The sequence below is a fragment of the Brevundimonas lutea genome, from assembly GCF_003704105.1.
Lineage (GTDB): Bacteria > Pseudomonadota > Alphaproteobacteria > Caulobacterales > Caulobacteraceae > Brevundimonas > Brevundimonas lutea.
This window is the reverse complement of sequence record NZ_QUOQ01000003.1, coordinates 226,583-282,415: the sequence shown is the minus strand read 5'-3', so window position 1 is coordinate 282,415 and position 55,833 is coordinate 226,583. Positions and strand designations below refer to the sequence as shown.

Genomic DNA, 55,833 nt, shown 5'->3' with positions numbered 1-55,833 from the left:
GATGGCGGGTCAGGAAGGTACGCGCGGAGGAGAAGATGTCGCTCCACTCCACGTCCTCAAAGATATGGCGGGGCGAGTCCAGTTCTCGCAGGGTGACGGGAACCTCTCGGTTCCGCAGCACGCCGGCCCAGCGCCGCGTGTAGCGTGGCCGCACGACAGGGTCGCCCTTGGCGTAGATCAGCAGCACGGGCGGTGTTCGTCGTATAGCTGCGGGCTCTAGCCCGCCGGCCGACGCGACGCCGATGGCGGCACGGACATCGGCCTTGGTGACTGCGACCTCCGTCGCCAGATGGCCGCCCCGTGAATATCCCATGAGAGCGAGCCTGGAGCGATCCACCCCCGGACGGGCGGCGAGCCAAACCACCGCGTCATCGACCACGACACGAAAGCGTTCGGTCATCGATCGGCGCACCTCACCCGCTTCGCCAGAGCCGGCGAAATAGTTGGGCATGGCGACCGTGAGACCGTGGTCGGTCAATCGGACGGCGTGACTGAAGAACCGGGGCACATCGATCTGGGCGCCGCCGCCGCCGTGCAGCAGCACCAGCCCGCCACCGGACAGGGCGCCGTCGGGCCGTCGCGGCTCGAACAGCACTGTGGGGATACTCACTCCGCCGCTTTGATAGCCGGTCAGGGTAACGCCGGGCCCGAGCGTCTGCCCGCGCGCCGGCGCGGCGAGCGCCGTCGCGCCCACTCCCGCCAATACCGATCGGCGGGTCGAGATCATGTCAGCGATTGAGGCTGAGGTGATTGATCAGGTCGGTGCGGGTGATCAGGCCGACGAACTGTTCGCCGTCCAGCACCAGGGCCACGCGGTCGCGGTCGAAGATGGGGATCAGGGCGTCCAGCGGCTCGGTGACCTGAAGGGTGTCGAGGTCGCGGGTCATGACCTCTCCGACCGGCTTCTTGAAGCGGGCCTCGCGGGTGATGGCGTCGGTGTTCATGACGTGGACGATGTCGCTCTCGTCGATGATGCCGACCAGCCGGCCCTCGTCGATGATCGGCAGCTGGGACACGTCGGCGCCGCGCATGCGCTTGAAGGCGGTGTCCAGGGTGTCGCCGGCAGTGGCCGAGACGACGTCGCCCTTGGCGTACTTGCGGGTGATCAGGTCGGACAGGTCGCCGTGTATCTCGCGCTCGCCCAGGCCCTGATCGGCCAGCCAGGCGTCGTTATAGACCTTGGACAGGTATTTGGCCCCGGTGTCGCAGACCAGGGTGACGCAGGTCTTGGCCTCGGTCTGTTCGCGGCACCAGCGCAGGGCCGAGGCGATCAGGGTGCCGGAGGAGGAGCCGGCCAGGATGCCTTCCTTGAGCAGCAGCTCGCGGACGGTGGCGATGGCCTCGGCGTCAGGGATGGAATAGGCGCGGTCGATCAGGCTCATGTCGGCGGTGTCGGGCACGAAGTTCTGGCCGATGCCCTCGACCGTGTAGCTGCCCTCCGGCCCCGGCACGCCCTCGTTGACGATGCCGGCGAGGGTGGAGCCGACCGGGTCGGCCAGGATGATTTCGGCCTTTGATCCCTGGGATTTCAGATACCGGGCGACGCCGGTGATGGTGCCGCCGGAGCCGATGCCCGCGACGAAGGCGTCGATCTGACCGCCGGTCTGTTCCCAGATCTCGGGGCCCGTGGTCTTCACGTGGGCCTCGGAATTGGCGTCGTTGGCGAACTGGTTGACGTAGTAGCCGCCGGGCAGCTGCTGGGCGAGGCGCTCGGCCATGTCGGTGTAATATTCCGGGTGCCCGTGCGGCACATCCGAACGTGTCAGGCGAACATCGGCGCCCATGGCCCGCAAATGCTGGATCTTTTCCTTGGACATCTTGTCGGGAATGACCAGCAGGACCTTGTAGCCCTTGTTCTGGCCGACCAGGGTCAGGGCGAGGCCGGTGTTGCCGGCGGTGGCCTCGACGATGGTGCCGCCTTCCTTGAGCCAGCCCTCCTTTTCGGCCGCCTCGATCATCTCGACGGCGATCCGGTCCTTGATGGAGCCGCCAGGGTTCTGGCTCTCCAGCTTGAGGAACAGGCGGCACGGGCCGGTGTCCAGACGCGTCACCTCCACCATCGGGGTGTTGGCGATCAGGGTCAGCAGCGATCCGGACGGGCGCGACAGCACCGGCGTGTCGGAGATGGGCATGGAGGGCTCCTCGAAATCCGCCGGGAAGCTGAGGGTCCGAAGCGGCGAGGTCAAGGCGGGCGGAGGGCAGGGGGTGACGCCGGGCTCCCGGCCCCCTAAATCCCGGCCCAGATCATTCAGGAGCCGCCCATGTCCATCGACGCCCGCCTCGCCGAACTCGGCATCGACCTGCCCGAACCGGCCAAGGCCGTGGCCAACTATGTGCCCTGGGTGAAGACCGGCAATCTGGTCCATGTCTCGGGCCAGCTGTCGAACGACGCCTCAGGCGGCCTGAAGGGCACGGTGGGCGACGACGTCGATCTGGAGACGGCCAAGGCCGGGGCGCGGATGTGCGGCGTCAATCTGCTGGCGCAGATCAAGGCGGCCTGCGACGGCCACCTGGAACGGGTCGTGCGCGTCGTGAAACTGGGCGGCTTCGTCCAGGCGGCCGGCGATTTCACCGACATTCCCCTGGTCATCAACGGCTGTTCGGACCTGATGGTCGAAGTGTTCGGCGACAAGGGTCGCCACGCCCGCTCGGCCGTCGGCGTCTATCGTCTGCCGCTCGGCTTCGCCGTCGAGGTGGACGCCGTCGTCGAGGTGCGGTGACGGACGGCTCCGACCCGCAATTCAGCCTCCACGTCCACGGCGCGATCCGCGAGATCGGCCGTGAGGCGTGGGAGGCGTGCGCCTCGCACACCGGCGACCCGTTCGTCGGCTACGACTTTCTGGAGGCCTGCGAGGCGTCCGGCTCGGTCGCGCCCGAGGCCGGTTGGGCGCCGCGCCATCTGGCCTTGAAGGCCGAGGACGGCGCCGTGCTCGGCGTCATGCCGCTCTATCTGAAAGGGCACAGCCAGGGCGAATACGTCTTCGACCACTCGTGGGCCGACGCGTTGGAGCGGGCGGGCGGGCGGTATTATCCCAAGCTGCTGGGCGCCGTGCCGTTCACGCCGGTGACGGGGCCACGTCTGCTGGCCCGTCCGGGGGCGGGGGAGGCGGTGGTCAGACAGGCGCTGGCGCATGGGGCGACCGCCCTGGCCGAGCAGATGGGGGTGTCGTCGCTGCACGTCACCTTTCCTGACGCGACGGACGCGGCGGCGATGGACGAGGCTGGCTATCTGGCCCGGCGGGACATGCAGTTCGTCTGGGAGAACCGGGGATACGCCGATTTGGAGGCCTTTCTGGCCACGCTCAGCCAGAATCGGAGGAAGGCCATCCGGCGCGAGCGGCGGGACGCCCAGGCTGGGCTGGAGATTCGCGTGCTGACCGGTGGCGAGATCGAGCCGGCGCACTGGGACGCCTTCTTCGCCTTCTACATGGACACGGGGTCACGCAAGTGGGGGCGGCCCTATTTGACCCGCGCCTTCTTCGACCGGATCGGCGAGACCATGGCCGACCGCATCGCCCTGGTGATGGCGTTTCGCGACGGGCGGCCGATCGCGGGGGCGCTGAACTTCATCGGCCGCGACGCCCTGTATGGGCGGCAATGGGGGGCGCTGGAGGACGTGCCCTTCCTGCATTTCGAGCTCTGCTATTATCAGGCAATCGACTTCGCCATCGCGCGGGGGCTGGGCCGGGTCGAGGCGGGGGCGCAGGGCCAGCACAAGATCGCGCGCGGCTATCTGCCGACCGAGGTGCGCTCGGCCCACTGGATCGCCAATGAGAGCTTCCGCGACGCGGTGGCCGGGTTCCTGAGCGAGGAACGGCCGGCGGTGCAGGCGGAGATGGCGGCGATGACGCGCGAGCTCAGCCCCTACAGACGCTAGTCGCCACCCACCTTCGCGCCCGGACCGGCGCCGAGGTCGCGGGCGGCAGCCGGGTCCGCGTCCGGGTCGCCGATTTCGGGAAAGACGCTGCCGTCGGCGGGGGCGTGGAACAGGGCGGTCTGCCAGGGGCGCAGGAAGACGCGGTCGCCGTCCTTGCGCGCCCCGCCCAGGAGGTCGGGGCCGGGCATGGAGTATTCGGCCTCGGACGGGGTCAGGTTGGCGATGATCATCATCCGGTCGCCGTCCAGCCAGCGCTCGATGATCAGCAGGCCGGCCGCGCTTTCCTGGATGGTCTGGCTGCCGCGTTGCAGGGTGGGGTGGGCCGCCCGGACCGCCAGGGCGCGGCGATAGAAGTTGAGCAGGGAGGCGGGGTCGGTGTCCTGTTCCTCCACCGACACGCCGTCGTCGTCCTGGGAGAACTGTTCGGTCCAGTAGATGGCGTCGCTGCGATACCAGTGGGGCGTTTCGGGCGCGTCGACCTTCGCGCGCCATTCCATTCCTTCGCGCACGCCGATGTCGCGCTCGTCGGTGGTGAAGCGCGGGCGGACCGTGCCGCGCATGCCGATCTCCTGACCGTAGTAGAGCATGGGCGTGCCGCGCAGCAGGACGGTCAGGGCCGCCGCCGTGCGCTGGCGCTCCGGCGTCATGCCGGGGTCGGAGGACAGCCGGTCCATGTCGTGGTTCTCGACGAAGATCAGCTGGCTCTTGCCCTCGGGCGTGGCGTCGGCGACGCCGCGGATGGCGTCGATGATCCGCTCGCGGTTGAAGGTGCGGATGGCGCTGCGCAGGGGAAAGGCGAAGGCCATGTCGGCCCCGCCGCGCTTCAGGAAGTCGCCGCCATAACCCCAGTCCCACTGTTCGGCCAGGATCAGCAGGTCGGGATTGGCCGCTTTCAGGGTGGTGAACAGCGGGATCCAGAAGTCGTCGAACAGGTCGGTCAGCAGACCCTTGTTGTCCAGATCGTCCATCATGTGGTCGATGCGGAAGCCGTCGACGCCGTCCGAGAAGTCGCCGTCGCCGTTGGGGTCGACCCAACTCATGAAGTAGCGGGCGAAATAGGCCTTCACCTCGGGGTTCTTGAGATTGACCGTGGTGATGCCGGTGGTGCGGCCGGACCAGTTGCGCGCGGCGCGCAGGCCGAACGGGCCTTCCTCGGCCAGGCCACCCTCGCGGTCGTCCCACAGGATCCAGTCGGTGTAGGGCGAGCCGCGGTCGGCCAGCGGCTCGGCCCACCAGACGTGGTCGTCGGTGACGTACTGCATCTCCTGGTCCAGATAGATCTTCATGCCGCGCGCCTTCACCTCGGCGACCAGCCGGGCGTAGTCGGCCATGGTGCCGTATTCGGGATCGACGCCCTCGAAGTCCGAGGCGAAATAGTTGTGGTACAGGTGCGACGGATACAGTGGCGTCAGCAGGATCGAGGTGACGCCCAGCTGTTTCAGATAGTCCAGGCTGTCGATCATGCCCTGGATGTCGCCGTGGCCGTCGCCGTTCGAGTCGCGCATCGAGCGGTTGAAGACGTGGTAGAAGACCTCTTCGTGCGGTTCCGGCGAGGCGGGGGTCTGGGCCACGACCGGGGTGGCGATCAGCAGGGCGGCCAGCGCCGCGAGCACCCTCACGACGCGCGCTCCCACAGCACGGGGTTCAGGGGGGTGTCGATGACCTGGCCCAGTTCGGCGCCGGGGGCCCATTTCTCCCAGTCGGCCTGCTGGAAATTGTTGGTCGGTTCGGCCAGGCGCACGTCGCGGTCCATGTAGATCACCGTCATCACCGATCGCGGCCGGTCCGAGACGTTGGCCCCGGCCTTGTGGAAGGTCCAGCCGCGGTGAAAGCTGACCTCGCCCAGGTCGAAGGGTTGATCGACGATGGGAAAGCCTTGCGCCTCCATGGCGGCGGTGATCCGGGCCTCGCTCTCGTCGGAGATGGGCAGGTCGCGGCCCAGTTCGGCGTTCTGGCTGCCGGCGTAGAAGGCCAGAGGCCCCATCTCGCGCGGCACCGCCTGGAGCGGCACCCAGGCGGTGACGGAGCAGTCGTTGGACAGGGGCCAGTAGTACTGGTCGGCGTGGGCCGGGGTGATGCCGCCGCCGGGCTCCTTGTACAGCGACTGGTCGTGATACAGGCGCACGCCCTCGGTCCCCAGCAGCTCGGCGGCGATCCGGGCCAGGCGCCGGCCAAAGACGAAGTCGCGCGGGGCGCCGCCGAACTCCCACAGGTTCATGACCTGGAGGAAGGCGCGGTCGTAGGTGCTACGCTCCTCCAGCGGGCGGGTCTCGGTGTTCAGCGCGATGGTCTGGGCGGTGATCTGGTCGCCGAACCAGGCCAGCACCTCGCGGTCGAAAACATCCTTCAGCTTGACGAAGCCGTCGCGGCGAAAGGCGGCGATGACGTCCGGGGACAGGGGGTAGGGGCTGTCGATGTCATAGGGGGGCATGGCGGGCGCCGGGGCTGTTTGCATGGGTCGAGCCTATCGCGGGAACGGCGCTCGGCGAGGGCGGGGGCTGTCGCGAACCGGCGCGAAGTCTGTCGAATCCTTGTCATCGGCGTGCGGCCGGGTCAGGGTGGCGTCCATGCCCGACCGCGTTCTGTGCGAGCCCGTGGAGATGCCGCCCGGCATGGAGGCCTCGGCCTCGGCCGTGGCGCTTGGGGCCGAGGCCGGCGAGGCGGGGCGGTTCACCCATTTTCACGACGTGGCCGAGATCGTGCTGTTCGACGGGGTGCGCGGCGACTTCGTGGTCGAGGGCGAGCGGCTGGATCTCAGTGACGGCGATGTCGTCTTCGTGCCCTCGATGCGGACCCATGACTTCGAGTTGGCGGCGGGGGAGAAGGCCTGGACCCTAGTCTATGTCGATCCCTTCGTGGTCGAGGCGATGGGCGGCTGGCGGCGGCCGGCGCGGGTGCGGCCGGACGCGGCGACACGGGCGCGGCTCAAGACCCTGGCCGGCTGGCTGGAGGCGGGGGCCGACGCGGCGACGCGCCGGAACCTGGCCGAGCTGATGCTGCGCGCCCTGGCCGACCAGCCGCGCGTGGAGGCGGGCCGTGCGGAGGCGGCGGAGGGAGAGGGGATCGGCCGCCTGATGCCCGCCATCCAGCGCCTGCGCGCCGACCCGGCCCGGCCGCCGACGATCGACGAGGCCGCCCGAGCCTGCAACCTGTCGCCCGCCTATTTCTCGCGCCGCTTCAAGGCCGCCCTGGGCGCGGGGTTCTCGGACTATTCACGGGTCTATCGCCTGCATCTGGCGGCGCGGCGCCTGCTGGAAGGCGAAAACGGCATCGCCGCCATCGCCTGGGCGACAGGGTTTTCGACGCCGTCGCACTTTACGCAGTGCTTCAGGGAGCGGTTTGGGGTGACGCCGGGGGTGTATCGGGGGCGCTAGTGGGGAGTTCCGCCTGGCTTCACTGAACCATAGGCGCGCCGGCGACGCGTCTGCGTTCCAGGACCCTGGTTTCGCGTTCGGTGGTGACCACCCCGTCGGGACTGATGGTTTTAAGGTTCGTCACCACTACTCGCCGGGTCGGAACGCCCTGGGCGTCGCCTTGGAAGCTCACCTCGACAGTCCCCGAGACGTCCTCTCGGGAGCGTTCGATAAGTGCTTCTTCTAGCGTCACCGGCTGACCTGAAATCTCGCCGATGACGACGTCGCTCTCTGCGCGAGACTTCCGAACAGATTCGATATCCGCTCCCAATTCGACCACGAAGACCGTCTCACCGTCGGGGGCGACCGAACGGGTGAATGCGCCAGTCTCTGACGCGCCAGGGTGTCTGTATTGCGCTCCGTCACGGAGATCGACGCCGCGCATGTCGATGGCGTCTATTGTCTCAAGGACAGACTGTGGGTCGCATTCGATCAGGAAAGCATTCCAAGTGAATATCCACTGGCCACAGACGTTCCTGTCCCACTCGGTCAAGGCTAGCCAGGCGTCCAGTCGCACCTCAAGCTCTTCGGGGTTGAGAAGTTGTTTCTCACCATCCACTCCCCGCAGAACCCGCGCGGGATATTGCCAAACACGGGTTCGTTCCTCGGCCGTGGTCGCCGGCGGAAGGTCGAATTCTAGTTCGATCCCATCGTCGGTAACGGCGATGACGCGTTCGGACAGGACATCGGTTCCTTGCGAACTGCTCGACGACCCGTCGCTGCCTTCCTGAGACGTCTCGTAGGACATGACGATTTCGACGACGTCACCGACTTGGTCACCCACCTGTGAGGGCTCCGCTGACGCCAGTGACGCGGTGAGGAGGGGCCAAGCCAGGCCGGTGATCCAGAAGTTCCTTCTCATTGCGATAGCGTGGACCTCGCAATCAGGGATGGCAATGTGGAGTGTAAGATCTTCCGGGCTAACGGAGCCTGGATCAGACAAGGCCCAGCTTTCCTCCGCCCGCCCATCCCGCTAACCCTCCCCGCACATCGGAACGCGCGTGGGAGTGACGCATATGAAGATCGCCTTCATCGGCCTGGGCAACATGGGCGGCGGGATGGCCGCGAACCAGGCGAAGACCGGGCGCGCGGTCGCCGCCTTCGATCTGTCGGCCGAGGCGCTGGAGCGGGCCGGGCAGGCGGGGTGTTCGGCGGTCGGCTCGGTGGCCGAGGCGGTCAAGGACGCCGAGGTGGTGATCACCATGCTGCCGGCCGGGCCGCATGTGCTGAAGGTCTATTCCGAACAGATCATCGGGGCTGCGCCCAGCTCGGCGCTGCTGATCGACTGTTCGACCATCGACGTGGACACGGCGCGCAAGGTCGCGGGCCTGGCCAAGGACGCGGGCTATGCGTTCGCCGACGCGCCGGTGTCGGGCGGCACGGCGGCGGCGGACGCGGGCAATCTGGCCTTCATGGTCGGCTGCGACGAGGGTGACTTCGGACGCATCGAGGCGGCGCTGGAGCCGATGAGCCGGATCACCATCCGCGCCGGTGACCACGGCGCGGGTCAGGCGGCCAAGATCTGCAACAACATGCTGCTGGGCATCTCGATGATCGGGACCTGCGAGGCGGTGGCCCTGGCCGAGCGGCTGGGGCTGGATCCCGAGCGGTTCTTCGAGATCGCGTCGAAGTCTTCCGGCCAGTGCTGGAGCGTGACCAGCTACTATCCCTGGCCCGGCCCGGTGCCCGCCGCCCCGTCCAACCGCGACTTTCAGGGCGGATTCGCCACGGCCATGATGCTGAAGGACCTGAAACTGGCCCAGGACGCCGCCGCCAAGGCGGGCGCGACCACGCCGCTGGGGGCGCAGGCCGAGGCGATGTACGCCCTGTTCGACCGCATGGGCTATGGCGGCAAGGACTTCTCGGCCATGCTGCAGCTGTTGCGGGGGGAGACGAAGGGGCTCTAGGCTTCACGCCGCCTCCCCGGCGAAGGCCGGGGTCCAGAGCCGCGATCGCCGCCGCGTGATCGTCATCTCACGCAAGCCCTCCTGGGCCCCGGCCGTCGCCGGGGAGGCGGGTTTATTGCTCAAGCCCGCCAAGCCTGTTAGACGCCCCGGCTTGATCGGCGCGCCCGTGCGCCCACATGCGAAGCACCATGCTCCAGACCATTCTCTTCGTCGTCATGATCGTGATCTCGCTGGCCATGACCGGCGTGATCCTGTTGCAGCGGTCCGAGGGCGGCGCCCTGGGCATGGGCGGCGGGCCGTCGGGCTTCATGACGGCGCGCGGCGCGGGCAATCTGCTGACCCGGGTCACGGCGGTGCTGGGGACGCTGTTCTTCATCTGCGCCATCTCGCTGACCATCGTCGGCAACATGGAGCGCGCCGGATCGTCGGTGGCATCCAGCAGCAACATCGGCGCGATCGACCTGAGCCAGCAGCCGACCACGGCCCCGGCCGAGGCCGCCCCGACCGAGACCGCGCCGGCCCAAACCGGTCCGTCCCTGGACGATCTGGAATCGAGCTTCGGCGGGGCTCCGGCCCAGGCGCCGGCCCAGCCCGCGCCCGCCCAGTAAGCGCCGTCGATATCGGCCGCGTCCCGGCCGATATCGTCTCTCGCCCCTCGTGTTTTTTTGATTGCGTCCGACCCCAGAGTCGGGGCTAGGTGACCGCCCATGGCCCGTTATGTGTTCATCACGGGGGGCGTGGTCTCCTCGTTAGGTAAAGGCTTGGCTTCGGCGGCGCTGGGCGCCCTGTTGCAGGCGCGTGGATATTCGGTCCGGCTGAGGAAGCTGGACCCCTATCTCAACGTCGATCCGGGGACGATGAGCCCCTATCAGCACGGCGAGGTGTTCGTCACCGACGACGGGGCCGAGACGGACCTGGACCTGGGCCACTACGAACGCTTCACCGGCGTGTCGGCGGCGCGGACCGACAATGTCACCACCGGCCGCATCTATTCGACCATCCTGGAGAAGGAGCGGCGGGGCGACTATCTGGGCGCCACGGTCCAGGTGATCCCGCACGTCACCGACCAGATCAAACACTTCTGCCTCGCCCCCGCCCTGGACGACGCGGGCGATGAGGTCGATTTCGTGCTGGTCGAAATCGGCGGGACGGTCGGCGACATCGAGGGCCTGCCGTTCTTCGAGGCCATCCGTCAGCTGGGCCAGGACCTGCCGCGCGGCCAGTCGTGCTTCGTGCACCTGACCCTGCTGCCCTTCATCAAGACCGCCGGCGAAATGAAGACCAAGCCGACGCAGCACTCGGTCAAGGAGCTGCGCTCGATCGGCATTCAGCCCGACATCCTGCTGTGCCGCTGCGAACAGCCGATCCCCGAGGACGAGAAGCGCAAGATCGGCCTGTTCTGCAATGTGCGGCCCTCGGGCGTCATCCAGGCGATGGATTCGGCTGACATCTATGCGGTGCCGCTGGACTATCACCGCGAGGGGCTGGACGCCGAGGTTCTGGCCCATTTCGGCATCGCCGACGCGCCGGCGCCCGAGCTGACCGGCTGGGAAGAGATCGTGCGCCGCCGGCTGCAGCCCGACGGCGAGGTCACCGTCGCCGTGGTCGGCAAATATACGGTGCTGAAGGACGCCTACAAATCCCTGATCGAGGCGCTGCAGCACGGCGGGGTGGCCAACAACGTCAAGGTCAACATCGACTGGGTCGAGGCCGAGACCTTCGAGGGCGACCGCGAGGCCTGCGAGGCGCGGTTGCAGGGGGCTCACGCGGTGCTGGTGCCCGGAGGCTTCGGCGCCCGGGGCGCGGAGGGCAAGATCCAGGCGGCGCGCTTCGCCCGCGAGCGCAACATTCCCTATTTTGGCATCTGTTTCGGCATGCAGATGGCGGTGATCGAGGCGGCCCGGAACCTGGCCGGCTATCCCGACGCCTCGTCGACCGAGTTCGGTCCGGCCGAGGAGCCGGTGGTCGGCCTTATGACCGAATGGACCCAGGGCAACGAGCGGGTGAAGCGCCAGGCGGACGGCGATCTGGGCGGCACCATGCGGCTGGGGGCCTATGACTCGACCCTGAAGCCCGGCTCGCGCATCGCCGAGATCTATGGCGCGACCGATATCTCGGAGCGGCACCGCCACCGCTATGAGGTCAACATCAACTACCGCGAGGCGATCGAGGCCAAGGCCGGGCTGGTGTTCGCCGGCCTGTCGCCGGACGGCGTGCTGCCCGAGACGGTGGAGCGGACCGACCACCCCTGGTTCATCGGTGTGCAGTATCACCCCGAGCTGAAGAGCCGTCCGTTCGCCCCGCATCCGCTGTTCGCCAGCTTCATCGCCGCGGCCAAGGTGCAGAGCCGGCTGGTGTGACCACCCTGACCACCGCGCGGCTGGTGATCCGGCGGGCGCGGCCGGATGATCTGGAGGCGCTGCACGCCGTCCTGTCCGATCCGCGCGCCACGACCTGGTGGTCGACGCCACCGCATGGGGATCGCGACCAGACCCGCGCCTGGATGGCCGACATGCTCAGGCCTGGTCCCGATCGCGAGGACTTCGTCGTCGAGCACGAGGGGCGGGTGATCGGCAAGGCCGGCTTCTGGCGCCTGCCGGAGATCGGCTACATCCTGCATCCGGATGCCTGGGGCCAGGGGCTGGCCGGCGAGGCCCTGACGGCGATCATCGACCATGTCTTCGCCGAGCATCCCGAGCACGACAGGCTGACCGCCGATGTCGATCCCCGAAACGCCGCGTCGATCCGGCTGCTGCGGCGGCTGGGATTCGTTCAGAGGGGCGAAGCCAGGAACTCCATGCAGGTGGGCGGCGAGTGGGTGGACAGCCTCTATTTCAGCCTCGATCGGTCCGCCTGGAGCGAGCGGCTGATGATCCGGCGGGCATCGCGGGACGACGCGCCCGCGCTCCATGCCCTGATCGAGCGGGCCTATCGCGGTGAGGCGTCACGGGCGGGATGGACCACCGAGGCGGACCTGCTGGACGGACAGCGCACCGACCGCGAGGAGATCGCCGAGATCCTGGCCGACCCGATGCGGCGCCTGCTGACGGCGTGGCGCGGCGGGGTTCTGATCGGCTGCGTGCTGATCGCCGACCGGAGTGGGGGCGTCGGCTATCTCGGCATGCTGTCGGTCGATCCAGGCCTGCAAGGCGCGGGTGTAGGGGGGCGGCTGGTCGAGGCGGCGGAGGCTGCGCTGGCTCGTGATTTCGGCGCCCGGCGGGTGCGGATGCAGGTGATTCGCCAGCGCGAGGCCCTGATCGCCTGGTATATCCGGCGCGGCTATCGGCCGACCGGCGAGACCGCGCCCTTTCCCTATGGAAACGCGCGGTTCGGGCGGCCCTTGCGCGACGATCTGGCCTTTGTCGTGCTGGAAAAGACGCTGGCCTAGCCGCCCGGCGTTCCCAGCCCCCTCAGCCGTTGCCGCGATAGGGCTCGTAATCCACCGGCCCGGTCCAGTCGCGACGGACCTCGGCCGGCACCGATTCGGCAGGACAGTGGACGAACCGGATCGTCGTTTCCTCGCTGCCGCCCCACCCGTCGTCCAGGGTGAAGGTTTCTTGGAAACTGGCGGGCCCGGTGAGCAGGATCTCCATGACGGAACCACCGTGATACCGGCGCAGGGCCCAACGACCGCCGCCCAGATCATCGGCGCCTGCGAGTGGCGTGTCGCCATCCCACTCTCGCCGGACATGCCGGGTCAGATACATGTAGTTCATCCAGTCAGTATTACCGGCCGCGGCGGCGCATGTGACGTTGACCGCGTAGAAGCCCTCGGGAATGGGCGGGAACGACAGCTCGGCGTCGATGGCGCCGGGGGCCGGCGGCGGCATCCGCGCGACTTCCTGCCGCGCCGCGCCCGCCGACAGATCCTGACCTCTCCAGCAGGGCGACAGCGCTTCCGCCAGCGCCGTCGGCGCCCCCATCAAGGGGATCGCCCCGATCGCGCGCCCGTTTAGAGACACGTCGGCTTCCGAGGCCCCTCCCGCCAGAAGCATCAGGGCGGGCGGTGACGCCGGGAGCGCGAAATAGACCCCGGTCCGGGCGTCGAGCGTCAAGGGCATCCGGGCTGTTCGCCCATCGGCCCCGATTTCCAAGGCGACGGAAGCGCCCAGGCGACCGGTGGGGCGGATCGCCAGCATCGGCCGCCCATCGTGGCACGAGACGGCGATCTCGTTGAGGGGGGAGGGGCCTTGCGCTGTGCGGGCCGTGACAATCCGCGCCCCATCCATCCCCGCCGTCCAGTCGGGCGCTGCCGACATCTCCGTGGCGCCTGTCGAGGCGTCGGCTGCGGAGGGTGAAAGCGCAGGAGAAAAGGTGACGCCGTCCCACTCAAGCACCGCCTCGCACACCTCTGCGCCGATCTGGCCACACGCGGACCCGTGCGCGCTGACCGAAAGCCGCGCCGCCGGGGCGCCTTGCACGACGCGAAAGTCCTGCAGGTTGGAACTCCAGACTTCCCGATAATCCTGTGATGAGAGGAAGATCGCGACACTGCAGCCGGCGGATCCGCAGGTTCCCGCGCTGGCGGACGCAGGCGGGCAACTCACCGATGCCGTATCCAGCAGGTAATCCTCCAGGCCGTCCGCGTCGAAATCGGCCCGCTTGATGAAGTCATCTCCAAATGAGCCGCGCCCGCCCAGAGCTTCACAAACGCCGTTGAGCTCTTGCTGATAAGCCCTCACCGGTGGGGGAAGCCCTGCGGATGACTGAGCGACAGCGGGCTGCGCCCCGGCTGCGGCCCAAGCCGCCAAGGCCATGACGCGATAGAACCAATCCATTTTGTCACCCTCCCCAACGGGCTGTATTGGCAGCCTAGGTGGTGGAACGTTGTTCGGCAATCGTCACCTTGAAATCGCCCGTGGGTTCAGGCATAAGCCCGCGCTCACGTGGCGGCCCCGTTCGGGCCGCCGCAATCGTTTTCGCGCCTTGCCCGGCGCCCGACCCTTGAGATTGAGACGGATATGGCCGTTCCGAAGCGCAAAGTATCGCCCTCCCGCCGCAACATGCGTCGCGCCCACGACGCCCTCGGCTCGAACCCGCACGTCGAGGACAAGGACACCGGCGAGCTTCGCCGGTCGCACCACATCGACCTGAAGACCGGCACCTATCGCGGCCGTCAGGTCCTGACGCCCAAGGAAGACTGAGCTCTCCCTTTTGGGTGAACCGAGATTGAGAACGGCGCGCGGGATCACCGCGCGCCGTTCTTGCGTTGGGATGGGGTCGTTTTCGCTCTCGAGGTTCCCATGCGCTGCTCCCTGCTGCTGATCGCCGTCGCCGCCCTGCCGCTCGCCGCCTGTGGCCAGGAGCCGGCCGCGCCCGCCGCGGAACCCGCCGCAACGCCGCCCCCGGCTGCCGAGACGCCCGCGCCGGTCCAGGATGGCGCGCTGACGGCCGAAGGCTATGGGCCGCTGCGAATCGGCATGACCCGGGCCGAGGTCGAACAGGCCCTGGGTCCGGATGCCGATCCCGACTCGGTTGGCGGGCCCGATCCCGAGTCCTGCGACATCTTCCGACCCGAGCGGGCGCCAGAGAACATGATGGTCATGGTCGAACAGGGCGTCCTCACCAGCATCTGGCTGGACCCAGGCTCCGAAGTGAACACCGATCGCGGCTTTGGTCCCGGCGACGGCGCGGCGGCGGTCAAGGCGGCCTATGGCGACGCCGCCCAGGCCAGCCCACACAAATATTCACCGGCCCCGGCCGAGTACGTCACCGTCTGGGCGCGCGGAGGCGGGGCGGACTACGTTCAGGACGCCAATGCCCGAGGCATCAGCTATCACATCGGCACCGACGGCAATGTCGAGCATGTCGCCGCCGGGGGTCCTTCCATCCAATACGTCGAGGGCTGTGCCTGATCTGTGAACAGGAAGTTGCCGCGGGATCCGGCGGGTTAAGGTTCGCTTAACCACGATTGACGACCCTTGGCGCATGAACGTCAATGCGATTCCCGCATCGGCCGGCGTCGAGCACGCCATCCGCCGGGCCGCCCAGGCCACGGGGGTCGATTTCGATTTTCTGCTGAAGACCGCGCGCCGCGAGAGCGCGTTAAACCCCGGCGCCAAGGCTCCGACGTCGAGCGCGGCGGGTCTGTTCCAGTTCATCGAACAGACCTGGCTGGCCACGTTGAAGAAGTCGGGCGCCAAGCACGGCTACGGCCAATACGCCGACCTGATCCATCAGGGGACTGACGGCCGCTGGCGGGTCGCCGGATCGGCTCGCAACGTGGTCATGGACCTGCGCTTCGATCCGCAGGCGGCCAGCCTGATGGCGGCCGAGCTGACCCAGGCCAACGCCGCCTATCTGCGGGGACGGACGGGCCGGGTTCCGGGGGGCGGAGACCTGTATGCCGCGCATTTTCTCGGGCCGGCGGGCGCGGCCCAGCTGATGGAAGCCATGGTCAGCCGTCCGGGATCATCCGCCGCCGCCCTTTTCCCCGCCGCCGCTTCGGCCAATCGGTCGATCTTCTATCGCGACGGTCGACCCGCCACGGTGGCCGAGGTCCATGCCAATCTTCAACGTACGGCCTCGGGTGGAGCCGTGACCGCCACGCCGGCCGCGCCCGCGCTTCCGCCGATGAGCGAAAAGGACATGGCCATTGCTGAGCGCATGGATCGGCTGCGTCACGAGCAGGCTCTGATCGCGCTGCTGTTTGACAAGGGTGATCCGGCCGAAAGCCTTCTGGGGGGAGGCGGCGCGTCCAGTTTTCTGAAGGCCTTCGCCCCGCCGACGGAATCGCGGCAGGCTTGAGACGGTAAACGCCGCGTTAAGGTTGATGGGCGGATAGTCGGCCACGACTTTCGGGGATCTGTTCGATGACGCCCTTCCGCGCCCGCCTCAGCGAGAGCGACATCCGCCGCCTGATCAAGGCCGACGATGACGACGATCGCGCCGCCGCCGCTCACAAGCTGTGCCGGGCCATCGACAAGGCCGACCACGCCGAAACCCTGACCGACGAGGAACGCGAGGCTGCGCAGAAGATCCTGCGCGTGCTCGCCGCCGACGCCGCCGAGCTGGTTCGCCGGGCGCTGGCTGTGACCCTGAAGAGCTCCGACCTGTTGCCGCGCGAGGTGGCGCGCAAGCTGGCGGCGGACGTAGATTCCATCGCCCTGCCGGTGCTGGCCGGCTCGCCGGTGCTGACCGACGCCGACCTGATCGAAATCGTGCGCGGGGGATCGGGCGCGCGCCAGATCGCCATCGCCGGCCGCCCCTTCGTCTCGCGCGACGTCGGCGAGGCCATCGCCGACGATGGGGTCGAGGCGGCAGTGCGGGTGCTGGCGTCCAACGACAACGCCGATCTGTCGGAAGCCGCGCTGGGCAAGGCGATCGACCGGTTCGGCCAGTCGCCCGCCGTCGTCACAGCCCTGGCCTATCGCAAGGTGTTGCCGCTGGCGGTCACCGAAAAGCTGATCGCCCTGGCGTCGGACGCCGTGCGCGACCACCTGATCAGCCAGCACGCCATAGCGCCAGAAACCGCCATCCGCCTGGCGGTCGGGACGCGCGAGCGGGCCACGGTCGACCTGATCGATCAGGCTGGGCGCGAGCCCGACATCGCCGCCTTCGTCGCCAATCTGCATGCGCGCAAGGTGCTCAATGGGTCGTTGCTGCTTCGCGCCGTGGCGCGGGGGCAGATGAGCTTCTTCGAGCACGCCATGGCGGTGCTGGCCGGGACGCCGCATCAGCGCGCCTGGCTGATGATTCATGATGGCGGGCCGCTGGGGTTGAAGGCCATCTATGACCGGGCCGGCCTGCCGCCGCGCCTCTATGCCGCCTTCCGCTCGGGCGTGGACACCTGGCGGGCGCTTCAGTCCGAGGGCGGCGATCCGTCGCCGGAGCGGTTCCAGCAGCGCATGCTGGAGCGCTTCCTGTCAGAACGCAGCACGGTGCCGCGCGACGATCTGGGCTATCTGCTCGATCGGCTGGATCAGGCCCCGGATCGGGCGGGGCTCGTACAGGCCGCCAACGCCGCCTGAGCTTGCTGAGAACCGTTATCGATTAGGCGTTTGCGGCGTAATGTCCCGCCGCCAGTGTGGACTTTCGGGCCTTCAAAGAGCAGATAAGCGCCACTGCTCATAACCGAGAAGAAGCATAGTCTTGTTTGACTATAAGGCCGCCTTTCAGTCCTCCGTCGACCGGGTGCGTGACGAGGGTCGCTATCGCGTCTTCGCCGACCTGAAACGCGTGCGCGGCCGCTTTCCGTGCGCCGTTCGTCGTCGCCCGGATGGGACCGAGCAGGACGTGGTGGTCTGGTGCTCGAACGACTATCTCGGCATGGGCCAGCATCCGGTGGTGCTGGACGCCATGCAGGCCGCCATCGACGAGGCCGGCGCCGGTGCGGGCGGGACACGAAACATCTCCGGCACCACCCGCTGGGCCGTCGATCTGGAAGCCGAACTGGCGTCCTGGCATCGGAAACAGGCCGCCCTGCTGTTCACCTCCGGCTATGTGGCCAATGAGGCGACGCTGACGACGCTTCAGCGCATCCTGCCGGGCCTGATCGTCTTCTCCGACAGCCTGAACCATGCCTCGATGATCGCGGGCATCAGGAACGGTGGGTGCGAGCGGCACATCTTCGCCCACAACGACCTCGAGCATCTTGAGGCGCTGCTGAGGGCCGCGCCGGCCGATGCGCCCAAGCTGATCGCCTTCGAGAGCGTCTATTCCATGGACGGCGATATCGCCGACTTGGCCGGGACCATCGCCCTGGCCAAGCGATACGGGGCCCTGACCTATCTGGACGAGGTCCACGCGGTCGGCCTGTATGGCGAGACCGGCGCGGGCGTCGCCGAGCATGACGGCGTGCTGGACCAGATCGACATCATCGAATGCACCCTTGGCAAGGCGATCGGCGTCATGGGCGGGTATATCGCCGCCGATGCTGTGATCATCGACGCCGTGCGCAGCTGGGCCTCGGGCTTCATCTTCACCACCAGCCTGCCGCCCGCCCTGACCGCCGGCGCCCTGGCCTCCGTGCGCCATCTGAAGGCAGCCGCGGACCTGCGCGTCCGGCACCAGGAGCGCGCCGCCGCGCTCAAGGCGCGCTTCGCCGAGGCTGGTATTCCTGTACTGCCCAGCGTCAGCCACATCGTGCCGGTGCATGTGGGCGATCCAGTCCACTGCAAGATGATCTCGGACATGCTGCTGGACGAGTTCGGCATCTATGTTCAGCCGATCAACTATCCGACCGTTCCGAAGGGTACCGAGCGCCTGCGCTTCACGCCGTCGCCCGACCACGACGACGGCATGATGGACGCCCTGGTCACGGCCATGGACAAGCTCTGGGCCCACTGCAACGTGGCCCGCATGCCCCGCGCGGCCTGATCCCATGTCCGGGGACGACCTCGGCGAGGTCATCGTCGAGTTCGTGCGCAACGGCGCCTATCTGAAATGTTCGGCGGTTCACGTCGCCACCGGCGTGGAGGTCTCCGCCGTTGGCCCGGTGGCCGAGTGGCATGGGCTGGAGCGGATCGCCGTCGCCAAGCTGAAGCGGGCGCTGGATCGGCGCTGACCCCCCAGATATTGTGGTGGAGCCCCTGTGGGCCTAGAGATGCGCGCTATCTTGCGTCTCGGGGACCTTGCCAGTGACCGCCTTCACCCACGCCGATTTCTTCTCGCGCCCGCTGTCGGAGGCCGATCCCGACATCTTCAAGGGCATCCGGGGTGAGCTGGGCCGCCAGCAGGAACAGATCGAGCTGATCGCGTCCGAGAACATCGTGTCGCGCGCGGTGCTGGAGGCGCAAGGCTCGGTCCTGACCAACAAATATGCCGAGGGCTATCCCGGGCGTCGGTATTACGGCGGCTGCGAATATGTGGACATCACCGAGGATCTGGCGCGCGAACGGGCGAAACAGCTGTTCGGCGCGGCGTTCGCCAATGTGCAGCCGCACTCGGGCGCCCAGGCCAACCAAGCGGTGTTCCAGGCCCTGCTAACGCCCGGCGACACCTTCCTGGGCATGGACCTGGCGGCGGGCGGCCACCTGACCCACGGCAGCCCGGCCAACCAGTCCGGCAAGTGGTTCCGGCCGGTGACCTACAAGGTCAGGGAAGACGACCATCTCATTGATTATGATCACGTCGCGGAAATGGCGGAGACGGAAAAGCCCAAGCTGATCCTGGCCGGGGCCAGCGCCTATTCGCGCCACATCGACTTCAAACGCTTCCGGGAGATCGCCGATGGCGTCGGGGCCTGGCTGATGGTCGACATGGCTCACTACGCGGGGCTCATCGCCGGCGGCGTCTATCCCGACCCCGTGCCACACGCCCATGTGGTCACCACCACCACCCACAAGACCCTGCGCGGACCGCGCGGCGGCATGGTGCTGACCAACGACGGCGAGATCGCCAAGAAGATCAACTCCGCCGTCTTCCCAGGCTTGCAGGGCGGCCCGCTGGAGCACGTCATCGCGGCGAAAGCCGTCGCGTTCGGAGAGGCTTTGAAGCCGGAGTTCAAGCTTTACGCGAAGCAGGTTGTGACCAACGCCCAGGCTCTGGCGGCCGTGCTGGTCGAGCGCGGGCTTGCCATCGTTTCGGGGGGGACCGACAGCCACCTGATGCTGGTCGACTTGCGGCCGAAGGGCGTGACCGGCAAGGCGACCGAGCACCAGCTCGAGACGGCGCTGATGACCTGCAACAAGAACGGCGTGCCGTTCGACACCGCGCCCTTCACCGTCACCTCGGGGGTCCGCCTGGGCACGCCGGCCGGCACCACGCGGGGCTTCGGCGAGGCGGAGTTCCAGCAGATCGGCCACTGGATCGCCGATGTGGTCACCTCAATGAACGGCGGCGACGAGGCCGACCCGGCCGTGGCGGCGGGCGTGGCGGCCCAGGTCCGCGACCTCACCCATCGCTTCCCGATCTATTCATAGGTGACGGATGAAATGTCCTTTTTGCGGTAATGCCGACACCCAGGTGAAGGACAGCCGGCCGTCGGACGAGGGCGCGGCCATCCGTCGTCGTCGGTCGTGTCCGCAGTGCGAGGGACGATTCACGACCTTCGAACGGGTGCAGCTGCGTGAGCTGGTCATCCTCAAGCGCAACGGCCGCCGCACGCCCTTCGATCGTGACAAGCTGGAGCGGTCGCTGGGCATCGCCCTGAGGAAACGCCCCGTGCAGCCGGATCAGGTCGAGCGCCTGGTCAGCCGTATTGTCCGCCAGCTGGAGAGCCTCGGCGAAACCGAAATTCCGTCCTCGACCGTCGGCGACTTCATCATGAAGGCGCTGAAGTCCGTCGATGAGGTGGCCTATGTCCGCTACGCCTCGGTCTACAAGGACTTCCGCAAGACCGGCGACTTCGCCCGGTTCCTCGGCGAGGAGGGGTTTTCCGACGAGGACCGCCCGGGCGATCGCTGATGCGGCCGACCGTCACCCTGAAGCTGGCGACCTCCCTGGATGGACGCATCGCCACGGCGGCCGGCGAGTCCAAGTGGATCACGGGGGAAGCGGCCCGGGCCGAGGGACATCGCCTCCGCGCGCTGAATGACGCCATCCTGGTCGGTGTCGGCACGGTGCTGGCCGACGATCCCGAACTGACCGTCCGTCACGGCGCGGAGACGGCGCGGCAGCCGCTGCGGGTGATCCTCGACTCGAGCCTGCGCACACCAGCCACGGCCAAGGTCGCGACGGCCAACACCTTGATCCTGACGATAGCCGAGGCCAGGCCCGTCGGCGCCGCCGAAGTCGTGCGCCTGCGCGCCGAGGAGGGCCGGCCCGCGCCGGACGCCGTGGTCCGAGAGCTGGACCGGCGGGGCGTAGGGTCGGTGCTGATCGAGGGCGGCGGTCAGGTGGCGGCATCCTTCCTCCGCGCCGGGCTGGTGGACCGCATCGAGTGGTTCCGCGCGCCGATCCTGCTGGGCGGCGAGGGGCGGCCCTGCGTCGCCGCGCTGGCCTTGTCCGGCTTGGCGGAGGCCCCCCGCTTCCGGCGCCTTGCGGTCGAGCCTCTGGGTGACGACCTGTGGGAACGCTACGAAAGGATCTGAATGTTCACCGGCATCGTCACCGATATCGGCCGGGTGCGGTCGATCAGCCAGTCCGGCGGCGATCGGCGCTATGAGATCGAGACCCGCTGGGACACGGCCGGGATCGACCTTGGCGCCTCGATCAGCCACGCCGGCGCCTGTCTGACCGTGGTCGAGACCCAGCCCGGATGGTTCGCGGTCGAGGTGTCGGCCGAGACCCTGTCGAAGACCACCCTGGGTCAATGGAGTGAGGGCGATCCGGTCAATCTGGAGCGCGCCGCGCGGCTGGGCGACGAGATGGGCGGCCATATCGTCTCGGGCCATGTCGATGGCGTGGGCGTGGTCGACAGCGTCACGCCGGAGGGCGGTTCGCACCGCGTGGTCATCGCCGCGCCCGAGCCGCTGCATCGTTTCATCGCGCCGAAGGGATCGATCACGGTCGAGGGCGTCTCCCTGACCGTCAATGAGGTGTCGGGCCGGGTCTTCGGCGTCAACATCATCCCCCACACCTGGACGGCGACCACCCTCGGCCGGCTCCAGCCCGGCGATCCGGTCAATCTGGAGATCGACATGCTGGCCAGATACCTCGCCAGATGGCAGGAGACCGCGTGATGCAGCTGGCCGCCAACATGAACGACAGTCCGATCAGCCCGATCGAGGACATCCTGGAGGACGCCCGCAACGGGCGGCCCTATATCCTGGTCGACGCCGAGGACCGGGAGAATGAGGGCGACGTCATCATCCCGGCCCAGTTCGCCACGCCGGACCAGATCAACTTCATGGCCAAGCACGCGCGCGGCCTGATCTGTCTGGCCATCACCGCCGACCGGGCGCGCCAGCTTCGCCTGCCGCCCATGGCCGCCGAGAACCGGACCAGCATGGGCACGGCCTTCACCGTCTCGATCGAGGCGAAGGAGGGGGTGACAACCGGCATCAGCGCCGCCGACCGGGCGCGCACCATTCAGGTTGCGTCCGACCCGACGAAGGGGGCCGACGACATCGTCTCGCCAGGCCATGTCTTCCCGCTGGTCGCGCGCGACGGCGGCGTCCTGGTCCGCACCGGTCACACCGAGGCGGCCGTGGATATCAGCCGCATGGCCGGCCTGACCCCGGCGGGCGTGATCTGCGAGATCATGAACGACGACGGTTCCATGGCGCGAATGCCCGACCTGGTCGCCTTCGCTCAGCTGCACGGGCTGAAGATCGGCACCATCGCCGACCTGATCGCCTACCGCCGTCGCACCGAGCGCTTTGTCGAGCGGGTCATGGACACGCCATTCGAGAGCGTGCACGGCGGGCCGTTCCGCCTGATGCTGTACCGGAACACCATCGAGGGCGCCGAGCACGTCGCCCTGGTCCATGGCCGCATCGAGCCGGGCAAGCCGACCCTGGTGCGGATGCATCAGATCGATTTCGCCGCCGACCTGCTGGGCCATGTCGAGGACCGTCAGGACTATGTGCCGCGCGCCCTCAAAGCCATCAGTCAGCACCCCGAGCCCGGCGTGGTGGTGTTCCTGCGCGACCCGGCCCTGCATGGCCTGGCAGAGCGTCTGGCGGGCCCGGACGAGGCGACCGGCGCGCCGGAGCGGTCGCTCAAGGCCTACGGCGTCGGCGCCCAGATCCTGCTGGATCTTGGGGTTCGCGACATGATCGTGATGAGCGCCAGTCGCCCCAACCCGACGGCGATCGAGGGTTATGGCCTGCGCATTGTCGGCTGGCGCGACATGGATGGAAGGCCCGTCTCGTGAAGGAGCCGCCGCGCGTTCTGATCGTCGAGGCCCGCTATTACGACGCCCTGGCCGACGCCCTGCTGGAAGGCGCGCGCGAGGCGCTGCTGCTGGCCGGCGTGCAGGTTGATGTGGTGACGGTGCCGGGGGCGCTGGAGATCCCGCCGGCCATCGCCATGGCCGACGACGCCGCCCGCCTGCCGACCGCGCCGCGTTACGACGGCTATGTGGCGCTGGGGGTGGTGATCCGGGGCGAAACCTATCATTTCGAGGTGGTCTCGGATCAGTCGGCCGCCGGCATCATGCAACTGGGCCTCAAGGGCCTGGCGATCGGCAATGGCGTGCTGACCGTCGAGACCGAGGATCAGGCCTGGGCCCGCGCCCGGGCCGATGAGAAGGACAAGGGCGGGGACGCGGCGCGCGCCTGTATCGCCCTGATAGACACCAAGCGTCGCCTGCGCATGGGGCTTGCGTCCCAAGGCTTGGGCGACGGGAGTAAATGATGGCCGCCAATGATCTTTCCGCCGTTATGGCGCTGCTGAACGAGGCCGAGGCCGCCAAGCGCGACGAGCCCGCGTTGGATTCGCGCCAGCGCCGCGCCCGCACCGTCGCCCGCCTGGCCGCCGTCCAGGCCCTGTATCAGATGGAGCTGGCGGGGGAGGGGGTGGAGACGGTCATCACCGAATTCTCCAACCACCGCTTCGACGGCGACATCGAGGGCGAGATGCTGGCCCAGGCCGACGAAGAGTTCTTCGCCGAACTGCTGCGCGGGGTGGTCGAGCATCAGCGCGATCTGGATGGGAAGATCACGGCGCGTCTGGCCTCGAACTGGCGGCTAGAGCGGCTGGACGCCACCCTGCGGGCTCTGCTGCGCTGCGGGGCGTGGGAGCTGGCGCACCGGCCCGACGTGCCGCGCGAGGTGGTGATCGACGAATATGTCGAGCTGGCCAAGGCCTTCTTCGACCCGGCCGAGGCCAAGTTCGTCAACGCCGCCCTGGATGGCGTGGCGCGTGACGCGCGGGGCTGACCGGCGTGCCCGCCGATGGGGCCGAGGGCGCCGCTGAGCCCGTCGACGAGTTCGACACCATCGCCCTGTTCCGCCGACTGGCGCATCCGGAGTGGGCGCGAGGCCTGGGCGATGACGTCGCCGTTATGCCGACCCGGCCGGGGTTCGATCTGGTCGTGACCAAGGACGCCATCGTCGAGGGCGTCCACTTCCTGCCCGACGATCCGTTCGACACCATTGCGCGCAAGCTGGTGCGGGTGAACATCTCCGATTTGGCCGCCAAGGGGGCCGAGCCGTTCGGCTATCTGCTGGCCTGCCACTGGTCGGAAACCTGCGGCCAGGCGGCCCGCGAGGCCTTCGTCGAGGGGCTGGCGGTTGATCAGGGTCGCTATGGGATCAAGCTCTTGGGCGGGGACACCGTCTCCACGCCGGGGCCGGCAAGCTTCTCCATGACGCTTATGGGATGGGCGCCGAAAGGCCGCGTGCCGTCGCGGGCGGGGGCCAGGCCCGGCGACATCGTCATGGTCACCGGCCAGATCGGCGACGGCGTACTGGGGCTGAAGGCGCTGCGGGGCGGCGTCGGGCTCGAAGGCGACCGGCTGACGACGCTGATCACCCGCTACCGTGTGCCGGAACCGCCGATCGAGGCCGCGCCTCTGATCCTCGCTCACGCCACCGCCTCGCTGGATGTGTCCGATGGCCTCGTGGCCGATCTCGGGCATATCTCTCGGGCCAGCGGTGTCCGGATAGAGATCGCGCTGGAGCGGCTGCCCCTGTCCGCCGCTGGAGCAGCCTGGCTGGGCGGACGGGTCGACCCGATGTCGGCCCTGGTCGAACTGGCTACAGGCGGCGACGACTACGAGATCGCCTTCACCGTCCGCCCCGGTTCGGAGGACGCGGTGCGTCGCGAGGCCGAACGGCTTCTGATCCCGGTCACCGCCATTGGCCGCGTTACCGCCGGACAGGGGGTCGGCGTCACCCACGAAGGCTCGGCGGTGGCCATCGACAAGGCCGGCTGGCGGCATCGCTGACCGACCTTGCTCCGGTGGGGCGGGGATGGGAGGCTGGCCGCGACCGATAGAGGAGGGCGACGATGAGAATTCTGGCGCTGACGATCCTGGCTGCCGGAGCCTGTTCCGCACAGCCTGAAGCCGCCCAGCCTGAAGCCGCCGAGCCTGCCGCCAATGTCTGCTGGCGGGTGCTGGAGGTCGTGGACGGCGAGCCGCGTGTTCAGGCCGTGGTCCGCGATATCCCCAATCTGGAGACCTGCGCGGTGCGCATCGAGGGGCTGCGGATGATCGAGGAACGACCGGTCACCGGCCTGTACAACGCCCACTACATCTTCGCGACCGAGACCGGGCTGACGGCTTCGCCTGGTCTGGATGGCGCCAGGGTGCGGGTGTTCGACGCCGAGCGTCGCCAGGAGATTCAGGCCGAACTCCGCCGGTTGATGGCCGAGGAAGCTGCGGGGGAGGTGGAGGAACGCCGCGGCCCGCGCACCGTCGTCGCTCCGCCGCCGATCACGGAAGGCTGACCGCCGTCAGTCGTAGCCCTGGTTGAAGCGTCCGTCGCGGGCCAGGTTGCCGAAGCGGGTGGTGTCCTCGTCGAAGCTGAGCTTGACGATGCCGATGGGGCCGTGGCGCTGCTTGCCGATGACGACCTCGGCTTGGTGACGCAGGCGGTCCATGTCCTCCTGCCACTTGAGGTGCTCCTCGGTGCCCTCTCGGGGTTCGGCACGGCCGAGGTAATAGCTCTCGCGGTACACGAACATGACGCAGTCGGCGTCCTGCTCGATCGAGCCGGATTCGCGCAGGTCGGACAGCTGGGGCCGCTTGTCCTCGCGGTTTTCGACCTGACGGCTGAGCTGGCTGAGGGCGATGATCGGAACGTTCAGCTCCTTGGCCAGGGCCTTTAGGCCGCCGGTGATCTCGGAGACCTCCTGCACCCGGTTCTTCTGCCCGTTCATGTCGCCGGTGGTGATCAGCTGCAGGTAGTCGACGATGATCAGATCGAGGCCCTGCTCCATCCGCTTCAGACGCCGGGCCCGGGCCGCCAGCTTGGACATGGCCAGGCCGCCGGTCGAGTCGATGTACAGCGGGCTCTCGCCGATCTCGATGGCGGCGTCGCGGACGCGGCCGAAGTCCGAGGCGTCGATCTCGCCCTTGCGCAGCCGGTCGGATGACACCCCCGAGGCGTCGGCCAGGATGCGCATGGCCAGCTGTTCGGCGCTCATTTCCAGGGAGAAGAAGGCGACCACCCCGCCCGACACGGTCTTCCTGCCCTCAGGCGACGGCTCCCAGCGGTAATTGCGGGCCACGTTGAAGGCGATGTTGGTGGCCAGCGCCGTCTTGCCCATCGAGGGACGGCCGGCGAGGATCAGCAGGTCGGAGGGGTAGAGGCCGCCCAGCTTCTGATCCAGGTCGTCGAGATTGGTGGCCAGGCCGGCCAAGCCTCCGTCGCGCTGATAGGCCTCGCCCGCCATCTGAACCGCGCCGGCCAGGGCGGTGGAAAAGCTAACAAAGCCGGACGACGGCTTGCCCGTTTCGGCGAGGTTGTACAGCGATTGCTCGGCCTGTTCGATCTGGTCCATGGCCGGCGTGGCTGGGTCGGGCGCCTCGCGGGCGATGTCGCCGCCGATGCGGATCAGGTCGCGGCGCAGGGCCAGGTCATAGACCAGCTGGGCGTAGTCGGGGGCGTTGGCGCCGGGCGGGGCCCGGTCGACCAGGTCGGCCAGGTAACGCAGGCCGCCGAACTCCTCGAAGGCCGGGTCCTGGCGGAACCGCTCCATCAGGATGGTCGGCTCGGCCAGCATGCCCTGGCGGATATAGTCCTCGATCGCTTCGAACAGCCGCTGGTGGAAGGGCTCGAAGAAGTGACTGCCGCGCAGGCGGTCGCTGAGCCGCTCGAACACCCCGTTGTCGAACATCAGGGCGCCCAGCAGCGCCTGCTCGGCATCCAGATTGTGCGGCATGGCCGACACGGCGGGCGTGTCGGAAGACGGGGCGAAGGGGATGGGGGCGAAGGCGTTCATGAAGTCGACACGCATAACGTCGGCCCGCGCCAAAAGCGGTCGGATTCCCGCCGCTGGCGAAGATGAACGGGGATGGTTCTGTGGGTCGCCGTGGACGGCGCGGAAAAGCCCAATCCGTTCAGTCGCGGGGCGCCGGCGGGCAGGGGTGACGCTCGGCCATCCAGTCGCGCAGGGCCTGCAGCACGGTGATGTGGCGCCGGCCGGCCGGGATGGCTTCGAAGCGGGCCAGCAGGGTCTCGGGCTTGATGCCGGTGCCGGAGGCGGGGATGCAGTGGGCGGGCCGCGCGCCGATGCGCTGGGCCTCCGCCTGGTCGGCCTTGAGGCGTTCGACCGAGCGGGTCACCTCGCGGATCAGGCGGCGCGTGTCGGCCCGGGCCAGGGACGTCGGATTACGCGGGATGGGTTCGGCGGTCTGGAGGAAGGTCGCCACCGTCATCGACTGGGCGAGGGTCGGGGAGGCGAGTGCGAGGCCGATGAGGCTGGCGGCGAGAACCGGGATGGCTCGCCGGAACATCGTCAGGCCGCCGGGCAGGGATACTGGCGCCGCATGATCTCGCGGATGCCGTCGGTGATGGTCATGGTGCGCCGGCGCGGCTCTGGAATGGCCTTCAGCCGGGTCAGCAGCGCTTCGGGATCGAGCTTGATCTCGGAGGGGATGCAGGTGACGGGGGTTCGACCGGCCTCCCGGGCCTCGCCCTGGGCCCGAGCAACGGTGCCGAGCCCGCCCTCGAACTCCCGGCGCAGACGGCGGAAGTCGGCGCGCAGCAGGGCGGTGGGGTTCCTGGGGATGCGGTCGGCGGTGGCGATGAACTCGTTCAGCGGCATGGTCTGGGCCGCGGCCGGACCGGCGGTCAGGGCGGCAAGGACAGCCAGGGCGAGCATGAGCGATCTGGGCATGGTCCCTCCGATACCGGCGAGATGAGCACGCTCCCGCGAAACTGAAAAGGGCGCGCCCCCGAAGGAGCGCGCCCTGATCATCTGGACAGCTTCAGCCTCGGGGCGATCAGGCCTCGGTTCCGAGCCCGTCCTGTTGGCCGGCGCCGCCGGCGACCATGTCGGCGGCCTGTTCGGCGGCCGCTTCGCGGTCCTCGTCGTAGGCCGCCTTGATGACGTCCTCGCCCTTGGCCTGGCGTTCGGCCTCGTCGGCCGAGCGGGCCACGTTCATCTTGACCGTGGCGGAGACCTCGGCGTGCAGGCGAACCAGCACCTCGTGGACCCCCAGGGTCTTGATCGGCGTGTTGAGCACGACCTGCGAACGCTCGATCTTGCCGCCTTCGGCCTGGACGGCCTCGGCGACGTCGCGACCGGCGACCGAACCGTACAGCTGGCCGGTTTCGCCGGCCTGACGGATCATGACGTAGGTCTGGCCGTCGATCTTGTCGGCGACCTTCTGGGCGTCGGCCTTGTTCTTCTCGTTGCGCTGCTCGATGGCGGCGCGTTCGACTTCGAAGGCCTTCAGATTGGCGCTGGTGGCGCGACGAGCCTTGTCGCGCGGCAGCAGGAAGTTGCGGGCGAAGCCGTCCTTGACAGTGACGACGTCGCCGATGGCGCCGAGATTATCGACGCGTTCCAGCAGAACGACCTTCATATCACTTCACCACATACGGCAGGAGGGCGAGATAGCGGGCGCGCTTGATGGCCTTGGCCAGTTCGCGCTGCTTCTTCTGGGACACCGCGGTGATGCGCGACGGGACGATCTTGCCACGCTCGGAGATGTAGCGTTGCAGCAGCTTGACGTCCTTGTAGTCGATCTTCGGCGCGTCGGCGCCGGAGAAGGGGCACACCTTGCGGCGACGGTGGAACGGGCGGCGGGCGGGGCCGGAGCCGGCCGGAGCGCCGGGGGTCGGAGCGCCCGAATTGGCGGTCGTGTCGGTCATCTCTTAATCCCTCAGTTCGCGGCTTCGGCGGCGGGGGCGTCGTCGGAGCGCGCGGGGGTGCGCTCACGCTCACGCTCGCGTTCACGCTCGCGGCGGGCCAGCAGCGGCGACAGCTCCAGGTCGAGCTCCTCGACGCGGACGGTCAGCCAGCGCAGCACGTCCTCGTTGATCGACAGCTGACGCTCGACCTCGGCCATGGCGGCCGGGGGCGCGTCGACGGCGAGCAGCGAATAGTGCGCCTTGCGGTTCTTCTTCACCCGATAGGTGAGGTTGCGCAGACCCCAGTACTCGATCTTGGCGACGGAGCCGCCGGCTTCCTCGATCAAGCCCTTGATGGTGTCGTTCAGCGCTTCGGCCTGTTGCGCGCTGATATCCTGGCGCGACATGACCGTGTGCTCATAGAGAGCCATGCGTCATTCCCTTGTGATGGGTTCGGCGCCGAGGGACCGGGTTAAAGTCCCCAGACGATGGCTCCCAATGCGGCGACGGGGATGACTTCCCGCGTCCTTTGGAGTTCCGCACCGGGACCGAAGCCCGGAAAGGCGGGGCGTATAGGGGAAAAGCGGGCGAGGGGCAAGGTCGGGCGGGCGGTGAGGGGAAAAGGAGTCCGAGAGTCCAAGTGTGGGGCGGCGCGGTGGTGCGAGCTATTTTGAGTCCAAGAGTCCAAGGGGCCGGGGCGCCCCCACCCGGTCGGCGTTCGCCGACCACCCTCCCCCTGAGGGGGAGGGAGAGGGGAGCGGGCCGAACGTTTTTGAGTCCAGGAGTCCAACATCGGATGGTCGGGGCGTTGATCTGACAAGGGAAATCATCGGTCGGGCAGTCGGGGAGAGTCCAATGGTGAGTCTGGACGGCGCGAATGGGTGCAGCTGGGTACCGAAGGGCGGGATGCATTGTCTCACGGTTTTGGAGGGTGGGGCGTAACTCGGCGCTGGCTTTGCGCAAGGCTCGGCGGATCGGGAGGAACGCCCCAGCGAATGGGGGATCAACGTGCGCCCGGGGCGCTTGCAACGCAGACGCGATGCGGGCCAAGTGCGGGGAGGGGAGAGACGCTTGGACATCGACGCCTTCATCGATCGCTGGAGCGCCGCGCGTGGGGGGGCCGAGCGGGCCAACTACCAAATGTTCCTGTCGGAGCTGTGCGAGGCGCTGGGTCTGCCGCGCCCCCATCCGGCGTCCGACGACACCGCCGGCAACGACTATGTGTTCGAGCGGGGGGTGAAGCGGCGCGAGAGCGAGGGCACCGCCTCGACCCTGCGGATCGATCTGTACAAGCGCGGCTGTTTCATCCTGGAGGCCAAGCAGTCGCGGGCCAGCCAGCGTGACGACGGCCAGCAGGCGCTCTTCAAGCCCGACGAAGCCGCATCGACCGCCGCTTCTCAGGGCAAGTGGGACGTTCTGATGCGCAACGCGCGCAAACAGGCTGAGGACTACGTCTTTCGCCTGCCTCCAGATCACGTCGCGCCGCCGTTTATCATCGTCTGCGACGTGGGCTATGTATTCGAGGTCTATGCCGATTTCTCAGGCAGCGGTCGGGCCTATACCCATTTTCCGGACCGCAAGGGGTTCCGGGTGCGGCTGGAGGACCTGCGGCGCGAGGACATCCAGGCCCGGCTGAAGGCGATCTGGACCGACCCTCAGTCGCTGGATCCGACACGCGAGGCGGCGCGGGTGACGCGCCAGATCGCCGAGCGGCTGGCGGCCGTATCGCGCCGGCTGGAGAAGAACCATCCGGCGGAGGAGGTGGCGCATTTCCTGATGCGCTGCATCTTCACGATGTTCGCCGAGGACGTGGACCTGCTGCCCAAGGGCGAGTTCACCAAGCTGCTGGAAGAGTCGCTGGAGGGGTCGGACAGCTTTGCGCCGCTGTTGCAGGAGCTATGGCGCAAGATGGACGCGCGCGATCACGCCGACCGCTTCTTCTCGCTGTTCCGCACCCATCTGCGCTGGTTCAACGGCAATCTGTTCCGGGACGCCAAGGCGTTTCCTATGACGCGCGAGGAGATCGGCGAACTGCTAGCCGCCAGCCGCCACGACTGGCGCTATGTCGAACCCGCCATCTTCGGCACCCTGGTGGAGCAGGCGCTGGACCCGGCCGAGCGGCGCAAGCTGGGCGCGCATTACACGCCCCGGTCCTATGTCGAGCGGCTAGTCGAGGTGACGGTGATGGAGCCGTTGCGCGCCGACTGGAACGCGGCGCAGCTGAAGGCCGGCGACGCCAAGGAACGGGGGGAGCTGGCGCACTCAAGCAGTACGGAGCGCGATAGTGCAAAAAGGGAGGCTGTCGCCGCCGTCCGCGCCTTTCATCATCAGCTGTGCACGACCCGCGTGCTGGACCCCGCCTGCGGCACCGGCAACTTCCTCTATGTCTCGCTGGAGCTGATGAAGCGGCTGGAGGGCGAGGTGCTGGAGGCGCTGGCCGAGCTGGGCGAGACCGAGGGCATCGGGCTGGAGACGGTCGATCCGCACCAGTTCCTGGGCATCGAGCTGAACGTCCGCGCCGCCGCCATCGCCGAACTGGTGCTGTGGATCGGCTATCTGCAGCAGCACTACCGCAACCGCTCCGAACACCCCGCCGAGCCGATCCTCAAGGCCTTCGGCAACATCCAGCAGAAGGACGCGGTGCTGACGTGGGACGGCTATCCCGAGGATCAGTTCGAGATGCGGGACGGGGTGGCGGTGCAGGTGTTCCCGAACGCCCGGCGGCCGGAATGGCCGGAGGCTGAGTTCATCGTCGGGAACCCGCCGTTTCTTGGGAAGGGCGCGGCGATGCGGGGGCCTCTCGGAGATGCCTATGTCGAAGCATTGTGGAATGCTCACTCATGGATCGACCAGAGTACCGACCTCGTCATGTACTGGTGGGATCGGGCGGCAGAACTGCTGGCTAGAAAGAAGACGGTCCTTCGTCGCTTCGGGCTCGTCACCACCAACTCTCTGACCGGGGTGTTCAATCGCCGCACTTTGGATCGGCATCTGAAGGCCAAGATGCCTGTGAGCGTGATTTATGCAGTGCCCGATCAGCCATGGACCAAGGCAAGCGCTGAGGCGGCGGCCGTTCGGATTTCAATGACAGTCGTAATGGCCGGCTCTCATGATGGCCGCTTGGACCAGGTGATCCGCGAGAGCGGCATCGAGACCGATGATCCCCACATTGTTTACGAAGAGCACATCGGGCGCATTCACGCTGACCTAGAGGTCGGTGCCGACGTCGCCGGGTCAAAAGCCCTGCTCGCGAACGAGGGTATCGCCTGCAACGGCATGATGCTCGCGGGACAGGGTTTCGTCTTGAGCGCTTCGGAGGCGCAATATCTCGTAGAGAGAGACCCTGCCGCTAGGGAGCTAATCAAGCCATTCTTGAACGGCGCTGAGTTGGTCCGATCTCGACGTGGCAGATCAGTGATCGACGCGTTTGGCCTGGACGACGCTTCTCTTCGGCAAAGACACCCTGGGATCTATCAACATCTTCTCAAGACCGTGAAGCCGGAACGCGATCTCAATCGGCGAGAGGCTTTCCGCCGGCGATGGTGGGTCTTCGGGGAGCCTCGCCGGACGTTTCGGCCAGCGCTGGAGAATCTCCCTCGGTTCATTGGAACGACGGAAACCTCCAAACATCGGCTGTTCCAGTTCATCGACGCCAACTTTCTGGTCGATCACATGATCATCGCCATCGCATCTGCCGATGGCGCATCGCTCGCCCTGTTGAGCTCAAGGGTTCATGTCACCTGGGCTACGCGAGCTGGAGGCTGGCTGGGCGTCGGCAACGACCCGCGCTACTCCAAGTCCCGTTGCTTCGACCCCTTCCCCTTCCCCGACCCTGACGAGGCCATCCGCGCCACCCTCCGCGATCTCGGCGAGGAGCTCGACGCCACGCGCAAGACGGTGCAGGCCGGGCATCCGGACCTGACCCTGACCGGGCTCTACAATCTTCTTGAGCAGCGGCGACGGGGCGAACCCTTCTCGGACGAAGATGCCGACCGTGCCCAGCGCGGCCGGGTGCTGATCCTCAATGACCTGCACGACCAGATCGATCGGGCGACCGCCGACGCCTATGGCTGGCCCCACGACCTGAGCGATGAACAGATTCTGGAACGGCTGGTCGCGCTGAACGCCGAGCGCGCGGCCGAGGAGGCGGCGGGCCACGTGCGCTGGCTGCGGCCCGACTATCAGATTCCCCGCTTCGCCAAGGGGGCCGCCGCCGCCAAGTCCGGAGAACTGGACCTGGGCGCGCAGGTCGTGGCGATCGACAAGGGTTTGCCGGCCTTTCCCAAGGACAAGGGCGAACAGGTCATGGCCATCCGCGCCGTGCTGCAGGCCGCGAGCCGCCCCATGGACGCCGCCGCCGTGTCGCGCGCCTTTAAGGGCGGGGGCAAGAAGATCGAGCAGCGGGTGGTGCAGGCGCTGGGCACCCTGGTGCGCTATGCCGAGATCAGCGCCCTGGCCGATGGCACGTTCGCCGCGCGGCGGGCGGCGTAGCCCCTCACCCTTGAGCGCCAGGACGACGGCGGGGCCGTCGTGCGCTCAAGCCCTCTCCCGCTGGGAGAGGGATGCGGCTAGCGTGGCCGGATGACTGACGCGCCCCCCGCCAAGCCGCCCCGCCTGTCCCTGATCGGCCCCGGCATCGTCGTGGCGGCGACCGGCGTGGGGGCGGGCGATCTGGTGGCGACGCTGATTGCGGGGTCGCGGTTTGGGTATGCGCTGTTGTGGGCGGCGGTGATCGGGACGGTGCTGAAGATCGCGCTGGCCGAGGGGGTGGGGCGGTTCTGGCTGGGCTCGGGGCGGACGATGTTTCAGGGCTGGGCCAGCCTGCCGGGGCCGGGGGTGCGCGTGCCCGGCGGCGAACGGTTGAATTGGGCCGGGATCTATTTCGGCGTCTATGCGGTGATCTGGGGCTTTGTCTACGGCGCGGCGGCGATGACGGCGGTGGGGCTGCCGCTGGCGGCGCTGTTCGACGGCACGGGGCTGGCGCTGGACCTCAAGACCTGGGGCATGATCGCGGGCGTGGCGGGCCTGGGGTTCGTGTGGGTCGGCGGCTATGGCCTGTTCGAAAAGGTCATGACGGCGCTGGTCGGGCTGATGTTCGTCACCGTGGTCGGGCTGGCGGTGCTGGTGGCGCCGGACCTGCCGGCGCTGATGGCCGGGGCGTGGCCGACCCTGCCGGAGGGGGCGGCCTTCTATACGCTGGGGCTGATCGGCGGGGTGGGGGGCACGATCACCACGGCGGCCTATGGATACTGGCTGGCGGCCAAGGGCTGGCGTGGCGAGCCGTGGATGCGGGTGATGCGCTGGGATAACCGCATCGCCTATGCGGTGACCGGGGTGTTCGTGATCGCCATGCTGATCGTCGGGGCCGAGCTGCTGCACGCCGCCGGGGTGGCGCTGTCGGGCGGGGACCGGGGGCTGCTGGACCTGGGGCTGGTGCTGGAGGCGCGGTTCGGGCGGCCGATCGCGGTGCTATTCCTGGTCGGGTTCTGGGCGACCAGCTTCTCCAGCCTGCTGGGCGTGTGGCAAGGGGTCAGCACCATGTTCGCCGACTTCGTGGGCTTCACCCGGGGGCGCACGGAAGGCGAGGGCGGCGCCGTGGCCGCGTCGAAAGGCTGGGCGTTCCGGGGCTATGCGCTGTGGCTGACCTTTCCGCCGATGCTGCTGCTGTTCGTCGACCGGCCGTTCGGGCTGATCGTCGCCTATGGGGTGCTGGGCAGCCTGTTCATGCCGTTCCTGGCGGGGACGCTGATCTGGCTGCTGAACTCGGAGCGGGTGCCGGCCGAGCGCCGCAACGGCTGGGTGTCGAACGGCCTCTTGGCCGCGGCGGCGCTGCTGTTCTGCGTGCTGGCGGGACGCGAGCTGTGGTCGCTGGCGACCGGCGGCTGATCAGGGCAGCTCCGAGATCGGGGCGGTCTCGGCGATCAGGGGCGGGGTCGCGGGCGCGGGAACGGGCTCGGCCGGCGGCACGGTCGGATTGGTCGGATAGGTCTGGCCGTCGAAGGCCAGCCGGGCCTGGCCGGAGGAGCCGCCGCCGCCCGCGACCGAGACGACCAGATCGCGCCAGCCCTCGTTGCGGCTGTCCAGCGCCCAGATCGGCTGGCGGCTGACGGTCAGGGTCGAAACCGTGCGCCAGCCGTCGCCCTCGGGCGTCAGGATCAGGGTGGGGCAGCCGCCCGAGCCGCAGACGAACGGCCCCATCAGATAGACCACCGCCTCGTCGGCGCCGTCGCTGTTCAGGTCCAGGGTCGCGGCCTGATAGCGCAGGGCCCCGCCGTCGGCGTAGGCGGCGCGCACGGCGGCCTCCAGCGCGGTCGGGGCCGAGGCGGGGGCCGCGGCATCGGCGGGCGCCGGGATGGCCGGCGTCAACTCCGGAGATGTTTGGGGCTCCGGCGAGCAGGCGGCAAAGACAGGGAGGAGGGCGAGGGTGACGAGGCGCAGGACGGTCATGAGCAAGGCTCCGGGGCGCGGGTGGCCGTGTTCTACCGCGTTGCGGACGCTCGAACCATCGCGATCGAGACGTCGCCGTGAGTCGTGACTCGTGAGTGGAAGTTGGAATTTCAGCGATGGCGTGGATAGCGGGCCCGGAAGCCGCTACTCACGACTCACCACTCACTACTCACGACCCGGAGCCCCGCCATGACCACCGCCTTCCTCTTCCCCGGCCAGGGCTCGCAGTCGGTCGGCATGGGCGCGGGCCTGGCGGACGCCTTCGCCAGCGCGCGCGAGGTGTTCGCCGAGGTGGACGAGGCGCTGGGCCAGCATCTGTTCAAACTGATGCGCGAGGGGCCGGAGGATCAGCTGACCCTGACCGAGAACGCCCAGCCGGCCCTGATGGCGGTGTCAGTGGCGACGGCGCGGGTGCTGAAGCGCGAATTCGATGTGGATGTGGCGGCGGCGTCCTTCGTGGCCGGGCATTCGCTGGGCGAATATTCGGCCCTGTGCGCGGCGGGGGCGATCCCGCTGGCCGAGACGGCGCGGCTGCTGAAGACACGCGGCCAGGCGATGCAGAAGGCCGTGCCGGTGGGCAAGGGGGCGATGGCCTCGCTGATCGGGCCCAAGACCGATTTGGCCCTGGCCGAAGCGGCTGCGGCGGCGGGGGCCGAGGTCGGGGTCTGTGTGGTGGCCAACGACAACAACGCCGGCAACATCGTCATTTCCGGCGAGAAGGCGGCGGTCGATCGGGCCATCGAAAAGGCCAAGGAGCTCGGCGCGCGGGCCATCCCGCTGAACGTCTCGGCGCCCTTCCACTGTCCGCTGATGCAGCCGGCGGCGGACCGCATGGCCGAGGCGCTGGCGGGCGTGACGATCGCGGCGCCGACACCGCCGGTGGTGGCCAATGTCACCGCGCGGCCCGAGACCGAGCCGGAGGCGATCCGTCGTCTGCTGGTCGAGCAGGTCACCGGCCGGGTGCGCTGGCGCGAGAGCGTGGCGTGGATGGCGGGAGAAGGCGGAGTCGGCCGGTTCGTCGAGATCGGCGCCGGCAAGGTGCTGACCGGCATGGCCAAGCGCATCGCGCCAGAGGTCGAGAGCCTGAGCCTGAATACGCCCGAAGAGCTGGAAGCCTTCGCGCGCGGCTGAGGCGCGGCTTGTGATTCCGCCGCGCCGAGACTAAGCCCGGCGCTGGATTTTCCACCCATCGCGTGAATTCGGAGGGCCGCATGGCCATCGACGCCGCGACGGTGCGCAAGGTCGCGCATCTCGCCCGCATCAAGACGCCCGAGGACCGGCTCGAGGTTCTGGCCGGAGAGCTGAACGGCATCCTGGCCTGGATCGAGCAGCTGGACGAGGTCGATATCGAGGGCGTCGAGCCCATGACCTCGAACGTGAGCCAGCCGCTGCGCCTGCGCGACGACGTGGTCACCGACGGGGCCAAGGTCGGGGCGGTGCTGTCGAACGCGCCCAAGTCGGCCGATGGCTTCTTCGTGGTGCCGAAGGTGGTGGAATGAGACTGTGGCCCCTGATCATCATGCGTGACGCCGCCTCGGCGCGGCGCGATCTGCGCCGTCGCCACGCCGCCGCCGTCGTGGCCCCGCGCCTGCGCGCCCCCGCTCCGCGCGCCATTGTCGCCCGCGCCTCGGACGAGACCCGATGACCGATCTGACGAAGCTGACCCTCAAGGGCGCGCTGGACGGCCTCAAGGCCAGGGACTTCTCCTCGGAGGAGATCACCCGCGCCTTTCTGTCCAACATCGAGGCGGCCAACCCGACGCTGAACGCCTATGTCGAGGTGACGGCGGACAAGGCGCTGGACATGGCGCGGGCTTCCGACGCCCGGCTGGCCAAGGGCGAAGGCGGGGCGCTGGAAGGCGCGCCGCTGGGGATCAAGGACCTGTTCTGCACCGACGGGGTCCAGACCACGGCCGGGTCGAACATGCTGAAGGGCTTCGTCCCGCCGTATGAATCGACCGTGACCGCCAATCTGTGGCGCGACGGGGCGGTGATGCTGGGCAAGCTGAACATGGATGAGTTCGCCATGGGCTCGTCCAACGAAACCTCGGCCTTCGGGCCGGTGGTCAATCCGTGGAAATCCAAGACCTCGAACGCCGACCTGACGCCGGGCGGCTCGTCGGGCGGCTCGGCCAGCGCGGTGGCGGGTGAGCTGTGCCTGGCCGCCACGGCGTCGGACACCGGCGGCTCGATCCGCCAGCCGGCGGCCTTCACCGGCACGGTCGGCATCAAGCCGACCTATGGCCGCGCCAGTCGGTTCGGCATGGTGGCGTTCGCCTCTTCGCTGGATCAGGCCGGACCGATCACCAAGACGGTCGAGGATGCGGCCATCTTCCTGCGCTCCATGTGCTCCTTCGACCCCAAGGATTCGACCAGCCTGGACGTCGAGACGCCGGACTGGACCCAGGCGCTGGGCAAGGGGGTGAAGGGCCTGCGCATCGGCATCCCCAGCGAATACGTCGTCGACGGCATGCCCGCCGAACAGATGGAGCTGTGGGAGCAGGGCAAGACCTGGCTGCGCGAGGCGGGCGCGGAGATCGTCGACATCAGCCTGCCCCACACCAAATACGCCCTGCCCACCTACTACATCATCGCTCCGGCCGAGGCGTCGTCGAACCTGGCGCGCTATGACGGGATGCGGTTCGGCCATCGGGCCGAGGGCGCCAAGTCGCTGACCGACCTCTATGAGACCAGCCGCGCCGAGGGCTTCGGCAAGGAGGTCCAGCGGCGCCTGACCATCGGCGCCTATGTGCTGTCGGCCGGATTCTATGACGCCTATTATGTGAAGGCGCTGAAGGTCCGTCGCCGCATCGCTCAGGACTTCGATGCGGTCTGGGACCGTGTGGACGCCATCCTGACGCCCTCGACGCCGTCGGCGGCCTTCGCGCTGGGCGACAAGCAGATCGACCCGGTGACCATGTATCTGAACGACGTCTTCACGGTGACGGCCAACCTGGCTGGCCTGCCGGGCATCTCGGTGCCGGCGGGCGTGGACTCGGGCGGCCTGCCGCTGGGCCTGCAGGTCATCGGCAAGGCGCTGGACGAGGCGACGGTGTTCCAGGTGGCGGACGCGCTGGAACAGGCGGCGGGGTTTGTGGCGAAGCCTGAGAAGTGGTGGTGAGCATGAGCGATCCGGTCAAAACCATCGACGGCCGCACCGGTCCCTGGGAGATCGTCCTGGGGCTGGAGGTGCATGCGCAGGTGGCGTCGAAGGCCAAGCTGTTCTCGGGGGCCGCCGTCGGTTTCGGGGCGGGGCCGAACGAGCAGGTGTCGCTGGTCGATGCGGGCTTTCCGGGCATGCTGCCGGTGCTGAACCGGTTCTGCGTCGAGCAGGCGGTGCGCACCGGCCTGGGGCTGCGGGCCAAGATCAACGAGAAGAGCCAGTTCGACCGCAAGAACTATTTCTATCCCGACCTGCCGACCGGCTATCAGATCAGCCAGTTGTATCACCCGATCGTCGGCGAGGGCGTGGTCGAGGTCGAGCGCGACGACGGGTCGTTCTTCAATGTGCGGATCGAGCGGCTGCACCTGGAGCAGGACGCCGGCAAGCTGATCCACGACCTGTCGCCCTCGGAGAGCTATGTCGATCTGAACCGGGCCGGCACGGCGCTGATGGAGATCGTGTCGCGCCCCGACATGCGCAGCCCGGACGAGGCGGTGGCCTATCTGAAGAAGCTGCGCACCATCCTGATCTATCTGGGCACCTGCGACGGCGACATGGAGAAGGGCAATCTGCGCGCCGATGTGAACGTGTCGGTGTGCCGCCCCGGCCAGTACGAGAAATACCGCGAAAGCGGCGATTTCGGCCATCTGGGCACGCGCTGCGAGATCAAGAACGTCAACAGCTTCCGGTTTATTTCTCAGGCGATTGGTTATGAAGCTCGTCGCCAGATCGAGATCCTGGAGGACGGCGGCGTGATCGATCAGGAGACGCGTCTGTACGATCCGACGGCCGGCGAAACGCGGTCGATGCGCTCCAAGGAAGAGGCGCACGATTACCGCTATTTCCCCGACCCCGACCTGCTGCCGCTGGAGATCGAGCGGGCCTGGATCGAGGAGATCAAGGCGTCTCTGCCCGAGCTGCCGGACGACAAGCGTCGCCGGTTCATGGCCGACTATGGCCTGTCGCAATACGACGCCGGGGTGCTGATTTCGGAACAGGCCAAGGCCGACTATTTCGAGGCGGCGGCGAAGGGGCGCGACGCCAAGCTGGTCTCAAACTGGGTAACCAATGAGGTGTCGGCCCGTCTGACGGCTGACGGCAAGGATTTCTCGGACAACCCGCTGCCGGCGGCGCATGTGGCCCAGCTGGTCGAGCTGATCGAGACGAACGTCATCTCGTCCAAGATCGCCAAGGAAGTCTTCGACCACGTGTGGAACGGCGAGGGCTCGCCGGCCGAGGTGGTCGAGAAGCACGGGCTGAAACAGGTCACCGATACCGCCGCGATCGAAAAGGCGGTGGACGAGATCATCGCCGCCAATCCCGACAAGGCGGCCGCGGTGGCCGAGAAGCCCCAGGCCATCGGCTGGTTCGTCGGTCAGGTCATGAAGGCCACCGGCGGCAAGGCCAATCCGGCCGCGGTCAACGAGATTCTAAAGGCCAAACTGGGGCTGTAGGGGTTCGGTCGTTCGAGCTCTGAGTTGGATGTCGCCGACCAGCGGCTGTCGGTCGCTGATGATGGGACGGCTCATCACAGCGGGCACGACGGGCTTCACCACGGACACGACGGGGTTAGAGGCGTGTCCACGCCGGCGGCTTGTTGCGCAGCAGGGCCGCTTAGGTTGATCGACGCCCAGGCGTCGATTCATGGCACCCTCCCGTGCTGGCCGACTGCCGCCAGCTGCGCCCGCGGCACTGAAGCCGTCGTGTTCGCCGTGAGTCCGTCGTGCCCGCCGTGATGAACCCGCCTTGCTTGGGCGATGAGCCAAAGCGCCTCGCCGCGAGCGACGATGACGCCAAACCGGTCAGGCGTTCGCGCGGGCCCGGGGGCGTTTGGCGGCGGGCTTCGAGAGCTTGGCGCTGCTGACCGCCTCGGCGGCGCGGGCCTTGCGGCGCGCCTCGTGGCGGTCGAGCACCTCCTTGAGGTAGCGTCCTGTCCAGCTGTCCTTGTCGGCGGCGACCTGTTCGGGCGTGCCGACGGCCACGATTTCGCCGCCGCCGTCGCCGCCTTCCGGCCCGAAGTCGAGCAGCCAGTCGGCGACTTTGATGACATCCAGATTGTGCTCGATTACCACGATGGTGTTGCCGGCCTCGACCAGCTCCTGAAGCACCTCCAGCAGCTTGCGGGTGTCCTCGAAATGCAGGCCGGTGGTGGGCTCGTCGAGGATGTAGAGGGTCTTGCCGGTCGCCCGTTTCGACAGCTCCTTGGACAGCTTGACCCGCTGGGCCTCACCGCCCGACAGGGTGGTCGCCGGCTGGCCGACCTTGACGTAGCCCAGGCCGACCCTCTCCAGCGTCAGCATGCGGTCGCGGATCGGGGGCACCGCCTTGAAGAAGGTCGCGGCTTCCTCGACCGTCATGTCAAGAACATCGGATATGCTCTTGCCCTTGAACACGATTTCCAGGGTCTCGCGGTTGTAGCGTTTCCCCTTGCAGACGTCGCAGGTGACATAGACGTCGGGCAGGAAGTGCATCTCGATTTTGATCAGGCCGTCGCCCTGACACGCCTCGCAGCGCCCGCCCTTGACGTTGAAGCTGAACCGGCCGGGGCCATAGCCGCGGGCCTTGGACTCGGGCAGGCCGGCGTACCAGTCGCGGATGGGTCCGAAGGCGCCGGTGTAGGTCGCCGGGTTCGAGCGCGGCGTGCGGCCGATCGGGGACTGGTCGATGTCGATGACCTTGTCGAAATGCTCCAGTCCCTCGATCCGGTCGAAGGCGGCGGGGGCGTCCGAGGCGTTGTTCAGCCGGCGCGCGGCGGCCTTGTAGAGGGTCTCGATGGTGAAGGTGGACTTGCCGCCGCCGGACACGCCGGTGATGCAGGTGAAGACGCCGACCGGGATTTCGCCGGTAACGTTCTTGAGGTTGTTGCCGGTGGCGCCCGAGACCTTGAGCATGCGCTTGCGGTCGATCGGGCGGCGGCCTTCGGGCGGCAGGGGGATTTCGCGCGCGCCGGTCAGATACTGGCCGGTCAGCGACTTCGGATTGGCCATCACTTCGTCGGGCGTGCCCTGGGCGCAAATCTCGCCGCCGTGGACGCCGGCGGCCGGGCCCATGTCGATGACGTGGTCGGCGGTGACGATGGCCTCCTCGTCATGCTCGACCACCAGCACCGAATTGCCGAGGTCGCGCAGGCCGCGCAGGCTGTCAAGCAGGCGGCTATTGTCGCGCTGGTGCAGGCCAATCGACGGCTCATCCAGCACGTACAGCACGCCCGTCAGACCCGAGCCGATCTGACTGGCCAGGCGGATGCGCTGGCTCTCGCCGCCGGACAGGGTGCCGGAGGATCGGGACAGGTTCAGGTAGTCCAGCCCCACATTGTTGAGGAAGCTGAGCCGGTCGTTGATCTCCTTGAGGATGCGCCGGGCGATCTCGACCTGTTTGTCGGTCAGCCGCTCCTCCAGGGTCGAGAACCACAGATGGGCCTTGGAGATGGACAGCCAGCTGATCTCGGCGATGTCGGCGCCGTCGATCTTGACCGCCAGGGCCTCGGGTTTCAGCCGCTTGCCGCCACAGGCCTCGCACGGGGTTTCGGATTGGAACCGGCCCAACTCCTCGCGAACCCAGGCGGAATCCGTCTCGCGCCAGCGGCGCTCCAGGTTCGGCAGCACGCCCTCGAAGGCCTTGGAGGTTTCGTATTTGCGGGCGTTGTCGTCATAGGTGAACTTGATCTTTTCGCCCCTGGACCCGTGCAGGATCACCTCGCGCGCCTTGTCCGGCAGATCGCGCCAGGGCTTGTCCATCGAGAAGCCGTAGTGGCGGCTGAGCGACTGCAGGGTCTGGGTGTAGAGCGGCGAGGGGCCGCGCGACCACGGGGCGACGGCGCCCTTGTGCAGGGTCTTGTCGCGATCGGGCACCACCAGATCGGCGTCGAAGGCCAGCTTGACCCCCAGACCGTCACAGACGGGGCAGGCGCCGAAGGGGTTGTTGAACGAGAACAGCCGGGGCTCGATCTCCGAGATGGTGAAGCCCGAGACCGGACAGGCGAAGCGCTCGGAGAAGGTGATGCGGCGCGGCTGCTGGCCCTCTTCGGCATTGGCCCATTCGGCCACGGCGATGCCGTCGGCCAGACCCAGGGCCGTCTGCAGGCTGTCGGCGTAGCGGCCCTCCTGATCAGGCTTGGTGACGATCCGGTCCACCACGATGTCGATGTCGTGCTTGAACTTCTTGTCGAGGGTCGGCGCGTCCTCGATGGCGTAGAACTCACCGTCGATCTTGAGGCGCTGAAACCCCGCGCGCTGCCACTCGGCGATTTCCTTGCGGTATTCGCCTTTCCGCCCGCGCACGACGGGCGCCAGCAGCAGGATCCGCTCGCCGTCGGGCAGGGCGGTCAGCTTGTCGACCATCTGGCTGACGGTCTGGCTCTCGATCGGCAGGCCGGTGGCGGGGGAGTAGGGGACGCCCACCCGCGCCCACAGCAGGCGCATGTAGTCGTGGATCTCGGTGACCGTGCCGACGGTCGAGCGCGGGTTCTTGGACGTGGTCTTCTGTTCGATCGAGATGGCCGGCGACAGACCCTCGATCAGGTCCACGTCCGGCTTGCCCATCAGCTCCAGGAACTGACGCGCATAGGCCGACAGGCTTTCGACATAGCGGCGCTGGCCCTCGGCGTAGATGGTGTCGAAGGCCAGGGAGCTTTTGCCCGAGCCCGACAGGCCGGTCATGACCACCAGCTTCTCGCGCGGGATGTCGACGTCCACGCCCTTGAGATTGTGCTCGCGGGCGCCGCGAACGCGGATGAAGTTGTGCTTTTCGGTCATGCTGTCCGGGAACGCGGGAGGGCCGGGGAGGGTCCGGGCCGACAGCGCTATATGGGGAGCGAGTCCCGCATTTCAGCAAGAACAATGTGAGAACATTGTGGCCGATCAGGCCGCGCGGCGCTGGGCCTTGGCGAGTTCAACGGCGGCGCGCAGGTCGATCTGGTCGAGGAGGGCGGTGAGGCCGGGGGTGTCGTCCTCGGCGCGGGCCTCGGCGGCGGCGCGGGACAGGCCCTGAAGCGCGGTCTGGCCGTCGGCGCCGGAGAGCAGGGCCAGCTTCAACTCGTCCAGGCGGTCCAGCAGGCCCGAGCCGCGGCGGATGTTGCGGCGGCGACGTTCCAGCGGGTCGTCCACGCCCTGAAGCGCCATGAGGCCCGACAGGCCGGCGACGCCTCCGGCGGCGCCCGCGGCGGCGGCAGGGCCCGTGGCGCTGGTGGAGCCGGACGGCACGGAGAAGCCGCCCGCAGCCCGCGCGGGGCGCGAGGCGGCGGGCATCATCGGACCGCCGGGACCGGTGACCTTCATCGACGTCTCGTCCGCTGGGTTTGAGCCATGCCGCACTGTGGTTGGTGAGCCGTCACCGTTTGGTTAATGGGGCGGGCAAATCCTGCCGGGAGGCGCCGCGTGTTGGCAGGGCGGGTGCTGAAATCAAACGACAATTCGTGCTTAACGACGTGGCATGGGATTGGCACTGCGGGGTGGGACCGGTTTTCTGCGAGTTCGCCATGTCCGTCACCCACCTTCGTCCCCTCGCCGCCCTGCTGATGGCGGGCGCCGCCCTGATCGGCTTGCCGGGGGCAGCCGAGGCGCAGTCGCGGATCAAGGACATCGTGGCCATCGAGGGCGTCCGCACCAACCAGCTGATCGGCTACGGCGTGGTGGTCGGGCTGAACGGCACGGGCGACTCGCTCAGGAACTCGCCGTTCACGCGCCAGTATCTCGACGCCATGACGGAGAAGCTGGGCTTCAACATCCGGGACGCCAACGCCAACACCAAGAACCTGGCGGCGGTGATGGTGACGGCCGAACTGCCGGCCTTCGCCACGCCGGGCTCGCGTATCGATGTGAACGTGTCGTCCATGGGGGACGCCAAGAGTCTGCTGGGCGGCCAGTTGATCGTCACCGAACTGCGCGGCGCGGGTGGCGAGATCTATGCGATCGCGCAAGGGTCGGTTCAGACGGGATCGGTGTCGGCGTCGGGAGCCTCGGGCTCGTCGGTGACGCGCGGCGTGCCGACCGCCGGGCGGATCGCCGCCGGCGCCATCGTCGAGCAGGACACCGGCTTCTCCATGGCCTCGATGGATCAGGTGCGGCTGACCCTGCGCAATCCCGACTTCACTACGGCCCAGCGCGTCGCTCAGGCGGTGAACCAGGCCTATCCGGGCACGGCCTATGCCGACAATGGTTCGGTGGTGACGCTGAGGCCGCCGCCGCACCTGGGCGTGCCGGGCTTCCTGACCCAGGTGGAGAACCTGACGGTGCAGGTCGACACCCCGGCCAAGGTGATCATCGACGAGGTCAACGGCGTGATCGTCATGGGCGAGGCGGTGCGCGTGTCCACCGTAGCGGTGGCCCAGGGCAATCTGACCGTCTCGGTCCAGGAGAACCCCTTCGCCAGCCAGCCCGCGCCGTTCTCAGAGGGCGAGACCGTGGTCCTGCCCCAGACCGACGTGGCGATCGAGGAGGAGCTGGGCCGCGAGATCCGCATCGTCGAGGGCTCGACCTCGCTGTCGACCCTGGTCAACGGCCTGAACGCCCTGGGGGTCAGCCCGCGCGACATGATCAGCATCCTGCAGGCCATCAAGGCGGCCGGCGCGCTGCAGGCCGACATCGAGGTGATGTGATGAGCCCGCTCGCGCCGTCCGCCGACTTCCTCAGAGCTACGCCCGTGCTCGGCCAGGCGGCGACGCCGGACCAGATGCGCAAGGTCGCCGAGGAGTTCGAAGCCGGCTTCCTGGCCATGATGATGCGGCCGATGTTCGAGGGTCTGTCGACCGACGGTCCGTTCGGCGGCGGGGAGGGCGAGTCGATGTGGCGGTCGTTCATGATCGACGAGATGGGCAAGCAGACGGCACGCGCCGGCGGCATCGGCCTGGCCGACCAGGTGCTCAGCGAGATGCTGAAGATGCAGGAAGAGGCCCAGGCGCCGCTGCCCGCTGAGCCGGGCGACGTCGTTCCGACCGAGCCCGAGGCCGCAACCGCCATTCCCCTGAAACCAGAGGCGCCGAGACTGGCGATCGCCGCATGACTGTCGCCGATATGCAGGAACGCGCCCGCCAGATGACGACGCTCACCGAGCGGCTTACCGAGCGGCTAACCGCCGAACTGGCGGCTTTCGAGGCCCGACGACCCCAGGACGTGGCCGCCACCGTGGCCGAGACCCAAGAGATGGCCAATCTGTACCGGCGCGAATCGGCTCGAATGAAGGCGGATCGCGCGCTGTTGGCCGAGGTTCCCGACCGCGACCGTTCGGCGCTGGCTACGGCGACGCGCGCCTTCGAGGCCATTCTGACCCGCCACGCGCGAGCGGTGGAGGCGGCGCGGACGGTCAGCGAGGGGATCGTCAGGGCCATCGCCGCCGAGGTCGCCGAAGTGCGCCATCGCAGCGCCGGTTACGGCGCCGGCGGTCGCGCGGAGGCGGTGGACGGGCGCGCGGTGACCTTCAACCGCATGGCCTGACCCCTTGCCAGTTGCGACAACGGGCGGGACAGCCTAGAGGCACGCCCTGCCTGATCGCGGATGTGGCGGAACTGGTAGACGCACTGGATTTAGGTTCCAGCGCCGCGAGGCGTGGAGGTTCGAGTCCTCTCATCCGCACCAAGCAAAGGAAAAGCCCGGGGCCGAAACCCCGGGCTTCTCTCGTTTCGGGCGTCGCCCTCCGCTTAGCGCGGCATGGGCGGAACCGGCGGCGGCGGGGCGTCGGGATCGTCCTCGTGGACGTCGATGATGCCTTGGCCGACGTGGCTCTTGCGGTAGCCGTACAGGAAGTAGACGACCAGGCCGAGCGCACCCCAGATGGGCAGCACCAGCTTGGCGTCGGTGGGCAGGTTGAAGAACAGCCCGACCGTGCCGATGATCGCCAGCGGCGCGACGATCCACACCGCCGGCGTCTTGAACGGACGGTGACGGGTCGGATCCTTCTTGCGCAGGATCAGCACCGCGATCGCCACCATGAAGAAGGCGAACAGGGTGCCGGAGTTGGCGATGTCGGCCAACTGTCCGACCGGCAGGAAGGCGGCGAAGAAGGCCACGGCCACGCCGGTGATCATGGTGACGATGTGCGGCGTCTTCCACTTGGGGTGGATCTTGGCCAGGAAGCCCGGCAGCAGGCCGTCGCGCGCCATCACGAAGAAGATGCGGGTCTGGCCGAACAGCATGATCAGGATGACCGAGGGCAGGGCGAGGAACGCCGCGATGCCGATCAGGTCGCCGATCCGCTCGTAACCCACTTCGCGCAGCACGTGGGCCAGGGCCTCACGCGAACAGACGAGAGGCTCGGATCCAGCGGCCATCAGGCTCTGGCACTGGGCGGCGAGGCCGGAACTGCCGGCGGCGAGGATCTCGCCGTTCGGTCCGGCCACGGGCTGGGCGCCCATGGCGCCGATCGCGCCGGCTGCGACCAGCAGGTAGAAGATGGTGCAGATACCAAGCGAACCGATCAGGCCGATCGGCACGTTGCGCTGCGGATCCTTGGTCTCTTCCGCCGCCGTCGAGACGGCGTCAAAGCCGACATAGGCGAAGAAGATGGTGGCCGCCGCACCGACGATGCCCAGGCCTTGGCCCGTGGTGTCGAACCACCCCTTGGGAGCGAACGGCTCGAAGTTGGCCCCCTGGATGGCCGGAAGGGTCAGCACGATAAAGGTGGTCAGGGCGGTGACCTTGATGGCCACCAGGATGGCGTTGACCCGCGCCGACTCGGTGGTGCCGATCATCAGCAACAGGGTGATCAGCAAAGCGATGCTGAGAGCCGGAAGGTTGACGATGCCGCCAGCGTAGGGGCCGGCCGAGAGCGCAAGGGGCAACTCTATACCCCAACTGCCTAACAACCCGATGAAGTAGCCGGACCAGCCCACCGACACGGCGGAGGCGGCCACCGCGTACTCCAGGATCAGGGCCCAGCCCACGGTCCAGGCCAGAAGCTCGCCCATAACGGCGTAGGTATAGGTGTAGGCCGAACCCGATACCGGCACCATCGAGGCCAGCTCCGAGTAGCAGAGCGCGGCGACGGCGCAGACGGCCGCGGCGATGACGAAGCTCCACATCATGCCCGGGCCGGCCTTCTGGGCGGCCTCGGAGGTCAGGACGAAGATGCCCGTACCAATGATGGCGCCGACGCCCAGGAGCGTCAGCTGGACCGGACCCAGGGTCCGCGTCAGTGAATTTTTCTGGGCCGTGGCCAGGATGGCGTCGAGCGGCTTAACGCGCCACATGTAGTCCCCTCCGACTGTTTCAGCGGTTGCTGTTGGCGCGGACGCTAGCGATGTGACGGGACTGTGGCAACGCGGTTTCGCCCCGTTGGCGCAAGCGTGAGGCTGGCGAGCCGGCGCCGGGACGGCTAGGGCGTGGCATGGCCGCCGCCGAAACCCTGCCGATCCACGAGGCGCTGCCGGCGCTGGCGGCGGCTCTGGCGCGGTCGAATGTCGCGGTGCTGGCCGCACCGCCGGGGGCGGGCAAGACCACGGTCGTCCCTCTGGCGCTGCTGGATCAGCCGTGGCTGAACGGGCGAATCCTGGTGCTGGAGCCACGGCGGCTGGCGGCCCGGGCGGCGGCGCGGCGCATGGCCCAGACCCTGGGCGAGGCGGTCGGCCAGACGGTGGGGGTGCGCAGTCGGGGGGAAACGCGGGTCGGGCCGACGACGCGAATCGAGGTGGTGACCGAGGGGGTGTTCACCCGTCTGATCCTCGACGATCCGGGCCTGGAAGGCGTCGGCGCTGTTCTCTTCGATGAATTCCACGAGCGCAGCCTGGACGCCGACCTGGGCCTGGCGCTGGCGCGCGAGGCGCAGGGGCTGCTGAGGGATGATCTCAGGCTGCTGGTGATGTCGGCGACGCTGGATACGACGGCGGTGTCGCGATTGCTCGGGGATGCGCCGGTGATCGCCTCCGAGGGGCGGATGTTTCCGATCGAGACGCGGCATCTGGAGCCGGGCGTCGGGGAGCGGATCGAGGACGCCACGGCGCGGGCGGTGCGGCAGGCCATCCGGGAGGAGACGGGCTCGATCCTGGTCTTCCTGCCGGGGCAGGGCGAGATACGACGGGTGGCGGAGCGGCTGGCGGGGCTGGAAGGCGAGCGGCTGGTGGTGGCGCCACTGTATGGTGGACTGGATCGGGGCGAGCAGGATCGGGCGGTGGAGCCCGCGCCGCCGGGCGTCCGCAAGGTGGTGCTGGCCAGCGCCATCGCCGAAACCAGTCTGACCATTCAGGGCGTGCGGGTGGTGATCGATTCGGGTCTGTCGCGCGTGCCCCGGTTCGATCCGTCCAGCGGCCTGACCCGATTGGCCACGGTGAGGGTCAGCCGCGCCTCGGCTGACCAGAGGCGGGGGCGGGCGGGACGGACCGAGCCGGGGGTCTGTTACCGGCTGTGGCCGGAGGCGGAGACGCGGGGCCTGGCCCCCAGCCTGCCGCCCGAGATCGCCGAGGCGGACCTGACCGGGTTCGCACTGGATCTGGCGCGGTGGGGGCGGAAGGACGCCGATGGACTGGCTCTGCTGGATATGCCGCCGGGCGGCGCGTTCGCGGAGGCGCGGGCGGTGCTCGGGCGTTTGGGCGCCTTGGACGGGGAGGGCGCGCTGACGGCGCATGGACGGCGGATGGCCGAGCTGCCGCTGTCACCCCGACTGGCGCACATGCTGGCGACGGCGGCGGATCGCGGCGACACGGCGACGGCGGCGCGGGCGGCGGCGATCCTGAGCGAGCCGGGGCTGGGCGGCGACGATGTCGATCTGGGCGAGCGGCTGCGTCGGCTGGGCCGGGACGACGGGGGACGGGCGAAGGAGGCCCGCGCGCTGGCGGATCGCTGGTCGCGAACCGCCGGTGGGGCGAAGGGCGAGCGGCTGGAGCCCGGCATACTGCTGGGTCTGGCCTTCCCGGAGCGGATAGGCAGGGCGCGGGGCCGGCCGGGGGAGTTCCTGCTGGCCTCGGGGCGCGGCGTATTCCTCGAGCCGACCGAGGCGCTGGCGCGGGCGCCGTGGCTGGCGGTGGGGGAATTGGGCGGCGGACGCGAGGCGCGCGACCGGATTCGACTGGCGGCGGCTCTGGACGAAGCGACGGTACGGGCGATGTTCGCGGAGGCCATCACCCTGGACGACCGGTTGGTGGTCGAGCCGTCCGGGCGACGCGTAGTGAGGCGGATCGAGCGGCTGGGGGCCGTCGTGCTGGGCGAGACGGTGCTGGGCGCGCCGGACCGGGTGACCCTGACGGCGGCTTTGCTGGGGGAGGTGGCGCGCGGCGGCCTGTCGGCGCTGCCCTGGAGCGAGCGGGCGCTGTCGATCCGCGCGCGGCTGGCCTTTCTGCGCGAGCGGGACGCGGGATGGCCCGATGTGTCGGACGCGGGGCTGTGGGCGGCGCGGGCGGAGTGGCTGGAGCCTGTGCTGGGGCAGGTCGAGAGCCTGGCGTCGACGCGCGATCGGCTGGCCGACGCCCTGATCGGGCTGATCCCATGGGACCGGCAGCGGCGGCTGGAGGCGGAGGCGCCGGAGCGCTTTGAAACGCCGCTGGGGACCACCGCCGCCATCGACTACGGCGCGGAGGGCGGACCTCGGGTCGAGGTGCGGGTGCAGGAGTTGTTCGGGCTGAAGGCGCATCCCACGGTGGGGCCGGACGCCACGCCGCTGACGCTGGCCCTGCTGTCGCCGGCGCGGCGCCCGGTGCAGGTGACGAAGGATCTGCCGGGCTTCTGGACGGGATCGTGGGCGGCGGTGCGAGCCGATATGCGGGGCCGCTATCCGAAACACCCCTGGCCGGAAGACCCGGCCAATGCGCCGCCGACCAACCGGACGAAGGCGCGATCGCGCTGAAACGCACCGGCCGTCCTCTCTTCGCTTAATCGGAATGAGACAGGGCATCGTCGGACGCGTAGGAAACGCTTTCAGCCCTTCGAACTCAGGTCGCCCAATGCCGTTCGCCAGTGACGCTCAACTCGCCGCCGCGATCGTCAACAATGTGCGCGCCTACGCCATCGTCGTGATGAACGGCAGTGGCGTCGTCCAGCACTGGCTCGGCGATGCCGAGGCCGTCACCGGCTTTGGTCCGAGTGACGCCTGTGGGCGCCATCTCCGCTTCCTGTTCAGCGAGGCGGACCAGGCGGACGGCGCGGCGGAGCGTGAGATCGAGAGAGCTCTGCTCAAGGGAAGAGCCGAAGACAGCCGCTGGCACCAGCGTAAGGACGGTCGTCGGTTTTGGGCCAACGGCATGACGCTGCGACTGGATGGGGTCGAGGATGTGCTGGTCAAGATCTTCCGCGACGAGACCCCGGCCAAGCGCGCCGAGGAGCAGCGCGTTCTGCTGCTGAACGAGCTGAACCATCGCGTGAAGAACACCCTGGCGACCGTGCAGTCCGTGGTCGAACAGACACTCCGCTCCGCGAGCATCGGCGACGCGCTGCGCCAAGATCTGTCGGGACGAATCATGGCCTTGTCCCGCGCGCACGACGTCCTGGTCGCTCAGACGTGGGCGGGCGCCGATCTCGAGACGCTCATTCACGAGATGGCCGGCCCGCATCAGCGCGATCCGTCGCCGTTCGCGTTCGACGGCCCCCCGGTGCTGCTACATCCATCCCAGGCGGTGGCCTTGGCCCTGACGCTTCACGAACTGACCACCAACGCCATCAAATACGGCGCCCTGAGCGTCAGCGAAGGTCGCGTCTCCCTGAGCTGGAACCTGGCGCACAATGCCGGCGGCGAGCGCTTTCTCACCCTGTTGTGGCGCGAGAGCGGGGGGCCTCAGGTGGGCAAGGCCGGTAAAGCCGGGTTCGGCACGCGAATGATCCGCCAGACCTTCGCCGACCAGGCGGGCGGACGGGCGCGGATCGATCTGGAGCCCGACGGCGTGCGGTGCGTGATGTCGCTCAAGCTGGTTGACGACGCCGACGCCCCCGAGGTCGAGGATACGGCCGAAGGGACGTGATCGCGCGTTCCCGCCCCTCATTCGGCGACCGATGGTTGCCTTGGCTAGCGGTAGGAGGCCAAGGTCATCGCGATCAAGGAACGGGGGCGGGGCCATGAGACCAACCATTTTCGCCGCGGCGCTGGCCGTCATGGCGCTGGGCGCTTGCCAGCCGGCCCAGGGGGAAGCCGCCGCGACGGTCCAGCCGGCCAACCCTTCCGACCCGACGCTGGCGACCTATTCCGACCCGGCGGTGGGGATCGCGTTCGACCATGCGGCGGATCGCCAGGTCCGGGCCTGCGAGGTGTTTGAAGGCGAACAGCCTCGCCCCTGCGTCGAACTGGTCGAGCTCATCGAGGGCGAGACGGTCCCCCTGCTGCGCCTGCTCGTGGTCGATGGCGATCTGGAGACCGTGGCGCGGGAGGAGGCAGGCTTCGAGCCCGACGCCCAAGGACGCTGGATGACCACCTACGGACGGTTCGAGCCCGTGGCGGTCGAGCGATTCCGGTCCGGCGACTATCAGGGCATGAAGGCCGTCGTGACCTGCGGCATCGAAGGCGAGAATGGGTTCCACGCGGCCGGGGGCGAGTGCCTTTGGGCGGTCATCGGTGACGGCGGCCGCGCCGTCGTGGCGACCACCGACGGTCTCTACGGTCTGGACGACGCCACACAGGCGACCCTGAACTCCGTCCGGTTGCTGCCGGCCGGATAAGGCGACGCGCGAGCGCTTACGCCAGAGCTGCGACCCGCACCTCGGTCGTCACCGAATTGGCCAGAAAGCATCGGTCGTGCGCGGCGTGGTGGAGAGCGTCGATCTCCGCGGCGCTTGGGCTTGCGCCATGGAAGCGAAGGTCGGGCGCCAGCACGACCTCCAGCATAGCCAGCCGCCCCTCGGGGTTTCGGCCCATCCGACCCTCGGCGCGATCCTCGTAGCCGGTCACGACCCAGCCAGCCTCCGCGGCCAGGGACAGAAACCATAGCATGTGGCAGCTGGACAGGGCGGCGACGAAGGCCTCCTCGGGATCGACGGCCGCCTCGACAGAAAGGGGCAGGGGCACGACCGAGGGGCTGGACGAGGCCGCGACCTCGACGCCGCCGTCGAAGCGCCAGACGTGGGCACGGCTGTAGCGGCCCGAGGCGAAGTCCGCGGCGCCCGCGCTCCATGAGATCGTGGCCGTGTGGGTCGCCATCAGCTCTTCTCTGTCACAGCATAAAGCATGACGCCGGTGGCGATGGCGAGGTTGAGGCTGTCGGCGCGGCCGCGCATGGGGATCTTGACGTTGAGGTCGCAGGCGGCGGCGAGGCGGTCTGTGAGGCCGGCCTGTTCATTGCCCATCAGAATAAGCGCCGGGGCGCGGACAGGCGCGTCGCGATAGCCGTGGGTGGCGTCCAGCCGGGTGCCGATGACGCTGCCGGGCCAGCGCGCGCGCCAGATCAGGAAGTCCTCGACTGAAGCGCGGGCGATCTGGACGGCGAAGACCGAGCCCATGGTGGCGCGCACCGCCTCGGTGGAGAAGGGGTCGCAGCAATCGCCGATCAGAATGACTCCGCCGGCGCCGGCCGCGTCGGCGGTGCGGATGATGGTGCCGAGATTGCCCGGATCGCGCACTTGCTCCAGCGCCACCCAGGCGGGCGCGGTGGTCGGGTCGATGGCGTCCAGGTCCGTGTAGGCCTGATCGAACACGCCCAGCACGGTCTGTGGGTTCTCCTTGCGGGAAATCTTGGCGAGGATCGGGTGGGTGACGGCGACCACCTCGCCGCCGGCCTTGAGAGTCTCGGAGCGGGCGCGGTCGAGCAGGGGGTGCGGGCGGGCGTCCTGGCCGACCAGCAGCAGGCGAGGGGCGCGGCCCTGGTCCAGCGCCTCGCCGATGAACTTGAGACCTTCGGCCAGGAAGCGGCCGGACTGCTCGCGCTCCTTGCGCATATGCAGGGCGCGGACGGCCTTGACCGTGTCGTTGGTCAGGCTGGTGATCAGGCGTTCGCTCATCGGGCGCGCCAGCGGGCGAAGAAGCTGAGGCCGATCTCGGCGGCGCGCTCGCTGTCCTCGACCAGGGCCAGCTCGCCCCAGTCGATAACGCCGGAGCGGCCGGCCAGCGCCTGGCGGGTCATGTGGGCGAGGGACAGGCCCGACACCCGCGCGGCATAGCCGTTGACCAAAAGGAAGTCGGCGTCGTCGGCCAGCAGGGCGGCGCAGTCGGTCAGCAGGCCGGGCAGGTCTTCGAACAGCCGCCAGACCTCGCCGGTCGGGCCGCGCCCGTATTTGGGCGGGTCGAGGATGATGCCCTGGTATTTGGAGCCGCGCCGGACCTCACGGGCGACGTATTTGCGGGCGTCCTCGACGATCCAGCGGACGGGCGCGTCCTCAAGGCCGGACAGGGCGGCGTTCTCGCGGGCGTAGGCGACAGACTTCTTGGAGGCGTCGACGTGGGTGACCTCGGCCCCGGCGGCGGCGGCGACGAGGCTGGCGACGCCCGTGTAACCGAACAGGTTCAGGAATCTTGGTGCGCTACCGCCCTTCGGGCTGCTTGAGCGCAGGCCGCGCAGGCGGGCGTCCAGCCATTCCCAGTTTCCCGCTTGCTCCGGGAAGAAGGCGAGATGGCGAAAGGGGGTGAAGCGGCCGGCGAAACGGGCCGCGCCCCAGCCCAGGTCGAAACGGTCCAGCGCGGCGCCGCCGAAGCGCCAGCGGCCGGCCTCGTCCTCGTCGGTGGGGTCGAAGACGGCGTCGGGGTTGGCCCAGAGTTCGGGACGGGCGGGGGACCAGAAGCACTGCGGCTCGGGCCGGACCACGGTGAAGCGGCCATAGCGCTCGAGCTTCCCGCCGTCGCCGCTGTCGAGGAGGGCGTAGTCGGCCCAGGCGCGGGTGCGCACCGTCTCGGCGTTGGCGGCTATAGCGGGGCTGATCATCGGGCTGGCTGTAAGGGGTCAGGCCGCCTCGCGTCCAGAGGCCGGGACGGTCGCCTCATCAGGTTCGTGCGGGGTCTTGTCCCAGGCGTAGGGTTGGGTGACCAGGCGCCAGGCGGCCTGAAAAAGGGCGACGGTCGTCAGGGACCAGTAAGTCGGGGCCGACACGGCGTCGATCAGGCGATACCGACCGCCGGCGCGTCTGAGACCCAACCAGCAGGTCAGCCACGCGGCCAGAACGCCTGCGGCCAGGACCAGGACGGCGATCGGCGGGGTGGCGGGCGACAGGCCCTTGGTCGCCGCCGTCATGCCCAGCATGATCATCCAGGCTGCGGTCAGGGCGTGGACGGCGGCCGACAGGATGGCGACCCCTGTGGTGATCTGAAGCGACCAGAAGCCGCGCAGGCCCAGGCGCCACGGCGCGCGCATATGGACGCCCCAGGTCTGCATATAGCCCTTCAGCCAGCGGGTGCGCTGGGGCAGCCACTGGTCGAGGTCGGTCGGGGGGCTCTCCCACGTCGCGCGAGTCAGGACGCCGAGCCGCCAGCCGCGCTTCCACAGACGGTAGCCGAGGTCGGCATCCTCGGTGACGTTCCAGGGATCCCAACCGCCGACCTGGCGCAGAATGTCGGCGCGGAAGTGATTGCTGGTGCCGCCGAGCGGGAAGGGCAGGCCGAGACGCGCCATGGCCGGCAGGGTGACCTCGAACAGGCTGGCGTATTCGGCCGCGAACTGGCGCTCCAGGAAGCCGTCACGGCCGGGCGCGACGCGAATGCGCAGCGGGGCCTGGAAGCAGGCGATGTCGTGACCAGGCCGCTGGAAGCGGGCGGCGGCCTCACGCAGTTGCGCCGGATGAGGATCGTCCTCGGCGTCGTAGACGGTGACCAGGTCGCCCGTGGCGTGGTTGAGCGCGTGGTTCAGCGCGCGCGGCTTGGTGCGCGGGCCGGGCGTGTCGGCGGGCACCACGAGGATCGCCATCCATGTCGGCAGGGGAAGCGATCGCGCGGCGGAGAGCGTCGCCTGGTCGTCCGCCTCGAGCACGATCAGCCCCTGCAGCCTGGTGGACGGATAATCGAGGCGGGACAACCGCTCGACAAGCTGGGGCAGCATGGCCGCCTCATCATAGAGGGCGGCGACGACGGTGTAGCGCGGCAGCACATCGAGGCGGGCGACCGGGGCCGCGCCGCGCGGTGTCAGGATCACCAGGAGGCGCCAGGTCGCGATGATCAGAAAGACGGCCCAGGTGAAATAGACCAAACCCGTCCAGACCCGCGCGGGGAAGGTCAGGGCGACGGCGACGATGACGGCGAGGCCGACGATCAGCGCGGTGAGCTGGCCGCGCGTCAGACCGGCCTTCTGCGCGCTTTCGCGGCGCGGAGGCCCGTGCACCGGTCGCCTGTCGCTCGCCTGATCTGGCATTGCCCCTCCCCGAGAACGCCGCTTTACGACAATGCCCAGCTTGGCCTCCGCGCGCAAATGCGGCTAAGCAGGCCGCCCGGTCCCGGGTATGGGACCGCGTAACGGGATGATGGCCTTGCCGCCTGCCGCCGCCGCGATCCGGTCGTCGAGAAAGCCCAAGGGCGAGGGCCACGCCCGCCGGGGCGAAATCCTGGAGGCCGCCGGCCGCATCTTCGTCGAGCACGGCTATGAAGGCGCGACGATCCGCAAGATCGCCGACGAGGTCGGGCTGTCGTCCACGGCC

56 protein-coding genes and 1 tRNA gene (2 of these 57 only partly in view) are annotated in these 55,833 nt (G+C 68.6%); 37 read left to right on the top strand and 20 right to left on the bottom strand.

All coding sequences use genetic code 11. The features are described from left to right. A protein-coding gene (locus tag EES48_RS05355) for a dienelactone hydrolase family protein (RefSeq protein WP_162998035.1) crosses the window boundary here: on the bottom strand, positions 1–610 show its 5' portion. The gene continues 8 nt to the left of window position 1, outside the view; only the first 610 of its 618 coding nucleotides appear in the window; its start codon is at positions 608–610; its stop codon lies off the left edge, out of view. Positions 611–728: 118 nt separating this feature from the next. Further along, positions 729–2,132 (bottom strand): pyridoxal-phosphate dependent enzyme, encoded by a 1,404-nt coding sequence (locus EES48_RS05350; protein ID WP_122465704.1) that lies wholly within the window; start codon positions 2,130–2,132, stop codon positions 729–731. Between the two features lie 129 nt (positions 2,133–2,261). Between EES48_RS05350 and EES48_RS05345 the strand changes: the two genes are divergently transcribed. Both EES48_RS05345 and EES48_RS05340 read left to right on the top strand, forming a co-directional pair. Next, complete coding sequence (locus EES48_RS05345; protein ID WP_122465354.1) at positions 2,262–2,720, top strand: RidA family protein; 459 nt, start codon at positions 2,262–2,264, stop codon at positions 2,718–2,720. Next, on the top strand, positions 2,717–3,877 hold the full coding sequence (locus EES48_RS05340) for a GNAT family N-acetyltransferase (RefSeq protein ID WP_122465353.1): 1,161 nt from the start codon (positions 2,717–2,719) through the stop codon (positions 3,875–3,877). Before EES48_RS05345 ends, EES48_RS05340 begins: the two co-directional genes overlap by 4 nt. Here EES48_RS05340 and EES48_RS05335 read toward each other — a convergent pair. Together EES48_RS05335 and EES48_RS05330 are read right to left on the bottom strand one after the other, a co-directional pair. Continuing rightward, positions 3,874–5,496, bottom strand: coding sequence for an alpha-amylase family glycosyl hydrolase (locus tag EES48_RS05335; protein ID WP_162998034.1), 1,623 nt, complete (start codon positions 5,494–5,496; stop codon positions 3,874–3,876). The genes EES48_RS05340 and EES48_RS05335 overlap by 4 nt on opposite strands. After that, positions 5,493–6,332, bottom strand: a complete 840-nt coding sequence (locus tag EES48_RS05330; RefSeq protein ID WP_205679366.1) for a phytanoyl-CoA dioxygenase family protein — start codon at positions 6,330–6,332, stop codon at positions 5,493–5,495. Before EES48_RS05330 ends, EES48_RS05335 begins: the two co-directional genes overlap by 4 nt. A gap of 112 nt (positions 6,333–6,444) precedes the next feature. Here EES48_RS05330 and EES48_RS05325 point away from each other — a divergent pair, with 112 nt between their 5' ends. Continuing rightward, the gene (locus tag EES48_RS05325) at positions 6,445–7,251 is read left to right on the top strand and encodes a helix-turn-helix transcriptional regulator (protein WP_162998033.1); all 807 of its coding nucleotides are present in this window, start codon (positions 6,445–6,447) and stop codon (positions 7,249–7,251) included. 19 nt (positions 7,252–7,270) lie between these two features. Here the strand turns inward: EES48_RS05325 and EES48_RS05320 are convergent, their stop codons facing one another. Next, the gene (locus EES48_RS05320; RefSeq protein ID WP_162998032.1) at positions 7,271–8,074 is read right to left on the bottom strand and encodes a hypothetical protein; all 804 of its coding nucleotides are present in this window, start codon (positions 8,072–8,074) and stop codon (positions 7,271–7,273) included. A 232-nt stretch (positions 8,075–8,306) separates the two neighbouring features. Between EES48_RS05320 and mmsB the strand changes: the two genes are divergently transcribed. From mmsB to EES48_RS15280, 4 genes are all read left to right on the top strand, one after another. Continuing rightward, positions 8,307–9,197: a 3-hydroxyisobutyrate dehydrogenase gene (gene mmsB / locus EES48_RS05315; RefSeq protein WP_122465348.1), complete on the top strand. Its 891-nt coding sequence runs from the start codon at positions 8,307–8,309 to the stop codon at positions 9,195–9,197. 188 nt (positions 9,198–9,385) lie between these two features. Further along, positions 9,386–9,805 carry a preprotein translocase subunit SecG gene (gene secG / locus EES48_RS05310; RefSeq protein ID WP_240623231.1) on the top strand — a complete coding sequence of 140 codons (420 nt, stop codon included), beginning with the start codon at positions 9,386–9,388 and terminating at the stop codon, positions 9,803–9,805. 99 nt (positions 9,806–9,904) lie between these two features. Next, positions 9,905–11,557, top strand: a complete 1,653-nt coding sequence (locus tag EES48_RS05305; RefSeq protein WP_122465346.1) for a CTP synthase — start codon at positions 9,905–9,907, stop codon at positions 11,555–11,557. After that, on the top strand, positions 11,554–12,585 hold the full coding sequence (locus EES48_RS15280; protein WP_122465345.1) for a GNAT family N-acetyltransferase: 1,032 nt from the start codon (positions 11,554–11,556) through the stop codon (positions 12,583–12,585). Before EES48_RS05305 ends, EES48_RS15280 begins: the two co-directional genes overlap by 4 nt. Before the next feature lie 22 nt (positions 12,586–12,607). On the opposite strand, the gene EES48_RS14780 is transcribed toward EES48_RS15280, so the two are convergent. Then, complete coding sequence (locus EES48_RS14780) at positions 12,608–13,954, bottom strand: hypothetical protein (protein ID WP_205679364.1); 1,347 nt, start codon at positions 13,952–13,954, stop codon at positions 12,608–12,610. A 204-nt stretch (positions 13,955–14,158) separates the two neighbouring features. On the opposite strand from EES48_RS14780, the gene rpmF reads away from it, so the two are divergent. The 15 genes from rpmF to EES48_RS05220 all read left to right on the top strand — a co-directional run bounded on the left by rpmF (position 14,159) and on the right by EES48_RS05220 (position 25,415). Then, positions 14,159–14,341: a 50S ribosomal protein L32 gene (gene rpmF / locus EES48_RS05290; protein WP_122465343.1), complete on the top strand. Its 183-nt coding sequence runs from the start codon at positions 14,159–14,161 to the stop codon at positions 14,339–14,341. Positions 14,342–14,440: 99 nt separating this feature from the next. Beyond that, positions 14,441–15,052, top strand: coding sequence for a hypothetical protein (locus EES48_RS05285; RefSeq protein ID WP_122465342.1), 612 nt, complete (start codon positions 14,441–14,443; stop codon positions 15,050–15,052). Positions 15,053–15,125: 73 nt separating this feature from the next. Then, positions 15,126–15,944, top strand: coding sequence for a transglycosylase SLT domain-containing protein (locus EES48_RS05280; RefSeq protein ID WP_122465341.1), 819 nt, complete (start codon positions 15,126–15,128; stop codon positions 15,942–15,944). A 65-nt stretch (positions 15,945–16,009) separates the two neighbouring features. Then, on the top strand, positions 16,010–17,167 hold the full coding sequence (gene spbR, locus EES48_RS05275; RefSeq protein ID WP_122465340.1) for a SpbR family protein: 1,158 nt from the start codon (positions 16,010–16,012) through the stop codon (positions 17,165–17,167). A gap of 121 nt (positions 17,168–17,288) precedes the next feature. Continuing rightward, a complete protein-coding gene (gene hemA / locus EES48_RS05270; protein ID WP_122465339.1) occupies positions 17,289–18,515 on the top strand; it encodes a 5-aminolevulinate synthase in 1,227 nt (408 codons plus the stop codon). A gap of 4 nt (positions 18,516–18,519) precedes the next feature. Beyond that, positions 18,520–18,702, top strand: coding sequence for a DUF6898 family protein (locus EES48_RS05265; protein WP_122465338.1), 183 nt, complete (start codon positions 18,520–18,522; stop codon positions 18,700–18,702). 73 nt (positions 18,703–18,775) lie between these two features. Continuing rightward, positions 18,776–20,059 carry a serine hydroxymethyltransferase gene (gene glyA / locus EES48_RS05260; RefSeq protein WP_122465337.1) on the top strand — a complete coding sequence of 428 codons (1,284 nt, stop codon included), beginning with the start codon at positions 18,776–18,778 and terminating at the stop codon, positions 20,057–20,059. 7 nt (positions 20,060–20,066) lie between these two features. After that, positions 20,067–20,543: a transcriptional regulator NrdR gene (gene nrdR, locus EES48_RS05255; protein WP_122465336.1), complete on the top strand. Its 477-nt coding sequence runs from the start codon at positions 20,067–20,069 to the stop codon at positions 20,541–20,543. Next, positions 20,543–21,169: a RibD family protein gene (locus tag EES48_RS05250; protein ID WP_122465335.1), complete on the top strand. Its 627-nt coding sequence runs from the start codon at positions 20,543–20,545 to the stop codon at positions 21,167–21,169. Before nrdR ends, EES48_RS05250 begins: the two co-directional genes overlap by 1 nt. Continuing rightward, entirely contained in the window at positions 21,170–21,760 is a 591-nt protein-coding gene (locus EES48_RS05245) for a riboflavin synthase (RefSeq protein WP_122465334.1), read from the top strand. It abuts the gene before it with no gap. Next, positions 21,760–22,896, top strand: a complete 1,137-nt coding sequence (ribB, locus tag EES48_RS05240) for a 3,4-dihydroxy-2-butanone-4-phosphate synthase (RefSeq protein ID WP_205679362.1) — start codon at positions 21,760–21,762, stop codon at positions 22,894–22,896. The genes EES48_RS05245 and ribB overlap by 1 nt, the downstream gene beginning before the upstream one ends. Continuing rightward, positions 22,893–23,378 (top strand): 6,7-dimethyl-8-ribityllumazine synthase, encoded by a 486-nt coding sequence (gene ribH, locus EES48_RS05235; RefSeq protein WP_122465333.1) that lies wholly within the window; start codon positions 22,893–22,895, stop codon positions 23,376–23,378. The genes ribB and ribH overlap by 4 nt, the downstream gene beginning before the upstream one ends. Further along, a complete protein-coding gene (gene nusB / locus EES48_RS05230) occupies positions 23,375–23,902 on the top strand; it encodes a transcription antitermination factor NusB (protein WP_122465332.1) in 528 nt (175 codons plus the stop codon). Before ribH ends, nusB begins: the two co-directional genes overlap by 4 nt. A gap of 5 nt (positions 23,903–23,907) precedes the next feature. Next, positions 23,908–24,912 carry a thiamine-phosphate kinase gene (gene thiL, locus EES48_RS05225; protein WP_122465331.1) on the top strand — a complete coding sequence of 335 codons (1,005 nt, stop codon included), beginning with the start codon at positions 23,908–23,910 and terminating at the stop codon, positions 24,910–24,912. A 62-nt stretch (positions 24,913–24,974) separates the two neighbouring features. Then, positions 24,975–25,415 carry a hypothetical protein gene (locus EES48_RS05220; RefSeq protein ID WP_122465330.1) on the top strand — a complete coding sequence of 147 codons (441 nt, stop codon included), beginning with the start codon at positions 24,975–24,977 and terminating at the stop codon, positions 25,413–25,415. 6 nt (positions 25,416–25,421) lie between these two features. On the opposite strand, the gene EES48_RS05215 is transcribed toward EES48_RS05220, so the two are convergent. The 6 genes from EES48_RS05215 to rpsF all read right to left on the bottom strand — a co-directional run bounded on the left by EES48_RS05215 (position 25,422) and on the right by rpsF (position 29,199). Further along, complete coding sequence (locus EES48_RS05215) at positions 25,422–26,912, bottom strand: replicative DNA helicase (RefSeq protein ID WP_122465702.1); 1,491 nt, start codon at positions 26,910–26,912, stop codon at positions 25,422–25,424. A 118-nt stretch (positions 26,913–27,030) separates the two neighbouring features. Continuing rightward, positions 27,031–27,426, bottom strand: coding sequence for a hypothetical protein (locus tag EES48_RS05210; RefSeq protein ID WP_122465329.1), 396 nt, complete (start codon positions 27,424–27,426; stop codon positions 27,031–27,033). 2 nt (positions 27,427–27,428) lie between these two features. Beyond that, on the bottom strand, positions 27,429–27,809 hold the full coding sequence (locus EES48_RS05205) for a hypothetical protein (protein WP_162998030.1): 381 nt from the start codon (positions 27,807–27,809) through the stop codon (positions 27,429–27,431). Between the two features lie 106 nt (positions 27,810–27,915). Then, positions 27,916–28,500 (bottom strand): 50S ribosomal protein L9, encoded by a 585-nt coding sequence (gene rplI, locus EES48_RS05200; RefSeq protein ID WP_122465327.1) that lies wholly within the window; start codon positions 28,498–28,500, stop codon positions 27,916–27,918. A 1-nt stretch (position 28,501) separates the two neighbouring features. Further along, on the bottom strand, positions 28,502–28,789 hold the full coding sequence (gene rpsR / locus EES48_RS05195; RefSeq protein ID WP_122465326.1) for a 30S ribosomal protein S18: 288 nt from the start codon (positions 28,787–28,789) through the stop codon (positions 28,502–28,504). Between the two features lie 11 nt (positions 28,790–28,800). After that, entirely contained in the window at positions 28,801–29,199 is a 399-nt protein-coding gene (gene rpsF / locus EES48_RS05190; protein ID WP_122465325.1) for a 30S ribosomal protein S6, read from the bottom strand. A 640-nt stretch (positions 29,200–29,839) separates the two neighbouring features. Here rpsF and EES48_RS05185 point away from each other — a divergent pair. Both EES48_RS05185 and EES48_RS05180 read left to right on the top strand, forming a co-directional pair. Beyond that, on the top strand, positions 29,840–33,259 hold the full coding sequence (locus EES48_RS05185) for a class I SAM-dependent DNA methyltransferase (RefSeq protein ID WP_122465324.1): 3,420 nt from the start codon (positions 29,840–29,842) through the stop codon (positions 33,257–33,259). A gap of 90 nt (positions 33,260–33,349) precedes the next feature. Continuing rightward, a complete protein-coding gene (locus tag EES48_RS05180; protein ID WP_122465323.1) occupies positions 33,350–34,654 on the top strand; it encodes an Nramp family divalent metal transporter in 1,305 nt (434 codons plus the stop codon). On the opposite strand, the gene EES48_RS05175 is transcribed toward EES48_RS05180, so the two are convergent. Beyond that, complete coding sequence (locus EES48_RS05175; RefSeq protein ID WP_122465322.1) at positions 34,655–35,215, bottom strand: hypothetical protein; 561 nt, start codon at positions 35,213–35,215, stop codon at positions 34,655–34,657. 189 nt (positions 35,216–35,404) lie between these two features. On the opposite strand from EES48_RS05175, the gene fabD reads away from it, so the two are divergent. The 5 genes from fabD (at position 35,405) to gatB (ending at position 39,831) form a co-directional block, all read left to right on the top strand. After that, the gene (gene fabD / locus EES48_RS05170; protein ID WP_122465321.1) at positions 35,405–36,346 is read left to right on the top strand and encodes an ACP S-malonyltransferase; all 942 of its coding nucleotides are present in this window, start codon (positions 35,405–35,407) and stop codon (positions 36,344–36,346) included. Positions 36,347–36,426: 80 nt separating this feature from the next. After that, positions 36,427–36,714: an Asp-tRNA(Asn)/Glu-tRNA(Gln) amidotransferase subunit GatC gene (gatC, locus tag EES48_RS05165; protein ID WP_122465320.1), complete on the top strand. Its 288-nt coding sequence runs from the start codon at positions 36,427–36,429 to the stop codon at positions 36,712–36,714. After that, entirely contained in the window at positions 36,711–36,860 is a 150-nt protein-coding gene (locus tag EES48_RS14775) for a hypothetical protein (RefSeq protein ID WP_162998029.1), read from the top strand. The genes gatC and EES48_RS14775 overlap by 4 nt, the downstream gene beginning before the upstream one ends. Beyond that, positions 36,857–38,335, top strand: coding sequence for an Asp-tRNA(Asn)/Glu-tRNA(Gln) amidotransferase subunit GatA (gene gatA, locus EES48_RS05160; RefSeq protein WP_122465319.1), 1,479 nt, complete (start codon positions 36,857–36,859; stop codon positions 38,333–38,335). The genes EES48_RS14775 and gatA overlap by 4 nt, the downstream gene beginning before the upstream one ends. 2 nt (positions 38,336–38,337) lie before the next feature. Then, a complete protein-coding gene (gene gatB, locus EES48_RS05155; protein WP_122465318.1) occupies positions 38,338–39,831 on the top strand; it encodes an Asp-tRNA(Asn)/Glu-tRNA(Gln) amidotransferase subunit GatB in 1,494 nt (497 codons plus the stop codon). A gap of 348 nt (positions 39,832–40,179) precedes the next feature. On the opposite strand, the gene uvrA is transcribed toward gatB, so the two are convergent. Then, positions 40,180–43,131 (bottom strand): excinuclease ABC subunit UvrA, encoded by a 2,952-nt coding sequence (uvrA, locus tag EES48_RS05150; protein WP_122465317.1) that lies wholly within the window; start codon positions 43,129–43,131, stop codon positions 40,180–40,182. Between the two features lie 105 nt (positions 43,132–43,236). Then, entirely contained in the window at positions 43,237–43,653 is a 417-nt protein-coding gene (locus EES48_RS05145) for a flagellar assembly protein FliX (protein ID WP_122465316.1), read from the bottom strand. 200 nt (positions 43,654–43,853) lie between these two features. Here EES48_RS05145 and EES48_RS05140 point away from each other — a divergent pair, with 200 nt between their 5' ends. From EES48_RS05140 to EES48_RS05125, 4 genes are all read left to right on the top strand, one after another. Further along, entirely contained in the window at positions 43,854–44,972 is a 1,119-nt protein-coding gene (locus EES48_RS05140; RefSeq protein WP_122465315.1) for a flagellar basal body P-ring protein FlgI, read from the top strand. Continuing rightward, a complete protein-coding gene (locus tag EES48_RS05135; protein WP_122465314.1) occupies positions 44,972–45,376 on the top strand; it encodes a rod-binding protein in 405 nt (134 codons plus the stop codon). The genes EES48_RS05140 and EES48_RS05135 overlap by 1 nt, the downstream gene beginning before the upstream one ends. Further along, on the top strand, positions 45,373–45,807 hold the full coding sequence (locus tag EES48_RS05130; RefSeq protein WP_122465313.1) for a flagellar basal-body protein FlbY: 435 nt from the start codon (positions 45,373–45,375) through the stop codon (positions 45,805–45,807). Before EES48_RS05135 ends, EES48_RS05130 begins: the two co-directional genes overlap by 4 nt. A gap of 56 nt (positions 45,808–45,863) precedes the next feature. After that, a tRNA-Leu gene (locus EES48_RS05125) sits at positions 45,864–45,948 on the top strand. Between the two features lie 62 nt (positions 45,949–46,010). On the opposite strand, the gene EES48_RS05120 is transcribed toward EES48_RS05125, so the two are convergent. Beyond that, a complete protein-coding gene (locus EES48_RS05120; protein WP_122465312.1) occupies positions 46,011–47,558 on the bottom strand; it encodes an amino acid permease in 1,548 nt (515 codons plus the stop codon). A gap of 137 nt (positions 47,559–47,695) precedes the next feature. Here EES48_RS05120 and hrpB point away from each other — a divergent pair, with 137 nt between their 5' ends. From hrpB to EES48_RS05105, 3 genes are all read left to right on the top strand, one after another. Then, a complete protein-coding gene (gene hrpB / locus EES48_RS05115; protein ID WP_122465311.1) occupies positions 47,696–50,143 on the top strand; it encodes an ATP-dependent helicase HrpB in 2,448 nt (815 codons plus the stop codon). A gap of 97 nt (positions 50,144–50,240) precedes the next feature. Then, positions 50,241–51,251, top strand: a complete 1,011-nt coding sequence (locus EES48_RS05110) for a sensor histidine kinase (protein WP_162998028.1) — start codon at positions 50,241–50,243, stop codon at positions 51,249–51,251. 94 nt (positions 51,252–51,345) lie between these two features. Then, the gene (locus tag EES48_RS05105; RefSeq protein ID WP_122465309.1) at positions 51,346–51,942 is read left to right on the top strand and encodes a hypothetical protein; all 597 of its coding nucleotides are present in this window, start codon (positions 51,346–51,348) and stop codon (positions 51,940–51,942) included. 16 nt (positions 51,943–51,958) lie between these two features. Here the strand turns inward: EES48_RS05105 and EES48_RS05100 are convergent, their stop codons facing one another. From EES48_RS05100 to EES48_RS05085, 4 genes are read right to left on the bottom strand one after another with little or no spacing between them, the layout of a single operon-like run. Further along, positions 51,959–52,420: an OsmC family protein gene (locus EES48_RS05100; protein WP_122465308.1), complete on the bottom strand. Its 462-nt coding sequence runs from the start codon at positions 52,418–52,420 to the stop codon at positions 51,959–51,961. Next, a complete protein-coding gene (locus tag EES48_RS05095; RefSeq protein WP_122465307.1) occupies positions 52,420–53,217 on the bottom strand; it encodes a TrmH family RNA methyltransferase in 798 nt (265 codons plus the stop codon). The genes EES48_RS05100 and EES48_RS05095 overlap by 1 nt, the downstream gene beginning before the upstream one ends. Then, positions 53,214–54,131 carry a class I SAM-dependent methyltransferase gene (locus tag EES48_RS05090; protein WP_420807945.1) on the bottom strand — a complete coding sequence of 306 codons (918 nt, stop codon included), beginning with the start codon at positions 54,129–54,131 and terminating at the stop codon, positions 53,214–53,216. Before EES48_RS05090 ends, EES48_RS05095 begins: the two co-directional genes overlap by 4 nt. 21 nt (positions 54,132–54,152) lie before the next feature. Beyond that, on the bottom strand, positions 54,153–55,520 hold the full coding sequence (locus EES48_RS05085; protein WP_240623230.1) for a glycosyltransferase: 1,368 nt from the start codon (positions 55,518–55,520) through the stop codon (positions 54,153–54,155). Positions 55,521–55,659: 139 nt separating this feature from the next. On the opposite strand from EES48_RS05085, the gene EES48_RS15100 reads away from it, so the two are divergent. After that, positions 55,660–55,833 carry the 5' portion of a TetR/AcrR family transcriptional regulator gene (locus EES48_RS15100; protein ID WP_240623259.1) on the top strand. It continues 459 nt past the right edge of the window, so only the first 174 of its 633 coding nucleotides appear in the window; it begins with the start codon at positions 55,660–55,662; its stop codon lies beyond the right edge, outside the window.

Excerpts from the sequence above, each read along its gene's own strand:
- EES48_RS05350 (WP_122465704.1), bottom strand. The coding sequence starts at position 2,132 with ATGCCCATCTCCGACACGCCGGTGCTGTCGCGCCCGTCCGGATCGCTG.
- EES48_RS05345 (WP_122465354.1), top strand. The coding sequence starts at position 2,262 with ATGTCCATCGACGCCCGCCTCGCCGAACTCGGCATCGACCTGCCCGAA.
- EES48_RS05330 (WP_205679366.1), bottom strand. The coding sequence starts at position 6,332 with ATGCAAACAGCCCCGGCGCCCGCCATGCCCCCCTATGACATCGACAGC.
- EES48_RS05325 (WP_162998033.1), top strand. The coding sequence starts at position 6,445 with ATGCCCGACCGCGTTCTGTGCGAGCCCGTGGAGATGCCGCCCGGCATG.
- mmsB (WP_122465348.1), top strand. The coding sequence starts at position 8,307 with ATGAAGATCGCCTTCATCGGCCTGGGCAACATGGGCGGCGGGATGGCC.
- secG (WP_240623231.1), top strand. The coding sequence starts at position 9,386 with ATGCTCCAGACCATTCTCTTCGTCGTCATGATCGTGATCTCGCTGGCC.
- EES48_RS05305 (WP_122465346.1), top strand. The coding sequence starts at position 9,905 with ATGGCCCGTTATGTGTTCATCACGGGGGGCGTGGTCTCCTCGTTAGGT.
- EES48_RS14780 (WP_205679364.1), bottom strand. The coding sequence starts at position 13,954 with ATGGCCTTGGCGGCTTGGGCCGCAGCCGGGGCGCAGCCCGCTGTCGCT.
- rpmF (WP_122465343.1), top strand. The coding sequence starts at position 14,159 with ATGGCCGTTCCGAAGCGCAAAGTATCGCCCTCCCGCCGCAACATGCGT.
- EES48_RS05285 (WP_122465342.1), top strand. The coding sequence starts at position 14,441 with ATGCGCTGCTCCCTGCTGCTGATCGCCGTCGCCGCCCTGCCGCTCGCC.
- EES48_RS05280 (WP_122465341.1), top strand. The coding sequence starts at position 15,126 with ATGAACGTCAATGCGATTCCCGCATCGGCCGGCGTCGAGCACGCCATC.
- spbR (WP_122465340.1), top strand. The coding sequence starts at position 16,010 with ATGACGCCCTTCCGCGCCCGCCTCAGCGAGAGCGACATCCGCCGCCTG.
- EES48_RS05265 (WP_122465338.1), top strand. The coding sequence starts at position 18,520 with ATGTCCGGGGACGACCTCGGCGAGGTCATCGTCGAGTTCGTGCGCAAC.
- nrdR (WP_122465336.1), top strand. The coding sequence starts at position 20,067 with ATGAAATGTCCTTTTTGCGGTAATGCCGACACCCAGGTGAAGGACAGC.
- EES48_RS05250 (WP_122465335.1), top strand. The coding sequence starts at position 20,543 with ATGCGGCCGACCGTCACCCTGAAGCTGGCGACCTCCCTGGATGGACGC.
- EES48_RS05245 (WP_122465334.1), top strand. The coding sequence starts at position 21,170 with ATGTTCACCGGCATCGTCACCGATATCGGCCGGGTGCGGTCGATCAGC.
- ribB (WP_205679362.1), top strand. The coding sequence starts at position 21,760 with ATGCAGCTGGCCGCCAACATGAACGACAGTCCGATCAGCCCGATCGAG.
- nusB (WP_122465332.1), top strand. The coding sequence starts at position 23,375 with ATGATGGCCGCCAATGATCTTTCCGCCGTTATGGCGCTGCTGAACGAG.
- EES48_RS05220 (WP_122465330.1), top strand. The coding sequence starts at position 24,975 with ATGAGAATTCTGGCGCTGACGATCCTGGCTGCCGGAGCCTGTTCCGCA.
- EES48_RS05215 (WP_122465702.1), bottom strand. The coding sequence starts at position 26,912 with ATGAACGCCTTCGCCCCCATCCCCTTCGCCCCGTCTTCCGACACGCCC.
- EES48_RS05210 (WP_122465329.1), bottom strand. The coding sequence starts at position 27,426 with ATGTTCCGGCGAGCCATCCCGGTTCTCGCCGCCAGCCTCATCGGCCTC.
- EES48_RS05205 (WP_162998030.1), bottom strand. The coding sequence starts at position 27,809 with ATGCCCAGATCGCTCATGCTCGCCCTGGCTGTCCTTGCCGCCCTGACC.
- rplI (WP_122465327.1), bottom strand. The coding sequence starts at position 28,500 with ATGAAGGTCGTTCTGCTGGAACGCGTCGATAATCTCGGCGCCATCGGC.
- rpsR (WP_122465326.1), bottom strand. The coding sequence starts at position 28,789 with ATGACCGACACGACCGCCAATTCGGGCGCTCCGACCCCCGGCGCTCCG.
- rpsF (WP_122465325.1), bottom strand. The coding sequence starts at position 29,199 with ATGGCTCTCTATGAGCACACGGTCATGTCGCGCCAGGATATCAGCGCG.
- EES48_RS05180 (WP_122465323.1), top strand. The coding sequence starts at position 33,350 with ATGACTGACGCGCCCCCCGCCAAGCCGCCCCGCCTGTCCCTGATCGGC.
- EES48_RS05175 (WP_122465322.1), bottom strand. The coding sequence starts at position 35,215 with ATGACCGTCCTGCGCCTCGTCACCCTCGCCCTCCTCCCTGTCTTTGCC.
- fabD (WP_122465321.1), top strand. The coding sequence starts at position 35,405 with ATGACCACCGCCTTCCTCTTCCCCGGCCAGGGCTCGCAGTCGGTCGGC.
- gatC (WP_122465320.1), top strand. The coding sequence starts at position 36,427 with ATGGCCATCGACGCCGCGACGGTGCGCAAGGTCGCGCATCTCGCCCGC.
- EES48_RS14775 (WP_162998029.1), top strand. The coding sequence starts at position 36,711 with ATGAGACTGTGGCCCCTGATCATCATGCGTGACGCCGCCTCGGCGCGG.
- gatA (WP_122465319.1), top strand. The coding sequence starts at position 36,857 with ATGACCGATCTGACGAAGCTGACCCTCAAGGGCGCGCTGGACGGCCTC.
- gatB (WP_122465318.1), top strand. The coding sequence starts at position 38,338 with ATGAGCGATCCGGTCAAAACCATCGACGGCCGCACCGGTCCCTGGGAG.
- uvrA (WP_122465317.1), bottom strand. The coding sequence starts at position 43,131 with ATGACCGAAAAGCACAACTTCATCCGCGTTCGCGGCGCCCGCGAGCAC.
- EES48_RS05145 (WP_122465316.1), bottom strand. The coding sequence starts at position 43,653 with ATGAAGGTCACCGGTCCCGGCGGTCCGATGATGCCCGCCGCCTCGCGC.
- EES48_RS05140 (WP_122465315.1), top strand. The coding sequence starts at position 43,854 with ATGTCCGTCACCCACCTTCGTCCCCTCGCCGCCCTGCTGATGGCGGGC.
- EES48_RS05135 (WP_122465314.1), top strand. The coding sequence starts at position 44,972 with ATGAGCCCGCTCGCGCCGTCCGCCGACTTCCTCAGAGCTACGCCCGTG.
- EES48_RS05130 (WP_122465313.1), top strand. The coding sequence starts at position 45,373 with ATGACTGTCGCCGATATGCAGGAACGCGCCCGCCAGATGACGACGCTC.
- EES48_RS05120 (WP_122465312.1), bottom strand. The coding sequence starts at position 47,558 with ATGTGGCGCGTTAAGCCGCTCGACGCCATCCTGGCCACGGCCCAGAAA.
- hrpB (WP_122465311.1), top strand. The coding sequence starts at position 47,696 with ATGGCCGCCGCCGAAACCCTGCCGATCCACGAGGCGCTGCCGGCGCTG.
- EES48_RS05110 (WP_162998028.1), top strand. The coding sequence starts at position 50,241 with ATGCCGTTCGCCAGTGACGCTCAACTCGCCGCCGCGATCGTCAACAAT.
- EES48_RS05105 (WP_122465309.1), top strand. The coding sequence starts at position 51,346 with ATGAGACCAACCATTTTCGCCGCGGCGCTGGCCGTCATGGCGCTGGGC.
- EES48_RS05100 (WP_122465308.1), bottom strand. The coding sequence starts at position 52,420 with ATGGCGACCCACACGGCCACGATCTCATGGAGCGCGGGCGCCGCGGAC.
- EES48_RS05095 (WP_122465307.1), bottom strand. The coding sequence starts at position 53,217 with ATGAGCGAACGCCTGATCACCAGCCTGACCAACGACACGGTCAAGGCC.